This window comes from Nocardia sp. NPDC052254, assembly GCF_040679495.1.
Classification (GTDB): Bacteria; Actinomycetota; Actinomycetes; order Mycobacteriales; family Mycobacteriaceae; genus Nocardia.
The window spans coordinates 1-57,114 of record NZ_JBFAUW010000007.1 but is presented as its reverse complement, the minus strand read 5'-3'; the positions used below and the strand labels follow the sequence as shown (position 1 = coordinate 57,114).

Sequence of the window (57,114 nt, the reverse complement as noted above, 5' to 3'; positions counted from 1 at the left end):
GCTCAGTACGAGGCCACCTGGTTGCGCGGGCTCATCGAGGAGCTGCGCGACGGTTCGCTGCTCTGGCAGGAATTCGACGCCGAGGGGATCCGTTGTCCGGAGAGGGACGGTGACCTGGGTCATGACTGGGGCGCGGCCCTGACCGACGACGTTCTCGCCGAACTGCGGAAGGGCGGTGCGGATACTGCCGACCGATGATCGGGCGCAGGATCGCGGCGCGCCCCGAGACCTTCACAACCCCCATCGATCGCAGTAGTCGATCGATGTCCGGAACAGGAACGAAATCTATGACATCCCAAAGAAATCCGTGGCTGGCGCTCACCGCGCTGGTAGTCGGGTTCTTCATGATCCTGCTGGATATGACCATCGTCGCGGTGGCCAATCCGGCGATCCTGCAGGACCTGCACACCGACATGAACAAAGTCATCTGGGTGACCAGCGCGTATCTGCTCACCTATGCGGTGCCGCTGCTGGTCACCGGACGTCTGGGCGACCGGTTCGGCCCGAAGAACGTCTATCTGGCCGGTCTGGCCGTGTTCACCGCGGCCTCGCTCTGGTGTGCGATGTCGGGCTCGGTCGAGATGCTGATCGCGGCGCGGGCCGTGCAGGGACTGGGCGCGGCGTTGATGACACCGCAGACCATGGCCGTCATCACCCGCACCTTCCCGCCGGACAAGCGCGGCGCGGCCATGGGCCTGTGGGGCGGTGTCGCCGGTCTGGCCACCCTGGTCGGCCCGATCCTCGGCGGTGTACTGGTCGACTGGCAGGGCTGGAACTGGATCTTCTACATCAATGTGCCCGTCGGCATCGTGGCCTTCGTGCTGGCGGTGTGGCTGGTGCCGAGTCTGGAGACCCATCAGCACAAGTTCGACGTCGTCGGCGTGGTACTCAGCGCGGTCGGCATGTTCCTGCTGGTGTTCGGTATCCAGGAAGGCAACACCCGGGATTGGGACGCCTGGATCTGGGCGATGATCATCGCCGGCGTCGTGGTGCTCGCCCTGTTCGTGGTCAACCAGGCCCGCAACAAGGACGAGCCACTGGTTCCGCTGAGCCTGTTCCGCGACCGGAACTTCTCGATGTCGAGTATCGCGATCGCCGCGATGGGCGCCGCGGTCACCTCGCTGATGGTGCCGGCGTACTTCTATCTGGAGGCGGTGCGCGAGTACACGCCGACGCGGGCCGCGCTGGTCTTCGCGCCGATGGCGATCGTCACCGGTCTGACCGCGCCGTTCATCGGCAAGATCTCCGACCGGATGCCACCGCGGATCCTGCCGACCCTCGGGTTCGCGGGCTTCGCACTCACGGTGTTCGCCTTCGCGGCGCTGATGAAGCCGGACAGCTCGATCGTGCTGTTCCTGATCGTCGCCGGTATCGCGGGTCTGTCGAACTCCTGCATCTGGGCCCCGCTGGCCTCCACCGCCACCCGCAATCTGCCCATCCATCAGGCGGGCGCCGGTGCGGGTGTGTACAACACCACCCGGCAGGTCGGCTCGGTCCTCGGTAGTGCCGCGATCAGTGCCCTGATCTCGGCCCGGATGTCCGCGCAGGGCGTGGGCGGCGGTCAGTTCGGCGAGGGTGGCGGTACCGGAATGGGCCACATCCCCGACCAGATCATCGACAAGTTCAGCACGGCTCTGGGCCAATCGATGCTGCTGCCCGGAGCGATCCTGCTCATCGGTGTCGTGGCCTCGGCCCTGTTCATCGGCAACGGATCGAAGAAGAAGGCGGAAGCCGAACCGGACACCGAGCCGGAGAAGGCCGGCATCGCAGGCTGATCCGGATGGCCCCCGGCGAGGTCCGCGCGGAACGATTTCCGCGCGGACCTCGTCGTATCCAGGACCGGATCACCTCATCCCACCCGAACGGTGCGGGACGGGTAACCGCTGGCTCCGTCCGGAATCACATCGGCGACCTCCGCGGTCTGGACCTCGCCGGTGCCGTCGGTGGAGCGCGCCCGGATCGTGTGGGTGCCGGAAGCGGCGTCCCAGTCGAAGCTCCACTGCCGCCAGGTGTCGATCGACGGTTCGTCGGCCAGGTGTGCGGATTGCCATGGGCCGTTGTCGATCTGGACCTCCACCGCCCGGATGCCCCGGTGCTGGGCCCAGGCCACACCGGCGATGGTGACCGCGCCGGCGCGAACCGTGCCGCGTGGGGTGTCGATGCGGGTACCGGTCTTGATCGGGCCGCGAGCGGACCAGCCGCGCCGGGTCCAATAGGCCTGGGCGCGATCGAATCTCGTGATCTCCAGTTCGGTGACCCACTTGGTGGCCGAGACATAGCCGTACAGGCCGGGAACGACCAGCCGCGCCGGATAGCCGTGTTCGACCGGCAGTGGTTCACCGTTCATGCCGACGGCGAGCAAGGCGTCCCGGCCGTCGGTCAGTGCCGCGAGCGGACTCCCCGCGGTGAATCCGTCCGCACTGCGGGACAACACCATATCGGCGTCGGGATGCGGTCGAGCCTCGGCGATCAACTCGTCGAGCCGATAGCCGAGCCAACGGGCGTTCCCGATCAGATCACCGCCGATCGGATTCGATACGCAGGTCAGGGTCACCATCCGCTCGACCGGTCGCCGGCGCGCGAGATCGGCGTAATCGAGCCGGATTTCACGATCGACCATTCCGTGGATGCGCAGCGACCACCCGTCGGTACTGACCTGCGGAACCGTCAACGCGGTATCGATGCGATAGAAATCGGAGGCCGGGGTGAGATACGGCGCGAGACCGGGAATCCGGAGATCGGCGCCGGGAACAACGGGCGCCTCCGGTACCGGTGGCGTCGGTAACCGCACCGCGGCACGCTCGGCCGCCACGCTGCGCACACTCGCCCCCAGCATCCTTCCGGCGATACCCGCCGCCACCGCCAGCACTCCGACACCGGCGATCCCGCGTACCACCTGCCGCCGATCGACTTGCGCCGCAACCGATTCCGCCGACTTCGGCGGGGAGGATCCCTGAGCCGGCGAACCACCGGACACGGCCACGTCGCATCGCCGGATCAACCAGCGCAACATGACAATCGCGAACGCGACCCCGATGACCGACGGCAACGCCCAGGTCCAGTCCGCTGCCGGGCGCTCGACCGCCGCCCAGGCCGCCGCGATGCCGAAGAGACCGAGCACGACCGAACCGACCGGCCGCGCCGTGCGCTCGAGCGCGCCCACGCAGGCAGCGACGATCAGGGCCGCGACACCCATCAGCAGATACAGCACCGACTTGTCGTTGGTGCCGAAGGTATCGATCGCCCATTCCCGCACACCGTCCGGCGTGTGATCGACCATCGTGGATCCCAGCGCGGACAACGGCGCGCTTCCCGCCCCGACCGGCACCGACACCAGCTCCGCAACACCCAGCGCCAACCCTGCGGACACCAATCCGCAGGCCGCCCGCAGTCCCGTACCGGCCATATCGGCGAGCGTACTGCGAATATGTGCCCGGCCCCCGTGCTCTCGCCGACCGTCACACTTCCGTCAGGAACGCCGTATCGCGCTCGGCTCTCCGCGTGCGCCCGCCGAGAATCACCTCGGCAGCTTGTCCGAGAACCTCGCCACGCACCCACACGAATACCGGTCGAGGAAGACCCACACCGCCAGGCGCGATCACCCGTCGGCCCGGCACGGCATCGGTGATTCGCGCGGACGGCCCGACGAGACCGGCCTCCGTCCGGTACCGGGTTCCTGCTCGCTGTCGCAGCCGGTGATCCAGCCCACGTCGGCAGTTCCACGGCAAGCGCCCAGCTGCCTCTCAGGAAAGGCGCGCTTAATTGATACAGGATCCGAATCACCGCGCCGGGTCCCAGCCGACGTACAGGATGTGACCGAACAGGACGTGATGAGCGTGTATCCGAATGAGGGAAACCGGCCGCAGGAGGACGGACCGCACGAACCGCAGTCGGGGGCGTACGGTTCGCCGCAGTCCCAGGGACAACCACAGCACGGCGAGCAACCGTCCCCCGGTGGTCAGCCGCCGTACTCCGGGCAAGCGCCCTATCCGGGGCAACCTCCGTACGCGGGTCGATCGCCCTATGGCGGTCAGGCTCCCTACCCGGGTCAGCCCTACGGCGGTCAGTCGCCCTACCCGGGTCAGCCCTACGGTGGACAGCCTCCCAACTCGGGCCAGCCCTACGGTGCTCAGCCGCCTTACGGAGGCCCGCCGTACGGGAGCCAAGTCCCCTACGGCGGTCACCCTGTTCCGGGACAGCAATATCCACAGGCGCGTCCGGCCAGGCACGGCCTGAGCTTCGCAGTGGCCGCGGCCCTGGTGGCGGTCGTCGCGCTGACCATCGCCCTGGTCGGCTCGCGAATGGGTACCCAGCAGCCCCCTGCCGGACAGATCGGGCACAACCAGGGATCGGTGGTCCAGCCGATCGGTTCGCAGACCGAATCGGCCGCGCTGGAGAAGGCGGCCGATGCGGTGGTCCCCGGGATCGTCCTGGTCAATACCGAACTGGGCATGCAGAACGGCGCCGGTGCGGGCACCGGAATAGTGATCGGATCCGACGGCACCATCCTGACCAACAATCACGTGGTGGAGGGCTCGACCGATATCTCGGTCACCGCGATGGGCGACGGTCGCACGTATCACGGCACCGTGGCCGGATTCGACCGGCAGGACGATCTGGCGATCATCAAACTGCAGGGCGCGTCCGGTCTGCCGACCGCACCGCTCGGTGATTCGGACAAGGTGAAGGTCGGCGACAGCATCGTCGGTGTCGGCAATGCCGGCGGTACCGGCTCACCCACCGCTGCGGGCGGCCAGGTGGCCGCTCTGGACCGGTCGATCACCGCGAGTGACGAGTCCGCAGGCGCCTCCGAACAACTCACCGGCCTGATCCAGGTGGCCGCGAACATCCAGCCCGGCGATTCGGGTGGTCCCCTGATCAACAGCTCCGGTCAGGTGGTCGGCGTGAACACCGCGGCATCCCAGGGCTTCCGGCTGGGCGCCGGTGGTGGTCAGGGCTTCGCGATCCCCATCAACAAGGCGGTGTCGGTCGCCAAGCAGATCCAGGCCGGAACGGCATCGGACCACGTGCACATCGGCGATTCGGGCTTCCTCGGCATCGCGATGAGCGATGCCAACGGCTCCGGAGCACTGGTCCGCAATGTGGTCGGTGGTGGTCCGGCCGAATCCGCGGGACTGACCTCCGGTGATGTGATCACCGGCCTCGACGGCCACGCCATCGACTCCGCGACCAGCCTCACCGACACCATGGATCAGCATCACCCGGGCGATACCGTCACACTGACTTGGACCGATCCGGCCGGGCAGAGCGAATCCGGGCGGGTCGCCCTGACCCAGGGCCCGGTGGGCTGAGCCACGCCCCGGGCCCGGCCACGCACCCGGCCCGGGGCTCCGGTGACCGTCGCGACGGCGATCGCAGCGAGCACGCCCGCACCGTCCGGCCTGCCGTCAGTCCCGATTGAGCCGGATCTCGATATCACCGGATTTCGCATGCGGTCCCGGTTCGCGCACCACCTGCACCCCGATCGCGGCACCGGAATCCCGCTCCACGAACGACAGTGGCGGCGCCCCGTCCTGCAGGTACTTGTCCCCCCACTGAATCAGGGCCAGGAAGACGGGCAGCAGATCCTCACCGGCGGCGGTCAACCGGTATTCCGCACGCGCGCGGCGCCCCGGCTCCTGATAGCGCACCCGCTCGACGACCCCCGCCGACTCGAGTTGCCTGAGCGCCCGCGACGCCGCGGGCGCGGATGCCCCCACGCGTGCCACAAAATCCTCGAATCTGGTTGTGCCGTAGAAACATTCGCGAACGACCAGAAACACCGTCCGCGTACTGAGCAACTCCAGGACCCGCCCGGCCGAGCAGTTGTCTCCGATCGACCAGCCGTCCCGGTCGCTCAACCGCTCTTCGAAGGTCATCGACATGGAACCCATCTTACCTAACGCTTGCGTTACTCAGGTCAACTGTGCTGTCATCTAACTAACGAACTCGTTATTCAGATGGGTGATATCCGGAAAGGAAACCGATGGTCGAGATCGAAGGCGCGGTCGCACTCGTCACGGGTGGCCGCCGCGGACTGGGCAAGGCATTCGTGGACGAGCTCCTGCGGCGCGGCGCGGGGAAGGTCTACGCCGCCGCGCGAACTCCACATCCCGACCCCGATCCACGGATCGAGCCCCTCGCGCTCGACGTCACCGATCCGGAGTCGGTGGCGGCAGCGGCGCAACGGGCGACCGACGTCGGCATCGTGGTCAACAACGCCGGCGTACTCCTACCGGCGCCGCTGCTGACCGCCGATATCGCCGACGTCCGAACCACGTTCGACACCAACGTCTTCGGCCCGTTGCGGATCGCCCAGGCCTTCGCACCCACACTGGCGACCAACGGCGGCGGCGCACTGATCGATATTCACTCGGTGTTGTCGTGGGGTGCGGGAGCGGCGGCCTACGGCGCGTCCAAAGCGGCACTGTGGTCGTTGACCAACTCACTGCGGCTGGAACTCGCCGCACAGCACACCCAGGTGGTCGGCGTACATCTGGGATTCGCCGATACCGAGATGGTCCAACGGCTCACCGTCGACAAGATCTCCCCCGCGCGGGTCGCCGAGGCGGTTTTCGACGGCGTGGCGCGCGGCGACGACGAGGTACTGGTCGATGAGCTGACCCGGCGGGTGAAAGCGGCGCTGTCCGGGCCCGTCGAGGGTCTGGCACTCACCGTTCCCCGGTGATCCGGGTCTGCGAAAGGACGAACCGATGCCCCTCTGGCACATCTACCATCCGGCAAATACCTACTCCGACAAGGACAAACAGGATTTCGCCCGGGATATCACCGCGCTCTACACCAGCTTCGGCCTGCCCGAGTTCTATGTCGTCGTACTGTTCCGGGAACTCGAGGAGTCGTCGTTCTTCGTGGGCGGCGCACCCGCGCGCGACACCGTGCGGATCGTCGTGGAACACCTGGCCCGCCATCTCGACGATCCGGATACGCGCAGGCGATCGACCCTGCGACTGAACGCGATCATGGAGCCCTACACCCGCGATCGCGGACTGCATTGGGAATTCCACACCTACGAATCCCCACGAGATCTGTGGATGATCGCCGGATTGTTCCCGCCGGACGCGGGTTCGGAAGCCGAAAAGGTCTGGGCCCGTACGAACGAACCGGCCCCGTATTGAACGCCGAGTACCCGCCGCACGAGCAGGGCGGCGGGTACCGGGCGCGAGCGGAGATCGCTATTCGCCGCCGTACATGTTGATCATCCACGGAATCGAGAATTTGTCGGTGACCATGCCGAACAGTTGCGCCCATTCGGTCTTGCCCAGCGGCATCGAGACCTGGCCGCCGTCCGACAGCCCGGCGAAGATCCGCTCGGCCTCGGCCTGATCGTCGACATCGAGGCAGACGCTGAACGCCGGGTCCGCGTATGAGACCGTCTGATCCGGCGGGCAGTCCGATCCCATGATCATCTGATCGGGCCGCCAGGTCAGGGCCGCGTTCGCGACCCGCTTGCCGATATCGTCGGGCAGATTTCCCCCGCCTTCGCCACCCATGTCGCGGTAGCGGACCAGCTGCAGCTCACCCCCGAGCACCGACTTGTAGAACTCGAATGCCTCCTCGGCATTTCCGTTGAACATCACGTACGTCGTAGCAGATTTCACGGTTGCCTCCTCCGAGTGGATCCGGGCCTGCGACCGGCGCCGCCGCCCTGCACATCCGACGATGGCAACCGGCCGAAATCATCGCTTGCACCGATATTCTGCCCCGGCGGCATCCGGCCCGTGCCGATATGCGCAACGGCCCGCCTTCTCGGAGAAGGCGGGCCGTTGGCCGGGGTGGCGCGACCGCAGGAAGCAGCCCGCGTCACCACCCGGGGAGCCGCGAACGGCCCCGAACGAACAGGGGCCGGTAGGCGATCAGTCGTAGATCGACTCGACCTCGGTGGCGTAGTTCTTCATCACCACATTGCGCTTGAGCGACATCTTCGGCGTGAGCTCGCCGCTCTCCTCGGTCCAGTCGACCGGCAGGATGCGGATCTTCTTGATCGCCTCGGCATGCGAGACCAGCTTGTTGGTCTCCTTGACCGACTTGTCGATCTCCGCGACCAGCTCCGGCAGCTCGATCAGCTTCTCGATCGAGGTGTCGGCGGCGACGTTGTTGCGGGTCTTCCAGCCCGGCAGCGCCTCCGGATCGAGGGTGATCAACGCGCCCACGAAGGGTTTGCCGTCGCCGACGACCATGACCTGGCTGATCAGCGGATGCGAGCGCAGCGAATCCTCGAGCATCCCCGGGGAGACGTTCTTGCCGCCCGCGGTGACGATGATTTCCTTCTTGCGACCGGTGATCGTGATGAAGCCCTGATCGTCGATCGCGCCGAGGTCACCGGTCTTGAACCAGCCGTCGGCGAAGGCCTCCTCGGTGGCGGTGGGATTGTTCCAGTAGCCCGCGAACAGGACCGGACCGCGCAGCAGCAGCTCACCGTCGTCGGCGACCTTGGCGGCATGGCCACCCAGCGGACGACCGACCGAGCCGACCTTCAGGTGATCGGGCGTGTTCACCGATACCGCGGCCGTGCTCTCGGTGAGGCCGTAGCCCTCGTAGATGGTGACGCCGACGCCGCGGAAGAAGTGCCCCAGCCGCGCGCCCAGCGGACCACCGCCGGAGACCGCGGACTTACACCGCCCGCCCATGGCCTCGCGCAGTTTGCCGTAGACCAGCTTGTCGAACACGGTGTGTTTGACCTTGAGAACCAGCCCCGGGCCGCCCTTGTCGAGGGCCTGGCTGTATTCGACCGCGACATCGGCGGCCAGATCGAAGATCTTGCCCTTGCCGCCGTCGTGGGCCTTCTGCTTGGCGCCGTTGAACACCTTCTCGAATACCCGCGGCACCGAGAGGATGAAATCGGGCTTGTACTCACCGAACTGCTCGACCAGCGTCGACCAGTCCGCGGTGTGCGCGACGGTGACTCCGGCGTCGAAGGCGGCCAGCGCCACCGCGCGGGCGAACACGTGCGCCAGCGGCAGGAACAACAGTGAGCGATGTCCCGGCTTGAGGAACTGCGGCATCGCGGCGCGGTCGGCGGCGGACTCGGCGTAGAGGTTGGCATGCGAGAGCATGACGCCCTTGGGCCGGCCGGTGGTGCCGGAGGTGTAGATCAGTGAGGCCGGGGAGGCGGCCTGGACCTGCTTGCGCCGCTCGTGCACGACCTCGTCGCCGAGTTCGGCGCCCCGGGTCACCAGGGTGTCGATCGCGCCCTCGTCGATCACCAGCGGCTCACCGAGTTCCGGCAGGCCGTCCTCGATCTCGGCGATGGTGGCGCGGTGCCGGGCGTTCTCGACCACGATCAGCTTGGTGCCCGAATCCGACAGGATCCAGCGCGCCTGCTCGGCGGAGGAGCTGTCGAAAATCGCCACGGTACAACCGCCGGCCGCCCAGATCGCGAAGTCCAGCACGACCCACTCGTAGCGGGTGGCGGCCAGGATGGCGACCCGGTCACCGAGTTCGATACCGGAGGCGATCAGTCCCTTGGCCACCGCGGTGACGTGCTTCGCGAACTCCGCGGCGGTGACATCGGTCCACCCGCCCTTGCCGTCCGGCCTGTTGAACACCACCAGGCCGGGCGTGCGCTCGGCATGCCGAAAGGCGCCATCGGACATATTGGCGTCTTCGGGGATGGTGTAGGTAGCCGGGACTTCGAACTCTCGCATCGGTGCCCTTCCACGTGGTCTACTCGCCAGTAATTTACGCCAGCCGCAGCGGCGGGTTCGCACCCGGCCGTCCCGTCGGTATTCCGACGCGGATACGGCGGGGCGGAACCCGTCCGAGCGACTTCTATCCTATGGACCGGATTTGCGCTGGTTGCAGCGATTCGCCGAGGAACTCCGCCAGCTCACGCGCGGCGGCCGCGGCGGGCTCCACCAGGGAGGCCTGCAACTGGGAGACATGCCAGAGTCCGCGGGTCACCGAGAATCGCACCGGTACCTCCGCCGCACGCAGCGCGTCCACCAGCCGCACGCATTGATCGTGCAGCAACTCCCCCGCATCGACCTGGACGTAGATGTCCGGCAGGCCGCGCAGGTCACCCAGCAGCGGCGCGTAACCCGAATCCAGCGGATCGCCGTCGCCCAGGTAGGCGGCCGCGCACATCCGCGACCACGGCGTGTTGATCACCAGATCGCGCGCGCGACCCGGTAGTTCGTTCGGATCCGCCCACGGCGCGATCAGGCCGAGGGCGGCGGGCCGGATATCGTGCCGATCGCGCAACCGCTGCGCGAGCGCCAGCGCCAATCCGCCCCCGGCGGAATCACCGGAGACCGCGATGTGCTCGGGTGCGAGCCCGGTGGAGACCAACTCCAGGAAGGCCGCCTCGGCATCGTCGAGCGCGGCCGGACAGGGGTGTTCCGGCGCCAGCCGATAGTCCGGAACATGAACCGCACAACCGATATCGCGTGCCAGGTGCGCAGCCAGCGACCGATGGGTGGCCGGGGATCCGATGGTGTAACCACCACCGTGCAGATACAGCACCGCACCCGATCCGGTCGCCCCGGCCGCGGTCACCCGCTCCGCGGGCCGTCCACCCAATCTCATCCGGTCCACCCTGGTCCCGCCCGGCAGGGTCTGCAGCACGGAACCGGCATCGAGCAGGGCACGCTGCAGCGTGAACGGCAGCCGGCTGTGCATGGCGAACCGGAACATGGGGTGCAGGATGGCCCGTGCGACGGGCAGGGGCAACGAGAACGACTTCGAGAAATCAGGCATCACGACAACTCACTCGAAATCAGGGCAGGAGCCGGCTGTTCACGACACTCGCGATGCGCTGATAGTACGAGCCCGTGGTGCGCACGAACAGATCCAGCAACTTCGCCTCCCAGCCGATCAGCACCCGGCCGTGGCCCTTGCGCACACCCTCGGTGATGGTCTCCGCGGCCATCTCCGGTGTGTGCATGGCGAGCTTCTTGTCGAAGAACGCGGAGAGCTGGTTCGCGTCGAGCCCCTCGGCATAGGTCGCGTTGCGCGCCACCGCGGTCTTGATTCCACCGGGATGTACGCAGGTGACCTTGACCGGCTTCTTACCCCCGAGCATCTCCTGGCGCAGCGATTCGGTGAAGCCGCGTACCGCGAACTTCGCCGCATTGTAGGCACTCTGACTCGGCACGGCGATCAGACCGAACAGCGACGACACATTGATCACGTGACCGTCACCGGATTCGATGATGAAGGGCAGGAATGCCTTGGTGCCGTTGACGACTCCCCAGAAGTCGACGTCCATGACCCGCTCGATGTCCTTGAACTGGGACTCGTTCACCTCGCCGTGGAAGGCGATTCCGGCGTTGTTGTAGATCTGATGGACGACGCCGAAGTGCTTTTTCACCTCGTCGGCATAGAGCAGGACGGCCTCGCGCTCGACCACATTGAGCCGATCGGATTTGACCTGCGCACCCAGCGCCTCGACCCGCCGGACGGTTTCGGCCAGGCCCTCGGTATCGATATCGGACAGTGCGAGTTTCGCGCCCCGGCGGGCCAGATTCTCGGCCAGCGCCCGGCCGATGCCGGAGCCCGCGCCCGTGATCACACACACCTTGCCGGTGAAGTAGGCGTCATTGCTCACTGTGCTGCCACCACTTTCAGATCGGGCCGCGCGGCCCCGTCGGTCGATTGGGTTGTCTCATACGCCGCGACATCGAACTTCTCGGTCAGCTTACGGAAGCGGAAGGTGAAATCGGGCCACAGCGTGGTGTTGTTGCCGTGCTTGTCCAGGTACCAGCTGGCGCAGCCGCCGTTGAGCCAGACGCTGTCGGCCATACTGTCCTGCAGATCGCGGTTGTACTTGTCCTGCACATCTTTTCGCACCTCGACCGTGCGCAGTCCACGCTTGTCGACGGTCGCGATGGCATCGGCGATGTAATTGATCTGCGATTCGATCATGTACACCATCGAGGTGTGGCCGAGGCCCACGTTCGGCCCGAGCATGAAGAACATGTTCGGGAAGTTGTGGATGGCCGCGCCCTTGTAGCCTTGCTGGCCGATCTCGTCGAAGACCTCGGTGAGGGTGCGCCCGTCGCGGCCGGAGACGGTCTCGTACACCGGCGAATCGGTGACATGGAAGCCGGTGGCCACGATGATGGCGTCGACCTCGCGCTCGGTGCCGTCGGCGGTGACGATCGAGTTCGCGCGGACCTCCCGGATACCGTCGGTGACCACGTCGACATTGTCGCGACCCAGCGCCGGGTAGTACTCGTTGGAGATCAGCATCCGCTTGCAGCCGATGCGGAAGTTCGGCGTCACCTTCTCGCGCAGCTTCGCGTCGGGCACCTCGAACCGCAGCTTGAGCCGGGCGAGACCCTCGAGCGCGAGCATGGCCGGCGGGAATTTCGCCAGCCCGACGACCTGCGTCTCGCGGGCGGCGTAGATGGCCGCGCGGGACAATTTCTGCACGCCCGGAACATATTTGAATGCCAGCCGCTCGGCCCGCGTGTACTCGCGATCCATCCGGGGCAGCAGCCACGGCGCGGTGCGCTGATAGAGATCGAGGTGGCCCACCTTCGGCGCGATCGACGGCACGATCTGAATGGCCGAGGCGCCGGTACCGATCACCGCGACCCGCTTGCCCGTCAGATCGGCGTCGTGATCCCAGCGCGCGGAGTGGAAGATCTGCCCCTCGAAGCCGTTGATGCCCTTGATGTCCGGCAGGTTCGGCTCACACAGCGCACCGACGGCTGAGACCAGGACGTCGGCGGTGAACGCACCCTGGCTGGTCTGCACCTCCCAGCGCGCCTGCTCGTCGTTCCACCGGGCACCGGTCATATCGCAGTCGAAGACGTGTTTGTCGCGCACACCGTACTCGTCGGCCACACCGCGGATGTAGGCCTGGATCTCCGGCTGCTTGGAGAACGACCGCGACCATTGCGGATTGAGCGCGAACGAGTACGAATACAGCTGCGAGGGCACATCGCAGGCCGCGCCCGGGTAGGTGTTGTCGCGCCAGGTACCACCGACATCGCCACCGCGCTCGAGTACGAGGTAGTCGTCGCGCCCCTGCTGACTGAGCCGGATGGCCAGCCCCAGCCCGGAGAATCCACTACCCACGATCAAGGTGTGCACATGACGGGCGGGCGCAGCTTCGCCGTTGCGCCCGCTACGGCCGTTGTCTGTAACCGTACGACTCATGTACCAGAGACTACGGTCTTATTGATCGCGAGTCAACAGTATTGACCATCGTTCAGTAGGATGAGTTTCGTGAGTGACAAGGGTTCCGTTACCAAGCGGGTGCGGCTGAGCCCGGACGAACGCCGAGAACAGCTGGTCACCCTCGGCGTCACGATGCTGCGCGACCGCACGCTGGAGGACATCTCCATCGGGGAGATCGCCCGGCAGGCGGGGATCTCCCGCGGGCTGCTGTTCCACTATTTCTCGTCCAAGCAGGACTTCCAGCGCGCCATCGTCCGCCGGGCCAACGAGGAACTTCTGGCCCGCACCATGCCCGATCGCAGTCTCGATCTGCTCGCCATGTTGCGCGATGCGGTACAACGCTATGTCGACTACGTCAGTGAGAACCGGATCTCCTATCAGGGCCTGTTGCGCGGACCCGCCAGTGGCAGTCCGGAACTGCTGGCCCTGGCCGACGCCACCCGGGATGCCATCGTCGACCGCATTCTCACCGAGAGCCCACTACCGTCCGACGACCCGGAACTGCCCCGGCTGCGGCTGGTGCTGCGTGGCTGGATCGCCTTCGTCGAGGAGACCACGCTGATCTGGTTGCGCGACGAGACGATCGGCCGCACCGAACTGATCGACAACCTCGTCGGCGCGCTCCCGGCCCTGGCCATGCATCCGACGCTCACCCAATGGCTGGCCGACGCCGCCGACGACAGCGCACTGCCCGCCTGAGCCCGCCGATCAGTCCTCGGCGCTGTAACCGGCCCGGTCCCCGCCCCGCGGCAACCACAGCGCGGTCACCACGGCGGCGATGAGTATCAAGATCGCCGATACCAGCAGCGCGACCTCCAAGCCGCGATGGAATGCCTCGTAGGTGGCGTGGATGACCCGGTTCACGATGGGGCCGTAGGCCGCCGACGCGGCCGACGCCGTGCTGTCGCCGCCCGCGGGCACACTGCCGGTCTCGATCGCGTCGATCACGATGGCCTGGAAATTGGCCGGAACTCCGATCTGCTGCAACCGATCCCGCAGATCGGAGTTGAGGAACGAATTGACCAGCGACCCCAGCGCGGCGACTCCCACCACCGCACCGACCTGCCGCATCGTGTTGGTGGCCGCCGCCGCCATGCCGGAATGTTCGGCCGGAACTCCGGACAGCACCGCCGAGGTCAACGGCACCACGGCGATTCCGAAGCCGAGCCCGGCCAGCATCAACGCCAACGCGAGCGGAGTGAATTCGACTGTGACGCCGAGGAATTGACGGGTGAGCAGAATTCCGGCCGCACCCAGCAAGCAGCCGGCGATCATCGGGGTCCGGGAACCGCGCCGGGCCACCCAGAAACCCGAGAGCCCGGATCCGACGATGATCGCCACCGCCATCGGGCCGAAGATCGCCGCCGTGCGCCATCCCGAATAGTCCACGACCTCCTGCAGATACAGCGCGGTGAAGAAGAAGATCGAGAAGATCCCGAAATACACCGCGAACGCGACCACCAGCGCACTGCGGACGAGTGGGCGCTCCAGATAGTGGAAATCGAACATCGGATTGGCCGCATGCATCTCGACCACCAGAAAGGCGACGAAGGCGATCGCGCCGATCACGAACAGGGTGATCACCGACGCCGCCGAATAACCCACCTGCTCACCGGAGATGGCGGCGTAGATCACGCACCCCAGAAAGGTCGCGCCCAGGACGAATCCGGCCCAGTCCACCGGCCCGGGCTGTGGATCGGCGCTCTCCGGAACGAATTTCAGCGCCGCCGCCAGCACGACCACCCCGACGATCAGGTTGAACCAGAAGATCGAACGCCAGCCGAACGCACCGACCAGCACCCCTCCGACCACCGGCCCCAGCGCCAGCGCCAGGCCCGATACCGCCGCCCACGCACCCAGCGCCTTCGCGCGGGCGCCGCGATCGGGGAACAGGTGCCGGATCACCGACAGGGTGCCGGGTTCGGAGGCCGCGGCGCCCACGCCCATCACCGCCCGGCCCGCGATCAGCAACGAGACGCTGCCCGCGACGGCCGACAGCACCGAGCCGGCACAGAACACGACCAGCCCGCCGATCATCACGCGCTTGCGGCCCCACCGATCGCCGAGGGTGCCCGCGGTGAGCATCAGACTCGCGAACACCAGCGTGTAGGCGTTGACGACCCACTGCAGCGACACCACCCCGGCGTGGACATCGGACTGGATGTCGCCCAGGGCCACACTGACGATCGTGGTGTCGAGGAAGGTGACGAACAGGACCGCCGTCACCACCGCGAGCGCGATGTAGGGCCGCCGCGGCGCGGTCGGCGAGGGCTCGGCGCCACCTCCGGAGACCGTGGATACCGTTGCCGCCGAACCCTTTCCGAAGGCACGACGTGGCGACCAGCGCGATCCGGTACCGGGCCGGCTCGACGATGTCATGAAGACACCTCAGCTGGTCGGTGCCGGTGCCACGGTGGGCGCACCCGGGGCCGGAGTCGCGCCGGGAGTGGCGGGGGCCGGTGCGCCGCAGACCGGCGGCGCAGCGCCCTCGAGGGTGAGCAGGGCGCAGAAGGTCGACGCCGTCACCTTCCAGGTGTTGTCGACGACGACCGCGGAACCTTGCTGCCCGGACAGCGCCGGTTTGCCGTTGAACAGCACGTCGAAGGTGACATCCGCGTGATCGGAGTCGATGGTGGCGACATTGGTGACCTTCGCCGAGGCGGATTTGGCCATCGGCGAATCGGCCTGCGCCTTGATCGCGTCGGCGAAGGCGGGACCGTTCTCCAGCAGGGCGATCTTCTGATCCGCCGACGTGGCCCCGTCGAAGAACTTCTCGAAGTTCACCGTCACCGCCTCGGTGACGGTGGGGGCACCGGATTTCGACGGTGCGGCGGATGTGTTGTCGGAGTCATCGTTGCCGCAACCGGCGCCGACGGCCAGTAACGCGGTAACCGCGCACACCGCAAGCATTTTCGCCGCGAACCTACGATTGAACATATTCGGCCTCCCCGGGGTGACGGTCGGCTCGGTGATCAACTCGATCGAAGACTACTCGCCGGACCCGGGCCACGGACGCTTATCGGACACCAATGTGGTATCGGCGAGTTCGGCCAGAACGCCGGGCAACTCGCCCGCGACCGTGGCGGCGTCGAGCACGGCCGGATCGACCGACACCCCGATACCGAGTTCACCGTTCCAGCTCAGCGCACCGGCCACCAGCGGTACGCCCGGCGCCGCGGGGAGAATCGGAAAAACCTGGGTGATGGGCATATTCGCGAAAGTCATCGCGATCTCGGGGCCGGCCATGTTGGAGACGAGGGCGTGGAAGAACCGGCCGCCGTACACCGATCGCGCGAAGGCGCCCACCGCCGGTTCCGGGAACAGTCGCAGCACCCGCGCCATCACGAAATGCGAGGCGAGCGCTCGGGTTCCCGAGTGCAGGCGGTCGCTGCGAGCGCGAACATCGGCGAGCCGGTCGGCGGGACTCATCGGGGTCAGCGGCACATCGATCATCACCGCGGCGGTCGAATTCCCCTCGGCGCCCGAGGTGGGATCGCGCACCATCAGCGGCACCGCGACCCGGATCCGGCCGTGCAGCCGCTCCCCCAGATCGGGGCGCGACCGCTGCAGTGCCGTGACGGTGACACTCAACAGCACATCGGTCACCCGGGCCCGATGCGAACGGGCCACCGCCCGAACGGTTTCCAGATTCAGCGAACAGACGGTGAACACCCGCCGCAGACAATCGCCGGGCAGGGTCCCGCCGGGTTGCGCGTCGGCGGCCAGTTGCGCCAGCCCGGTCACCGTCCCCGCGACCGTGGCGCCCCAGCCGGGCGCCGCACGGTCGGCGACGCCCAGATCGATGGTCGGGCGCAACAGCCGCAGCGCCTGCACCACCGTCCCGATCCCGTCGGCGACCACGTGGTGCAGCAGCAGGACCACGCCGATCGCACCGGCATCCGGATCACGTACCAGAACGAGCCGCCACAGCGGCCGATCCTTGGGCAACGTCTCCGCTGCCAGATCCGTGACCACCCCGCTGATTCCGTCCACACGCCGCGCGACCGCGCGTGCGTCCGTGGCCGCCGCACTCCGCGGTTCCCCCGCCCCCGGGGCGGCACCACCGGTTCCGACCACGGCACCCGCGGGCACGACACCGAAAGCCGATGAGCGGTCACCGGATTCGCCGGATTCGCCGCCGCCCTCGGGCCGTTCACCGGGCCGCCGCGGTGACCCGCTCTCGACGCTGCGCTCGGTGACATGCCAATCCCACTCGACCTCGGCGTCCACCCAGCGCGCTCGCCGCCACCGCCCGGGCTGTTCCAGCCGCTGGGCGAAACGCGGCAGATGGGCCAGCTCGCCCTGCACCAGCTCGCGCACATCGGCGAGGGTCGGCCCGCCGTCGCCGCGCGGCTGGAAGACCACCATGCCGCCGACCTGCTGCGGAATACCGGATTTCTCGATGTGCAGGAAGAAGGCGTCGGCGGGCGGCACCACCGGCGGCCGTGCGTACCAGTGATCGACCAGGCGCACACTCACCGCCACGAACGCCACGGCGATGACGGCGTCCAGGACGAAATGATTGGCGGTCGCCACGATCACGTAGCTGGTGAGTCCCACATGCAGCGCGCTGATCAGCTGCATCACCCAGCCGCCGGAGACCCGGGCCAGCACCACACTGACCCACAGCGCCCAGCCGACATGCAGCGAGGGCACCGCCGCGAGCTGATTCGCCCCCGACACCATCGACGATCCCCACGATCCCCAGGTGTGCCCGGCGACGACGGTGTCGGTGAAGCCGAGATCGGCCAGCAGCCGGGGCGGCGTCACGGGAAACAACGCGAAGCACACGATGGCCAGCACGTTCAGCAGCAGAAATGAGTCGCGGGCGCGGGCGTAGTCGGCGCGGCGGCGGAAGTAGAGCCAGAACAGCAGTGCGAAGGCGCTGATGATGTAGGTGAAGGCGTATTCGTAGTTGGCCAGGGTGGCCAGCAGTTCGCGTGATTCCAGCCAGCGGTTGAGCGAGCGCTCGAAGTCGATGTTCAGCCACTGTTCGAGGTCGAAGATGCGATGGGCATTGCGATCGGCCAGCTCCCGCCGTGCGGGGCTGTGCAGGGCGTCGACGGCCAGATACAACCCGAAGACGGCCAGCCCCACCACACAGTCACGCCACAGCACCGGACGCGACGGATTGCCCACACAACCGTATTAACACATGTGTCGCAACCTTTTACGGCATCAGACTGGGTGATTCATCGGTTATCTGCTCGTTACCGGCATAGAACGCACGAGCCAGCGGCGAATGGGCGAGTCCGCCGATACCGGCGGCGATGAGGGCACCGGCCGCCGCCACGGCGGCGAGGGAACCCGGATCGTGCGGCACCGCCACCCGGAAGGCCAGCACACCCACCACATAGCTGACGATGGGATTGGTGACGCTCATCGCCGCGATCGCCCAGGGCAGGGGCCCGGCCGCGAAGGCGGTCTGTTCCAGGACCAGCCCGCTCAGCGTGGAGACCGCGAGCAGATAGCCGGGCCAGTCCGCGGCCGTGGCCGGAATGCCGCGGTTCAGCAGATCCTCGGTGGTCAGCTTCATGAAGACCGCGCTCATCGCGAAGCAGACGCCCGCGGCCACCGCCACCAGGTTCGCGGCCACCCAGATCGGGCAGCGAATGCTGATCAGGGCCAGCAGTGCCACCAGCCCGGCCGCGGAGAAGGTGGCCAGCAGTACCCGGCCCCGGTCCGGATCACCCGACAGCGGTGCCACACCTCCGATACCGAACAACACGCCCAGTCCCGCGCAGACCAGCAGTGCGAAGACGACATCGCGACCGCGCGGACGGCGGCGGCGGCCGAATGCCTCCAGGGGGACCGCAAACAGCAGCTGGGTCGACATCAGCGGCTGCACCGCGGCGACCGAGCCCAGATGCAGCGCCGCCGCCTGGGTGAGGAAGCCCGCCAGATTCGTCGCCCACCCGCGCAGCCAGGTGCCGCTGCGCAGCAGACGCTGCATCAGCAGGGTCATGCCGAAGACCCGGGCCGCCCGGGGCTGTTCGGCGACCACGGTGCGCGCGGCGCGCTGCTGCAGATATCCGGCCGCGGCGAACAAGAATGCGGCCAGCACTCCCAACGCGATGACCAGGACCATGCGGACCCCCAGCTCAGGTGATCTATTCGCACTGTACGCCGGAATCGGTACCGAACCTGATCATGAACGACGGCCGGGGCGAGCCTACGGGCGGGGTCCGCACGCAGGCCCGGAGGGTCAGAGGCTGTGCTCGTCGAGCCAGGCGCGAGCCACATCGGCGACCGGCTGGTGCTGGTCGCGAACCTCGCGGATCAGCAAGGCGAAATCGGCGGTGGTGAGCTCGCCTGCCACATGGTTCAACTTCTTGATCTGCTGCTGCGCCAGGGCGCCCTGGCGCAGCAGCGGGATCACGTTCTGCGCGCGGAAGGCGTGGTCCGGATCGGCCACCACCGCCAGATCACCGGATCCGCCGGGCAGCAGCGCCACCGCCGAGGTGAACACCCCGGCATCGACGTGCCCGTCCAGCAGGGCCTTTCGCAGTTCCGAATCGCTGCCGAAGGTGGTGTGCCGGGTGATGTCGCAGCCGTAGACCTCGTGCAGCGGAGTCAGTACATCGCGCTGTGGATCCGGTGCGATACGCAGCGGATCCAGGTCGTGACCGGTGGCGATGCCCAGCGACAACTCACCGCAGCGTGGTGCGAGGGCCCTCACGTCCGCGGGCAGACGAGCGGCCGAGGCGGGTGCGAGTGCCAACTGTGCGGGCAGGTCCGCGGCGTCGGCGATATCGGAGACCACCAGGCCCTCGGGCAGCGATCGGCTGAGATCTCCGGCAACCGAGGCGACCGGGGTCGCCGGAGCCCCGGACGGGACCGCCGACGCATCGGCAGCGGCGTGCCGGTCCTCGATCGACTTCGCCGCCGCATCGTCCGGTGCGGTGGTGGTGGCGGAGGAATCGAAGGCTCGCAGCAGGTCTCCGCTGGTATCGCCCACCACGGTGACCGTGCCGGCATCGAGCGCGGCCAGATAATCGGCGCGCTGCCCGAGCCGGTCGCGGACCACCGCATGCGCACCCGCACGTGCCAGCGCCTGGGCGTAGATCTCGGCGATCAGCCGCGACTGCGCCGAATCGCCGGCTCCGACGGTGATCGTGGTGTCGCCACCGCCGTTCGAACATCCCACCACCATCGCGGCGAGACTCGTGGCGACCAGAACGCGGACCACCGCTCGCACCGATCCGGCCGTTCCCATCTGGCGACACCCACTTCCGATACTCGGCGGCAACCACCTTCGTGTGCCGGACCGACCGGCCCGGCACACGAATCGTAGGGGGTCGCCGCCGCGGGCGGGTACCTCAGCCGGGCATACCGTGCTTCTGGTCGTAGGGATTGCCCTCGCGTGGGCGCAGGCGTTCGTTGCGGCGACGCAGCGAGGCGACCTCGCGCGCCACCCGCCCCGCCCGCACACCGATCTCCGAGGCGCTCCCGCCCGTACCGCGACGACGCGAGAGTCGCTCGATGAATCGCCGAATTCCCAAGTGCACCAACCTTTTCAATGGTTCCTGTACCACAAATTTTACCGCCGGGCACCGACAAGTCCGGCGCTCGAAGCGACCGCGCACCGGGCGCTCGAGCAGCACTCGAGCGGTACTCGGGTACGTCACAGCCGGGCGGCGAATAATGTGCTGCGTGCAGCCCGGACGGATACTCCTGATCGAGGACGCCGACGCCATTCGCGCGGCTGTCACCGCCGCCGTGGGTGCGGCCGGGCACGAGGTGCTCGCCCGCGAACACGGCGATCATCTCGAATCCGACCTGGCACGCTTCCGGCCCGACGTCGTCGTCCTGGACGTGATGCTCCCGGGCCGCGATGGATTCGTGCTCCTCGAGGTGGTCCGTGCCCGCAGCGGCGCCGGGGTGCTGATGCTCACCGCCCGTGACAGCGTCGAGGATCGAGTGCGCGGACTGCGCTCGGGTTCCGACGACTACGTGGTGAAACCGTTCGACCTCGCCGAGCTGGTGGCCCGGATCGAGGCGCTGCTACGGCGCATGGGCCGGCTGCGCAGTCGCGTCACGATCGACGATCTGGTGGTGGAGACCGACTCCGGCGTGGTCTCGCGCGGGACCGCGCCGATCGGCCTGACCGCGACCGAGTTCAAACTGCTCACCTATCTGGCCGCGCACCGGGATCGCGTCGTCACCAAGACTCAGATCCTCACCGCCGTCTGGGGTTACGAGGACTACGACCCGAATCTGGTCGAGGTCCACGTCAGCGCGCTGCGGCGCAAGCTGGAGGAACACGGCCCGCGGCTGCTGCACACCGTGCGGGGTATGGGCTACACGTTGCGAACGAGCCCCCGGTGAGCGAAGCACCGTCCGGGCCGCTGCCCACGGTATCGCTGCGGCGACGGGTGACCCTCACCGCCGCCGCGGTATCCGGTATCGCCCTGATCATCGTCGCCCTGGCCGTACACGCCCTGTTCGGAATCGTGGTGGGGCGCAGCGAGAATACGGTGCTCACCGATCGCGTACAGCTGGCGCGGCAACTGGCCCAGCAGGACACTCCACCGGCCGAACTGATCATGCGTATCGACAATCGTTCGGTACGCGCCCGGCTGGTGCTGGCCGACGGCACCAGCTACGGCAGCCTGTCCACGCGGCGCGCGGCCGACGGCGGTGCCACCAGGACCATCACCCTGGCCGGCCCCGGCGAGGTGAACGACGCCCGGCTGACCGTACAGGTGGACACGCCGCTGCTGACCGTATTGCGCGCACGCCTGGGCCGGGTGCTGGTCGCGGTCACCGCGGCCGCGATCGTCATCATCACCGCGGCCCTGTGGTTCGGCCTGCGCCACGCGCTGCGCCCACTGGACTCGATGACCGCGCTGGCCCGCGAGATCGCCCGGGGCGAGCGCGGGCGCCGCTTGTCCCCCACCCGCACCGATACCGAATTGGGGCGCACCGCGGGCGCTTTCGACGAGATGCTCGACGCGCTCGAGGGTGCCGAGGCCCGAGCTCGGGCCTCCGAACAACAGATGCGCGACTTCGTCGGCGACGCCGCTCATGAACTGCGTACCCCGATCGCCGGAATCAAGGCGATGGCCGAGGCGGTCCTGCATCAACCCGCCGACACCGGCACCGAGGAGCGCGAGCGGATGTATCTGCTGCTGGCACGCGAGGCCCGGCGGGCCGGCCGGCTGGTCGACGATCTGCTCGACATGGCTCGGATCGATGCCGGACTGGCGCTGCACCGGGAACACGTCGACCTGTACGAGCTCGTCCGCATTCAGGTCGACCGGATGCGTGTGCTGCATCCCGGCATCGAATTCCACCTGACCGGCCGGCCCACGGCGGCGACCGTGGACCCGGAGCGGATCGCGCAGGTGCTGGTGAATCTGATGTCCAACTCCTGCCGCGCGATGCCCGGCGGCGGCGCGATCCACCTCGCTGTCGGCGACGCGGCCGCGGATACCGCCGAGATCCGAGTCGCCGATACCGGGTCCGGTGTGCCGGCGGCCGACCGCGAGCGCATCTTCGATCGTCTGGTACGCCTGGACACCGGCCGGGATCATCGCCGGGACGGGGCCGGTATGGGCCTGGCGATCGCGCGCGGTATCGCGCACGCGCACGGCGGTGAGCTGCGCTGCGTGGCGCCGCCACCCGATACCACCGGCGCGGTCTTCGTCCTGGTGTTGCCGACCCTGTTACCGCACCAGAACGCCGCCCCTGCCTGAGGATCGGCTGAAGATGAGCGAGGCGCACTCGGCGTCTTCAGGCTCCTTTCAGATTCGGCGCGCAGATTCGACAGTGACAACGAACCCGTCACGAATGGAGTCATCGGTATGAAGCGCACCGTCGCCGCCCTGCTCGCCGGCACTGCCGCGGTCGCCGCCCTGGCCGTCGCCGTCCCCGGCGTGGCCTCGGCCGACACCCCACAGTGCAATCCGCAGGCCCGTGCCCAGGTGCGGGCCCAGACCGCCCCGCAGGTCGCCGGCTTCCTGGCGAGCCATCCCGATCTGGCCGGTGAACTGGCCAAGGTCAAGACCATGCCGAAGGATCAGCGCAAGGCCGAATGGCAGTCCTATCGCCAGGGCCACCAGCAGGAGCTCAAGGACTTCCGCGGGGTGCGACAGCCGATGATCGACTACCGCCACGCCTGCCACCAGCGCTAGCGCGACACCGGCCGCACACGGCGAGGGCGCCCCGTCGAATTCGACGGAGCGCCCTCGCTCGGCTATCTGAAACCGCTGTCAGGCAACGCCTTCCGCACGAGCGGCGGCGGCGACGGCCTCGGCCACCGCGGGCGCCACCCTCGGGTCCAGCGGGCTCGGGATGATCTTGTCGACGGCGAGCTCGTCCGCGACCACGCCGAAGATGGCGTTGGCGGCGGCGACCTTCATCCCCTCGGTGATCCGGCGCGCGCCGGCATCCAGCGCACCCTTGAACACGCCGGGGAAGGCCAGGACATTGTTGATCTGGTTCGGGAAGTCGCTGCGGCCGGTCGCCACGATCGCCGCGTAGCGGTGCGCGACATCGGGGTGGATCTCCGGGTCCGGGTTCGACATCGCGAACACGATCGATTCCGGCGCCATGGTCGCGATCAGTTCCTCGGCGATGGTGCCGGCCGACAGACCCAGGAACACATCGGCACCGGCGAGCGCCTCGGCCGCACCGCCGGAGATCCCACGCGGGTCGGTGCGCTGCGCCAGCTCGGCCTTGATCTCGTTGAGGTCGCCGCGATCCCGGCTGACGATGCCCTTCGAGTCGAGCACCACCACATCGGAAACCCCGGCGGCCAGCAGAATGTTGGTGCACGCCACGCCAGCGGCACCGGCACCGGACACCACGACCTTCAGATCCGCGATATCGCGGCCCTGCACCTTGGCGGCGCCGTTGAGCGCGGCCAGCACCACGATCGCGGTGCCGTGCTGGTCATCGTGCATGACGGGGCAGTCCAGCGCCTCGACGACACGCTTCTCGATCTCGAAGCAGCGCGGGGCGGAGATGTCCTCGAGATTCACCGCACCGAAGCTCGGGCGCAGGCGAATCAGGGTCTCCACGATCTCGTCGACATCCTTGGTGTCGAGGACGATCGGAATCGAGTCCAAGCCGGCGAACTTCTTGAACAGCGCCGCCTTGCCCTCCATCACCGGCAGCGACGCACGCGGTCCGATATCACCGAGGCCGAGCACCGCGGTGCCGTCGCTCACCACGACCACCAGCCGGTCGGTCCAGGTGTAGCGCTTGGCCAGCGCTTCATCCTTGTGGATCGCACGGCTCACCTGCGCGACGCCGGGGGTGTAGGCGATGGACAGATCACGCTGCGTATCCAGCGGCGCGGACAATTCCACCGAAAGCTTGCCACCGAGATGGCCGGCGAAAATTTCCTCGTGAGTGATAGCGGACAGGTCGGTCGTATCGGATTCACGGCTCGCTGTAGTGGCATTCGGTGCGTCAGTCACAGATGACACGATTTCACTCCTGCTCGGTCCGGGCTGAACCGGCTCACGGTTACCGCCGGGTATGCGTATTGAAGGTATTCATAATTCGAACGACGTGCGCCGACCTGGCGTTCAGAGCCACGCAAATACTGTTCGGTAATTGCATCGCGCGAAGAGCCGCCTGCGGTACGACGACGAGCAAAGGGTCCAGTAGGTACAGGCATACACGTTCGCATCGTTGCGTGCGTGCAGCTGTTACGAGCTCGGCCGTGCACTATCCGTCGAGCGAGAACCGGACGGGTGGTCCGGGTAAGGCTGCGGGGTGATCCGCGAATCGGAGCCGTGCGTCACGAACCGAAGCTCACCAACCGTTCCCGAACCGGGCGGTGGCGTCGGCCGGGAATCCGCAACATTCTGCCAGTACGGATCGGTAGTTGCCAAATCACGCCGTCCGGGCCCGCTCGCGGCCGGGTGTGCACTGCCATCTCCCGAGGGTAGGGGGCGCGAATTACCCGCGCGTAAGAGGAAACTCGCCCCGGCCCCGGGGCATCGGTGAACAGTCCCACCGCGGACCGGTCCCCGGCGTGAGGGTCAGGCGGGACGCACCCACACCTCACTCACCCCACCGGTGATCAGCCGCCGGCACCAGTCCTGGGTGGCGCCCGGATGGTCGGTCCGCCGATGCACCCCGCGGGTCTCCGTGCGGGCCAGCGCACTGTATTTCGTCCAGCGCGCCACCGCCAGCAGTGCCGCGGCCTGCCGGGCCCGTATCCGATCAGCACCGCTGCCGCCGAGGTCGTAGGCGGTGACCGGCCAGATCGCATCGAGCTCGCCGATACTGTCGCGCAGGCTGCCCGCGCTGCGCCAGTAACTGCGCCGCATCGGCAGGGTGTGTTCCTGCACCAGCCCGATCACCGCTCGCGGATCGACGCCGAGGCGCGGACTCAGCCCGGCGCCCGGAATCGCCCGCATGGCACCGATCCGGCCCCGGCGGTGCGCGAAACGCACCGCACTCGTTCCCGCCCACACGCCCGAGGCGATCGCCCAGCCGCCGTTGTGCCCGGCGAAACCGCCCACCGCACCGGTGATCGACTCCCGGGTGGCGATGTCACCGGCTGCATATAGACCGGGAACTGTTGTCGCACAGTCGAATCCGGTCAAACGCAGGCCACCGGAACCGCGTACGGTGCCCTGCAGTACGGCACGCACGCGCACCCGGCCGGGCACATCGACCGCCCGGTCCACGACGTCGGGCACCGTCGTGGCGCCGTCCGGTACCGGCCCCGACCGTCGCTCGGCATAGATCCGCCGGCCCGCGGCCAGCGCCGCCAGCGCCGCCGACCGGGCGGTGAACTCGTCACCCTCGATCCGCGCGCCGGATTCGTCGAACAACGCGCCGCCCCGCAGATCACGCGAATACGAATCCGCGGTGAGACCGTAGGCGCCGGAGAATTCCATCCCCGACAGCTCGCCACCGGCCTCGGCAGCCATGAGCAACCCTTCGCCGGTCGCGCCCTCGCTTCCGGCGCCACCCGACAGAAAGGCGCAGCCGCCGGTCGCGAGGACCACCCCACCGGCGCGGATGGTCCAGCTCCGGAACCGATCACGCGATTGCACCCCACCCGCACCGCACACCACACCGTCGACATCGACCAGCAGATACAGCGCCTGGTGATGGTCGAGCACCTCGACCCCGGCACGGAACAGCTCACGGCGCAGCGCCCCCAGATAGCGCCGCCCGTCGAGCCGGACCGCGGCCGCCGGACCGCCGGCGACCGCGACCTGCCGGTATCCGAATCGCAACAGCGGATCGATGCGGTGGTGGGTCTCCTCCAGCATCCGGTCCAGCCATTCCGGATCACCCAGGCCGCCGCCACGCGAGAAACTGCGCCGCACCGCCTCGTCGCGGTCCGGTCCGGTGGGAAAATCCCACAGCGCCACAACATCTTTGGACGAGGGCCCACTCCGACCGCAGTGCGCCTTGTCGACCAGGATCACGCGGGCACCGGTGGCCGCCGCTTTCAGCGCGGACCACGCGCCCGCGGGACCGCCGCCGACCACCAGCACATCGGCGAACGTCTCGTCTCCCGCGATCGGACGCGCAACATCGAGTACCGGGCGCGCCGCGCGAATTGTGGACCGGCTCACAAAGAAAAATATTCGAGCACAATTCATCGGGCCGCAACCGTTACAGGTGACTCAATTCCACCATTGCGTAACCAACAGGTAACCTGCCGCCACAAAAACGACCAGAGATCCGAAAAAAGCCGGAATTCCCCGCCGACGGTCGGAAAAAATCTGTGCGACGAGCGCCAGCGTTGCCAATCCGATATGCCAGCCCACACTGCTGGCACCCGGCCCCGGAAATCCGCGATCCACCCCGATGATCGCCGCACCCGCGACCACCACCGCCAGCACCACCAGCCCGGCGGCGACGGTACCGCTCACCGCCCGCAGCACGCTCACCGCGCGACCACCGCGACGCCGGTCGCCCGCTGCACCAGACGCTCGAATTGCCGTGGTTCCGTGGTGTATTCGCCCAGGCGCACGGATTTGTCGGCACCGTGGTAGTCCGAGGAACCGGTGGTGATCAGATCCAGTTCTCGCGCGAGATCCCGCAGCACGGCCCGATCGTCGTCGCGATGATCGGGGTGGTCGATCTCGAGTCCGGTCAGGCCGTGCCCGGCCAGTTCGCGAATATCGTCGAGCGCCAGCAACCGGCCCCGGGAGCGGGCCCGGGCGTGGGCGATCACCGTGACACCGCCCGCGGCGGCGACCATCTCCACTGCCTGGCGCAATGGGGTATCGGCCTTTTCGGCGTAGTAGCGGCCGCGCGGCGCCAGCAGATCGGCGAAGGCCGCACCGACCGTCGGCACCACCCCGGCATCGACCAGGGCCCGCGCCAGATGCGGCCGGCCCGCCGCCGGGCCCGCCGCCGCGACGACCGCGTCCGGATCGATCGGCAGCCCGTCGGCGGCCATGCGCTCGGCCATCGCGCGAACCCGGGTTACCCGTTCCCCGCGCAGCCGCTCGCGTTCGGCGGCGAAGACCGGATCGTCCGGATCGAACAGATAGGCCAGCAGATGGACCGGTACCGGCCAGCCGTCCTCTCCCATTCCCACACACGACATCTCCATCCCGCGCACCAGACGCAGGCCGTCCGGTAACGCCGCCACCGCCTCGTCCCAGCCGGCGGTGGTGTCGTGGTCGGTCAGTGCCAGCACGTCCAATCCGGCGGCGGCTGCGGCGCTCACCAGCTCGCCGGGTGTCTCGGTGCCGTCCGATGCGGTCGAATGGGTGTGGAGGTCGATGCGCACGCGGTCCATCTTGCCCGGACGGGATCGGCGGGCCGCCGCGCACTCCTCCTGCAGACCGGCCCGCGCAGCCGCTAGCATCCGGGACCGTGCCATCGTTACCGCCGTTTCCGTCGTTCCGGGGTTCCGCGAGAGGCCCCGGGCGGCCCCGTCGTGGCCCGCACCTCCCGCACATCCCGGTGCCCACCGCCCGCGCCATCGTGGACTGCGGGGTCTACCTGGAGGGCAGACGCCAACCCGGGCACATCGGTCCGGCAGCGGCGCTGGCACAGGTGCGCGAGCACGGCAGCGGCTTCGTCTGGATCGGGATGCACGCACCCGACGCCGACCAGATGGCGGAGGTGGCGGAGATCTTCGGCCTGCACGAGCTGGCCGTCGAGGACGCCGTACACGCCCATCAGCGCCCCAAACTCGAGCGTTACGACGACACCCTGTTCCTGGTCCTGCGCACGGTGAAATATCTGGAGCACGATCCGAATTCGGTGAGCGAGATCGTGCAGACCGGCGAGATCATGATCTTCGTGGGCCCCGATTTCGTGGTGACCGTACGGCACGGCGAGCACACCGCCCTGGCCGTGGTCCGCGATTCGATGGAGCGTCATCCGGATCGACTGGCGTTGGGACCGGGTGCGGTACTGCACGCCGTCGCCGATCACGTGGTCGATTCGTATCTGCTGGTCACCCAGTCGGTCGAAGACGATGTGGAGGCCATGGAGGAAGAGGTCTTCACCCCGCGCAGCAGGCTCACCATCGAGGCCATCTATCAGCTCAAGCGTGAGGTCGTGGAATTGCGGCGCGCGGTCAATCCGCTCTCGCTGCCGCTGCAGGTGCTCAGTCGCAGTTCGGAACTACCGCTGCCCAAGGAGATCCGCCGGTATCTGCGCGATGTCGCCGATCATCACACCGCCGTCGCCGAACGGATCAGCGATTTCGACGAGGCGCTCAGCGCCCTGATCAACGCGGCGCTGGCGAAGGTGAGCGTGCAGCAGAACACCGATATGCGCAAGATCTCCGCCTGGGCCGCGATGGCGGCGGTACCGACCATGATCGCCGGTATCTACGGGATGAACTTCGAGCACATGCCGGAACTGTCGTGGACCTACGGCTACGGGCTGGTGTGGATCGTCATCCTGGTCATCTGCGGTGCGCTGTTCGTCGCGCTGCGCCGCAACAAGTGGTTGTGAGCGCGGGTCCCGCGGCGCAACCCGCTGTCCCGGCTACAGATTCGCGGCGGCCCGGCGTGGATCGCGGACGTCGATTCCCGCCTCGGCCCATGCCTCCCGGAGCGCGGCCGCACCGCGCACCCGCACCCAGGCGGCCTCCGTTGCGGTGATCGGGGCGATGGACAGGAATCGCACCGGATCGGCCGGTTCCGGCAACGGCACCTCGGCGAGATCGGCATCGCCGAGCAGGGCCGCGGTGAAAGGAGCGTTGTGCCACAACGGTTCTCCGAGGTCGAGCAGCGCATCCGGCTGCAGCACCACACCTTCCACCGCCGGTGCGGCGATCAGCACGCCGAGTCCGCGAGGCAGCCCGGCTTGTGCTCCGGCGCCACCGCGCAGGGTGAGGACCAGTTCGGCGCGCGGGCCCTGCACGGGGTCGGCCAGCGCCGCAGCCGGATCGGTCATCGGATGCCGGGAGCCGCCGAGAGTGACGTAGTGCACGAATTCGCCGTCGGGGATGCGCAGAATCTCGATCGGTTCGAGGCCGAGGAAGGTCACCGACGCCGAATCGAAGCGGGCGTCGTCGAATCCCGACTCCGCACGCGGAATACCGAAATGCGTCAGCACGGCGGCCCGCACCTGATCGAGTTCCATGGTTCAACCGTGCCAGAGCCCTACAGGGCCAGCCGCGCCAGCATGTCGCGCGCCTGCTCGGCCACCTTCGGATCGCACAGCACGTCGTAACGACCCGCGACCAACTGCATGGTGGAGGCGAAATCGCGGGTGCCGCGCGTGGCCGCGTACGGGATCACCGCCGAGATGAGCCCGAAGATGACACCACCGACCAGGCCGACCACGAGCGGGCCGATGACGCCGCCGGTGGTGAACAGGCTCAGCAGCAACCCCAGGAACAGGCCCAGCCAGGCACCCGAAACCATACCGCCGCCAATGACTTTGCCCCAGGTGAGCCGGCCCAGCACCCGCTCGACCTGCATCAGGTCGACACCGACGATGGTCATGTTCTCGACCGGGAATTGGTTGTCGGCCAGATAATCGACCGCCCGCTGCGCCTCGGCATAGGTCTGGTACGAGGCGACCGGCCATCCCGACGGCGGCGTCGGCAAGCCGGGCCGATTGCGATTCGCACTTCCCAACGGATTGGTCATCTCTCGCATCCTAGGTCGATATCACCGTGGCGGCCGGAGGTGGCGATCGCACCTCGCTCCCGCGTGTCCGATTCTACCGAGGCGGGCGCAAATCGGACATCGGCCTCCCCCCTGGGGCGCGGTTGCGGGAACGCGGCCCCGCCGGACGGATCAGTCGGCCGGCGGTTCGAAGCTCGTGGTGCGTGCCATCCCCGCGGCCCGGCCCTTCTCCGCGACGACCTGAGCCATCTTCGCGCTGGCCTCGTCGATCATCTCGTCACCGAGCATGACCGCGCCGCGGGCGCCGCCCGCCGAGGAGGTGTGGAAAGCGTAGGCGTCCAGGATCTCCTCCGCGCGGTCGTAGTCGGCCTGCCGGGGGCTGAAGATCTCGTTCGCCGCCTCGATCTGAGTGGGGTGCAGAACCCATTTGCCGTCGAAACCCAGTGCGGCGGTTCGGGATGCGGCGCGCCGGAAGCCGTCCAGATCGCGGATCTGCAGATAGGGGCCGTCGATCGCCTGCAGGCCGTGGGCACGGGCGGCCAGCAGGATCGTCATCAGGATGTGGTGATAGGCATCGCCGGGTTCGTAGCCTTCGGGCTGCTCACCGACCACCAGGGTGCGCATATTGATACTGGCCATGAAATCGGCGGGGCCGAAGACCAGCGTCCGCACCCGCGGGCTCGCGGTGGCGATCTCATCGATGTTGCGCAGTCCCAGCGCGTTCTCGATCTGCGGTTCGATACCGATCCGGCCGACCTCGAGGCCGTTGGCCTTCTCCAATTGGGTGAGCAACAGATCCAGCGCCTGCACCTGTCCCGCGTCGAGCACCTTCGGCAGCAGGATCGCGTCCAGGTCACGCCCCGCGCCCTCGACCACCGAGATCACATCGGCGTAGGTCCACTCGGTGGTCCAGTCGTTGACTCGCACGACCTTGATCTGATTGCCCCAGCCCGCGGAGTTCAGCGCGGCGATGATGTTGGCCCGCGCGGCGGCCTTGGCGGGCGGGGCGACCGCGTCCTCGAGATCCAGAAAGATCTCGTCCGCGGGCAAACCCTTGGCCTTGTCGATCATCCGCAGATTACTGCCGGGTACGGCAAGCACCGAACGACGCGTTGACATGGGCTGCTCCTGAGGTTTCATCGCGAGGCTGCACCGCGTGGCCTTATAGCCTTGCACTTATGGCAGCAACGAAAGTATTCGCCGCCAGGCTGGCGGGCCTGGTGGTATTGGGTCCGGACGGCGAGTCTATCGGCCGGCTGCGCGATGTGGTGATCTCCATCCGTTACGACCGCCAGCAGCCCCGCGTCCTGGGCCTGCTGGTCGAATTGCCCACGCGTAAACGCATTTTCGTACCGATGCTGCGGGTCAACGCGATCGAGCCGAATTCGGTGAACCTCAACACCGGCACCGTGAGCCTGCGCCGCTTCGAACAGCGGCCGGGCGAAATGCTGGCCCTGGCCCAGGTCCTCGACTCCAAGGTCCGGGTCGCCGATCCCGAGTTGCCCGACCTCGAAGGCGTCGACGTCTTCGTCGTCGACCTGGGCATCGAGCAGAGTCGCACCCGCGACTGGGTGCTGTCCCGGGTCGCGGTGCGCGGACATCGGCGGCTGGGCCGTCGCCGCGAGGTGCACGTCGTGGAGTGGTCCGATGTGCGCGGCCTGACCCAGCACGAACTGAATCTGCCCGGTCAGGACGTCACCCAGCTCCTCGGGCAGTTCGAGGGGCTGCGACCCGCCGATGTCGCTCATCTGCTGCGCGAGCTGCCCGAGAAACGCCGGATCGAACTGGCCCGCGCGTTGGACGACGAACGCCTCGCCGACGTGGTGCAGGAACTTCCGGACGACGACCAGGTCGACGTGCTGCAGAATCTCGGCGTCGAACGCGCGGCCGATCTCCTCGAGGCGATGGACCCCGACGATGCCGCCGACCTGCTGGGCGAGCTTCCCACCGGGGAGGCCGAGGCCCTGCTGGCGCTGATGGATCCGGAGGAATCCGAGCCGGTGCGCCGGCTGCTGGAGTATTCGCCGTACACCGCGGGCGGCATGATGACGCCCCGGCCGGTGGTCCTCACCCCGGCCGCGACGGTCGCCGAGGCGCTCGCCCGGGTCCGCGATCCCGACCTCACTCCCGCCATGGCCTCGATGGTCTTCGTCGTCCGCCCGCCCACCGCGACCCCCACCGGCCGATATCTGGGCTGCGTGCACACCCAGCAGTTGTTGCGGGAACCGCCGGCGACGCTGGTCGGTGGCCTGGTCGACAGCGATCTCACCCAGTTGCATCCGGAGGCGGCACTCACCACGGTCACCCGCTATTTCGCGACCTACAACCTGGTCTGCGGTCCGGTGGTGGACGAGGAGAACCACCTGCTCGGCGCGGTGAGCGTCGACGATGTGCTGGACCACCTGCTTCCCGAGGACTGGCGTGAGCAGGACGACGAGACCTCCGATTCGGCGCACACGATCCATGCGGTCGCGGCGGCGGCACGGGCGGCCGAGGCCGGAAGGGCACAGCGATGAGCGACCGCAGCGAACGCGCGCGCCAGGACAAGCCGTTGCCCCGCGCCCGGCTGGAGACCCCCGTCGAATCACGGTTCCGGTTCGAGATCGACGCCGAGGCGGTGGCCCGCGGCAGCGAGACCGTGGCCCGATTCCTCGGCACCGGCCGTTATCTGCTGATCCAGAGTGTGGTGGTCGTCGTATGGATCGTCCTCAACGTCTTCGCGGTGGGCCTGCAATGGGATCCGTACCCGTTCATCCTGCTCAACCTGGCCTTCTCCACCCAGGCCGCCTATGCCGCACCGTTGATCCTGCTGGCGCAGAACCGGCAGGACAACCGCGACAAGGTCGCGCTCGAGGAGGACCGCACCCGCGCCGCGCAGACCAAGGCCGATACCGAGTTCCTGGCCCGCGAACTGGCCGCGCTGCGGATCGCGGTCGGCGAGGTCGCCACCCGTGACTATCTGCGCCGAGAGCTGGAAGACATCAAAGATGCCCTGGCGCGGCTCCAACTACACGCACCGCTCGACGACGAAGATGCTGTCGAGACTGCCAAGACCAAGAAAAGTACCGATCGAAAGAGGGGTCGGGTACCGATTTCGCCTCAGATAGATGGCAGCTGACCGCAAATATCGATAACAACGGAGAGACCGACAGGTAACCTGGATCACGTTGTCCGTGACGGCACCGCGCGAGCGAGGCCGTCCAATGACTACGAGGGGATTGGTTGTGCCGATGCGAATATCTGGACCGATTACGGTATCGGCGCTGGTGGTTGCGGGATTGATGGCTACGGGCTCGGCGGCACACACCACCGTCCGCACGAGCGCACCGAAGACCGCGGACGCCCGGCTCGCAGCGGCAGCCTCCCCCACTCGGCCAGGCAACTCCGATACCGAATCGGTCGGGCTGGTCCCCGCCGCGCCCGAGCCGGCTCGCAAACTTCGAGCAATGACGGCGCCCACGAACGGGGCGCCGTTGTTCGGCGGAACGATGCCACTGCGGGACATCTCGTTGCCGGGAGGTAACGGCGCCTTCGGAATTCCGGAGATCGTGCTCGCGGCCTACCGCAATGCGGAGCTGACCCTGCAGTCCCAGGAACCGAACTGCGGTCTGAGCTGGAGCTTGCTCGCGGGCATCGGACATATCGAGTCCAATCACGCCGGCCACGGCCACACCGACGCCGCGGGCACCACCATCGGCACCATCTACGGACCGTCACTGGACGGCACTCTGCCGGGCAACGAGGTGATCAAGGCCGCCGACGGCAATTTCGTGCGCGCTGTCGGGCCGATGCAGTTCCTGCCCAGCACCTGGGCGCACTACGCCTCCGACGGCAACGGTGACGGCGTGGCCGATCCGAACAACGTCTTCGACGCCTCCCTCGCCGCCGGCAAGTATCTGTGCTCGGGTGGCCTGAATCTGCGCGATCCCCAGCAGGAACTGCGCGCGGTGCTGCGGTACAACAACTCCGCGGCCTACGCGTCCAACGTGCTCAGCTGGGCCAATGCCTACAAGACCGGCGGAACGCCGACACCGGTACAGATCTCACCCGACCTGATCCCGCCCGGCACCATGCAGAACCCGCCCGCCGCTCCGGACATCCTGGCGGCCAACGGATCCATGCCAACGGGCACCGCACCGCCGTCGCAGGCCACCACGACCACGCCCACCCCACAGGCGCCGACCCAGGTGATGATCAATCTGCCGGGGCTGCCGCCGATTCCGTGCGGGATCTTCTGCCCCCCGCCCAAGCCGAATCCGTGTGATCCGGCCACGGTGCCCGCACCCATGCCGCTTCCGGGCCAACCCGCCAAACCGGTCGAAACACAGCATTGGTCCGCGGGTGATCCGGTCCGGCCGGCCGACCCGAACGCGGCCGACGGCAAGCCCGCCGATCCGAACGCACCGGCCGATGCCCAAGCGGCCCAGGCGGATCCGAATGCGCCCAAGCCCGCCCCGACGTGCACCCAGCCGCAGGGACAGCCCGCACCCGGCGCAACGCCGGGCGCACCGGCCCGGCCCGAGGACGCGCCGCCGCCCGCGCCCGCTCCCGAGCAGGAGTCACAAAAGCCCTCCGAGACACCGGAACCCGGGCCCGCCGGTGCGGCGCCGGCACCGGCCGCACCGCCGCCCGCGCCCGGTATCGTCCTGCCGTTCGGCATCACGATTCCGCTGCCCGCCCCGCCGGCTCCGCCACGGTAGCCAGCCACCCCGACCAGCCCCGATGGTTCAAACCGCCTGAGCGATCACGAAGCAGTAACAAAAAGGTCTCGGATGCGGTAATCTGATCTCGTTGTGTCACGAAAAGCTCACAGCGAGCATTGGAGGGTCACCACATCGTGGGACGTCACCGTAAGCAGCCGGCTACCTCTGTCCGGCGCGGATCCGTTATTGCTCTGACCGGACTCGTCCCTGCGGGACTCGTCGCCGTCGGTGCCTCGGCAGCCGAGGTGAACACCGGCGAGTTCGCCGCTGTCGCTCTGCCGCAACACAATTCGGACGGCGCCGAGCAGGCCGCCGAACAACAAGCCGCACCGGACCAGACGATGCGTGCCGCAAAGCATCCCGGCCCGCCGATCGTGAGAACCGTTGCGCAGGAGGAGGGCCGCGTGGCCGCCGACCTGCCGGCGGGCCCGAACGGTATCCCCGGAATCGCCTACGCCGCCTACCAGAACGCGGAGCGGGTCCTGGCCCAGGAAGAGCCGGACTGCCACATGCCCTGGTCGGTGCTGGCCGGTATCGGCCAGGTCGAATCGCACCACGCATACGGCAAGGCCGACTCGAAAGGCGTTGCGCTCGACCCGATCTACGGTCCTGTCCTGGACGGCAGCCTCTCGGGCAACAATGTCGTCCACGCGACCGGCGACGATCTGGACGGCGGGATGGGCAGCTTCACCCGCGCCGTCGGCCCCATGCAATTCCTGCCCGAGACCTGGCGCAAGTTCGCCGGCGACGGAGACGAGGACGGCATCGCCGATCCACAGAACCTGTTCGACGCGGCGCTCACCGCCGGCAACTACCTGTGCTCGGGCGGCCTGAACATGTCGGATCTGTCCCAGCAGTCCAAGGCGATCATGCGCTACAACAACTCGATGGCCTACGTCGCCAACGTGATGGCCTGGGAGGTCGCCTACCGGACCGGCGTCGCCCCCAAGGCCAGCGACCTGCCCCGCATCTAGGCCGGGGTGAGCGGCGGCCTCCGTGGTAACGCAGGCTGCCGCCTCCAGCCGCGTCGCGCCGGACCCCATCCAACGGCGACCTCTGCGGCGGCCTCCGTGGTAACGCAGGCTGCCGCCTCCGGCCGCGTCGCGCCGGACCCCATCCAACGGCGACCTCTGCGGCGGCCTCCGTGGTTACGCAGGCTGCCGCCTCCGGCCCCGTCGCGCCGGTCGCTAGACTCGCCCACATGCCAGTGGTTACGGAAACGGATGTACGGGGCGCGCTCGCCAAGGTGAACGACCCGGAGATCCGCAAGCCCATCACCGAACTCGGCATGGTGAAGAGCGTCTCGGTTCGTGACGACAGCAGTGTGCACGTCGAGATCTATCTGACGACGGCGGCGTGTCCGCTGCGCACCAAGCTGACCGAGATGGTCACCACGGCGGTGGCCGATGTGGCGGGCGTCGGTGCGGTCACCGTCGACCTGGACGTGATGAGTGACGAACAGCGGACCGAATTGCGCAAGCAGCTGCGCGGCGACTCCGCCGAGCCTGTCATTCCGTTCGCCCAGCCCGGCTCGCTGACCCGGGTCTACGCCGTCGCATCGGGTAAGGGTGGCGTCGGAAAGTCCAGTGTCACGGTCAATCTCGCGGCTGCCCTGGCCGCCCGGGGTCTGTCGGTGGGCGTACTCGACGCCGACATCTACGGCCACTCGGTGCCGCGCATGCTGGGCACCGACCAGCGGCCCACCCAGGTCGAGCGGATGATCATGCCGCCCATCTCACACGATGTGAAGGTCATCTCGATCGCCATGTTCACCCAGGGCAACACCCCGGTGGTGTGGCGCGGCCCGATGCTGCACCGCGCGCTGCAGCAATTCCTGGCCGACGTGTTCTGGGGCGATCTGGATGTCCTGCTGCTGGACCTGCCGCCCGGCACCGGCGATGTCGCGATCTCGATCGCGCAGCTCATCCCCAATGCCGAGATCCTGGTCGTCACCACACCACAGCCGGCCGCGGCCGAGGTCGCCGAGCGCGCGGGCGCCATCGCACTGCAGACCCGCCAGCGCATCGCGGGCGTCGTGGAGAACATGTCCTGGCTGGATCTGCCGGACGGCAACCGCATGGAGCTCTACGGTGCGGGCGGCGGAGCGGACGTCGCGGAACGATTGACCAAGGCGGTCGGCGCGGATGTCCCACTGCTGGGCCAGATTCCGATCACCCAGGAGCTGCGCGAGGCCGGCGACGAGGGCACCCCGATCGTCCTGTCGGCCCCGGAAAACCCTGCCGCACAAGCCCTGCTCGGCATCGCCGACAAGCTGGCGGTCCGCCGCCGCGGTCTGGCCGGCATGTCACTGGGCATCGACACCACCCGGCACCTCTAGGGCCGGGGGGCGGCGGACCGCGCAACCACGGCGGGGCCGGATTACACAGCCCGGAGCGAGGACACCGACGCGGAAATCGGCAGGCCGGCGCAGATGCCGACTCATCCCGCGTGCGACGGAACGTCCACCTGGCCTTCCGCCAGCGTGCGCGGTGACGAACTCGCACGGGTGAGAGTCGTGTACGCCAGGACGGACAGTCCGACCGAGACGATCATCATCACCGCCATCGGCCGCGCTGTCTGCTCACCCCACAGGCCGACCAGCGGCGAGACCACCGCGGCGAGCGCGAACTGCAGAAAGCCCAGGAACGCCGATCCGGTTCCGGCATGTGCTCCCGTCTCCGCCAGCGCCAGTGCGGTGGCATTCGAGAAGATCAGGCCCAGTGCCCCCTGGAAGAGCGCGAAGCAGACGAGCGTGGGGACGGCAGGCACATCGGCGAGGACCGAGGCGAACAGCCCGATCGTGGCGACGGCGGCCACCGCGAGTCCCGCGGTGATCATCGCCCGGTACGACACCCGGCCCGCCAGCGCCGTGGCGGCGGCGCTGGTGACAACGATGAACAGCGCGTTGAGCCCGAAGATCATCGAATAGACCCCTGCCGACAATCCCATCACGTCCTGCATCACGAACGGCGAGGCGGAGATATAGGCGAACAGCGCGGCGAAGGCGAAACAGAATGTGAGCAGATAGCCGACATAGTTCCTGTTCCCCAGCACCACCCGGCCGCCATGAACCGTGGCGGCGAATCCGCCCCGGGTGCGCGCGGATTCCGGTAGTGACTCCCGCACGACCAGTGCGGCACCGGCGACCATCAGCAGGGTCAGCCCACTGAGCGCCCAGAACACCGCGCGCCAACCGCCGGCGGTGACGATCGCCCCGCCCGACAGCGGCGCGACCACCGGGGAGATGACGCTGATGATCATCACGATCCCGAGCAGTTTCGCGGCCGCCGCGCCCCGGGCGGTATCGGAGATGATGGCGCGCGCCAGCACGATGCCCGCCGCCCCGCCGAGCCCCTGCACGAACCGCGCACCGGCCAGTACGCCCACATTCGGCGCCACCGCACAGACGATTCCGGCCGCCAGGCAGACCAGCGATCCGGCCAGCAGGGGGCGCCGGCGGCCGGTCGCATCCGACAGCGGCCCGATGAACAACTGCCCCAGCCCCAGCCCGATCAGGAAGGCGGTGAGGGTGAGCTGGATTCCGGCGGCACTCGTGTGCAGATCCTCGGCCATCCTCGGGAATGCGGGCAGATACATATCGGTCGCGAGCGGCGCCACCGCGGTGAGCAACGCCAGCACCGCAATCAGGGCGGGCCGCACCGGAGCGGCGGAGGCACGGGATGCCGTGCCGGGATCGCAGGACGAGGCGGTGGTCATGGGACTTCCTCCGGGGAATCGAGAACGGCCGCACTGCGGAACACCGGACCACAATAGTTATGAAAAAATACGTATGTCAAAGTACGTACTATGCTGTGCGGTATGAGCGGTGCGAATGCGACCCGAAATACCTCCGCCGCAGTGGGCGACCTGGCCAGAGTGCTGCGCGATCTGGCGTGGACGGTGCATCGGCTGGTGCCCGAGGTCGCCGGGCTCGACCCGCTGCCCACCACCGAACTGGCGGTCCTCATGCAGGTGCTCACCACACCTGGCAGCACGGTGACCGATATGGCGCGCCGACTGGGGATGCGGCACAGCAATGTCAGCGCGGCCGTGCGCGATCTGGTCGCGCGCGGGCTGGTGACTCGCGAGCCGAGTGCCGCGGACCGGCGGGTATCGCTGCTGATGCCGACCGACAAGGCATACAGCGAGCAGGACTCCATCGATTCCGTGTGGTCGGGAACGGTGCGCGCGGCGATGGTCCGCCTCGATCCGGCGCAGGTCCAGGCGATCGAGGGGGCCGCCGACGCCCTCGCGGCACTCGATCACGTCCTGCGCGACGACCGGAATCCGCGACGCCGCAACTGAACGCCGCGGGCCCACCCGGCTGGCGGGCCTGTTGTCGGGGCCGCCCCCTATCCTCGACCTATGCTCACGCTGCTGTTGTACGTGCTCATCGTCGGCTTGGTGGCCGCGCTGTTGTTTCTCGTGGCCAGTGCGGTGTTCGGGCGCGGGGAAGAACTGGGCCCACTGCCGGAGGGCACCACGGTGACGGTGCTGCCCGCGACGGGCATCCGGGGAGCCGATGTCCGGGCACTGCGTTTTCAGCAGGTCTTTCGCGGTTACAAGGCGGGCGAGGTCGATTGGGCGCTGAGCCGTCTGGCCGCACGCATCGAGGAGCTGGAAGCCCAACTCACACAGCGCAATCCATCCACCGGCGACGAAGAGCCGTACGGCCCGGCCCCGCAGCCACCGGGCACGAGCGGTATCGGCCCGGACGCCGATCCACCCGGGCCCGCCACGAACGCGACGGCCGTCGGATGGCCCGGCCCCGCCTCCGAGTTCCCCGCCCCGTTCGGCTCGGCGCCGTCCGGATTCGGCGGCCTGCCCGGCGCACCCGGTATCGCACCACCATTTCCCGGAACCGGTCAGGTTCCGCCGTTCGGCACCGGAATCGGCGGTGACCCGCTCGGCTCGGCGGGCCCGAACGCGACCGCGTACCCGGCCCACCCGTTCGCTTCCGGCAATGGATTCGGAACGCCACCGGCAGATCCCGTACAGCAGGGTCCCACCCTGCCCGGTTCCGCGTGGCCGGGCTCGACAGCGCCGCATCCCGCACCGGACCTCACCCCATCCGGGCCGATCCCATCCCCCATTCCACCGACAGCGGCGGTCGCCGCTGCCACCACGGCCCCCGATGCGCCGAATCCGCCCGCGCCCGCCGCATCCGGTCCAGACCCGGCCGTCGCCGGTCCCGGACCGGTAGCCGGTAACCCGGATACCGGCGGATTCACCGAGCCCGCCGATACCGGCACGACCGGCTCCTGGGCGCCCCCGCCGCTGCCCAGCGATCCGCACCCCGGGCCGGGAGGAGTGCGGTGAGCGCCGATACCGCCATCGACGACGACGGAAAGATCCGATGCGGGTGGTCGGAGTCGTCACAGCTGTATCGCGACTACCACGACTCCGAATGGGGCCGGCCGGTACACGGTGACGACGCTCTGTTCGAGCGAATGTGTCTCGAAGCCTTCCAATCGGGACTGTCGTGGATCACGATCCTGCGCAAACGGCCGGCGTTCCGGGCGGCATTCGACGGCTTCGCCATCGATCGGGTGGCCGAATTCCGCGATTCGGACACCGAACGGCTGCTCGCCGATCCCGGCATCGTGCGCAATCGCGCCAAAATTCTCGCCTGTATCGCGAATGCCAAAATCGCACGTGAACTGAGTCCCGGCCTGGACGAATTGCTCTGGTCGTTCGCTCCGCCGGCGCGTCCGCGCCCGCGCGCGCTCGCCGACGTGCCTGCCGTCACATCCGAATCCGTAGCTCTCGCAACCGAACTCAAAAAACGCGGGTTCCGGTTCGTCGGCCCGACCACGGCCTACGCGCTGATGCAGGCGACCGGAATGGTCGACGACCATCTCTCCGATTGCTGGGTCGATCTGCGACGTTGATCGCGCGCCACGCCGGTCGGTTTTCGAACTCAGCTACCCGGCCGGTTCCGTGATGAGGAAGAATAGGCGGAGTGCAGACCACCGGACACGCTTGTCGCGTCCGGCGGCTGCCTGTTGGTGACAACACATTAGTTCCGAGAAGTGCGCAGCAGACCGCGCGGATCTGGAGGGAGCAGAGGATGGCGGCCATGAAGCCCCGCACCGGGGACGGTCCCCTCGAGGCAACCAAGGAAGGGCGTGGAATCGTCATGCGGGTTCCACTCGAGGGTGGCGGGCGTTTGGTCGTCGAGCTCACGCCGGAGGAAGCGGCTGCGCTCGGTAAAGAGCTCACCGCGGTCACCAGCTAGCCGCTCGACCCAACCGAAACAACCGGTGACGAAATTGCCGGCGGGGCCGCGTGCGTTTTCCACGCACCCGGCCTCGCCATTGGCTGCGATCGTCGCTGCCCTCGCATGTCCGGAATGTCATGCGGAAATGGCGGCCGACGACCGCCGTCTGCTGTGCGCCCAGGGCCACAGTTTCGATATCGCCAAACAGGGCTATGTGAGCCTGCTGACCGGCGCAGCGACGAAAATGGTCGGTGACACCCCCGGCATGCTCGACGCGCGGGAACGATTTCAGGCCGCCGGCCATTTCGCTTCGATCGCGCGAGCGGCCGCGGAGGCATCGACCGCGGGCGATCCACACATCGGCACGATACTCGAGCTCGGCGCCGGGACCGGGTACTACCTGGCGGCCGCGCTGGACGTGTCCCCCGGGACCCACGGTATCGCCCTGGACGTGTCGAAACCGGCCGCGCGCCGGGCAGCCCGCGCACACGACCGCGCGGCATCGATCCTGGCCGACGTCTGGCGGGGTCTGCCGATCCGGGACCGCGCCCTGGATCGGGTGCTGTCGGTCTTCGCGCCACGCAATCCGGCCGAGGTCGCGCGCGTCCTGCGGCCCGGCGGCACCTTCGTCGTCGTCACCCCGACCCCGCGGCATCTCGGCGAGCTCATCGAGCCGCTGGCGATGGTCGCGGTCGCGGCGGACAAGGACGAGCGCCTCACCGACGCCCTGTCCGCCGACTTCACCCGGATCGACCGGACCGAGGTCGAGTTCTCGATGTCGCTCGACCACGCGGCGGTCGCCGATGTGGCCGGAATGGGCCCCTCGGCTCACCACGGCGCCGAATCCCGGGCTCGGTTGATCGGCGCACTGCCGGACACGGTGCCGGTCACCGCTTCGGTGACGATCACGACATACCGCCGCTGAACCACCGGCGGCCGATCGCACGCGCGCACTCACGCCAAGATCGCCCCCACCCGCTCCCCATCGGCATACACGTCGATCTCGGCGATGCGGCCGCCGGTGACGGTGAAGGCCAGCAGCACCCCCGGCCGGCCCGCGAACCGGATCACCGCCCCCGCGCCGCCGTTCACCAGCACCGGATGCACATCCGACGATGGCCGGGCGAAAAGCAGTGCGCGCGTAGCGGTATCGCGCGGCCCGTGGATCTCCCAGCCGCCACCGGCCCCCGCATCCGCACGCAGGGTGATCCCGGGATCCAACTGGGCCACCAGGGCCTCGAAATCCCCGCTGCGCGCGGCGGTGAAGAAGGCGTCCACCACCGCGCGTTGTGCCGCGCGATCGTGATCGGGTACCGGCGCATCCCGCACCCGGCGGCGGGCACGGCTGGCCAATTGCCTGGCGGCGGCCGGTGTTCGATCCAACAGTTCGGCGATGCGATCGAACGGCATACCGAAGCTGTCGTGCAGGACGAACGCGATCCGCTCCGGCGGATCCAGCCTCGACAGCACCACCTGCATGGCGAGACCCAGCGAATCCGACAGCACCGCACGGTCTTCCGGCCCGTCACCGGTGTCGGGGGTCACCGACAGCGGATCCGGCAGTTCCGTTCCGCTGGGCTGCTCCGGCCGCGATCGCCGGGCGCGCAGCAGATCCAGGCAGGTGTGCGCGAGGGCCGTGGTGAGCCAGGCATCGAGATTGTCGACCGCGCGGGGCGGACTCCGATGCACTCGCAGCCATGTCTCCTGCACCGCGTCCTCGGCATCACCGGCCGAACCGAGGATGCGGTGGGCCAGCGCCTGCCAGCGCGGCCGCTGTTCGTGCAACCGCGACAGGGCCGAATCGCGCTCGTCCACCCGTCACATCCTCGCCACGCGCTACGCCGTATCGAGTGAGACCACCCGGTGACCCGCATCCTTCGCGGTAGCCACCACCATAACCACCCAGGAGACGCTCATGCGCGACCTTTCCGAATACCCGCCGGCCGCCACCGCGTCGTCGCGCGACGAAGGCAGGTCGGCGGCCGTCCGCATCACCTACCGGGTCACGACCGCCGCCATCGTCGCCGAGGCCGCGGTCGGCGGCATCTGGGATATCGCCCGTATCCCCTTCGTCCGGGATGTCGTGGTTCATCTCGGCTATCCCACGTATTTCCTGGTGTTGCTCGGTGTCTGGAAGGTGGCGGCGGCGATCGTCCTGGCCGCACCCCGGCTGCCACTACTGAAGGAATGGGCCTATGCGGGAACGTTCTTCGTCTACACCGGCGCGATCGTCTCGCATCTGACAGCGGCCTACGCCCGCGGCGAGGTCGTGGTGCTGAGCGTGTTCGCCGTATCGACCGTGCTGTCGTGGGCGCTGCGACCGGCGAGCCGCTGTCTGCCCGGCCGTCAGCCCTTGCGGATGCGGTCGTAGAGTTCGGTGGTGCGGGCGGCGACCTGCGCCCAGCTGAATTCCGCGAGCGCGCGCTCACGCCCGGCCGCCCCGAACCGAGCGGCGAGCCCCGCATCGGTGGCGACCGCGCTGATCGTTGCCGCCAGGTCCCGCTCGAAATCTCGCGGGCGGAGCGAATCGTAGGGCACCAGCCGCCCGGTCTCCCCGTCCCGAACCACCTCGGGAATTCCGCCGACATCCGAGGCGACCACCGCGGTACCGCAGGCCATGGCCTCCAGATTCACGATGCCGAGCGGCTCGTACACCGAGGGGCAGATGAAAACCGTTGCAGCTGCCAGTATTTGACGCACCTGCTCGGTGGGCAGCATATCGCGCACCCAGAAGACACCGCCCCGGGTCGCGGCGAGTTCGCGCACCGCCTGTGCGGCTTCGGCCTCCAGCTGCGGGGTGTCGGGAGCACCCGCGCACAACACCAGCTGGATCTCGGGATCGATATCGCGGGCGGCGGCCAGCAGATGCGCGACGCCCTTCTGCCGGGTGATACGGCCGACGAAGGCCGCGATCGGCGCGTCGCGCGGCACCCCGAGCTCGCCGAGGGCGTCACGGGCCTCGGGCACGGGACCACCCGGGAACCAGGCATCGCCGTCGATACCGTTGTGCACCACATGGACTCGGGCCGGATCGACGGTCGGATAGGCGTCGAGCACATCGCGGCGCATCCCGGCACTCACGGCGATGACGGCGTCGGCACTCTCCATCGCGGCCCGCTCCGACCATGACGACAACCGGTACCCGCCACCGAGCTGCTCGGCCTTCCACGGTCGCCGCGGTTCCAGCGAATGTGCGGTGAGAACGTGCGGAATCCCGTACAGGGTCGCCGCCAGATGCCCGGCCAGCCCGGTGTACCAGGTGTGCGAGTGCACGATGTCGACCGTGCCCACGGCATCGGCCATGCGCAGTTGTGCCGACATCATCTGCAGTGCGGAATTGGCGGCGTAGAGCATCGGATCGGGTTGGTGCACGACGGCGTCGAAGCGGTCGGCGCCCATACAGTGCACCGTCACATCACACAGCCGCCGCAGCCGCGGAACCAGCTCGGTGACGTGCACCCCGGCCCCGCCGTACACCTCGGGCGGGTACTCGCGGGTCAGCATCGCGACCCTGAGCCGGTCGGGGTCCTGTGGTGGTATCGGCTCGCGGCCGCCATCCGCGACACTCACCGGTCCAACCTAATCCGTCGGCCCGCCGGCCACCACACCCGGCGGGCCGAACCATCGGCGGACATGCCGCGGGCTCGGACGGTAGGTTGAAATGCGTGAGGAGCCAGCCGCACGTACTCGGGGTAGTGCTAGCCGGTGGTGAGGGCAAACGACTCTTTCCCCTCACCAAGGACCGCGCCAAGCCCGCGGTCCCGTTCGGGGGCGCATACCGCCTGATCGATTTCGTACTCTCCAATCTCGTCAACGCCGGATATCTGCGCATCTGTGTGCTCACCCAGTACAAGTCGCATTCACTGGACCGGCACATCTCCCAGACCTGGCGGCTGTCGGGTTTCGGCGGCGAATACATCACTCCGGTCCCGGCCCAGCAGCGACTGGGACCGCGCTGGTACACCGGCAGTGCCGACGCGATCATGCAGTCGCTGAATCTGATCTACGACGAGGACCCCGACTACATCGTGGTTTTCGGCGCCGATCACGTCTACCGCATGGATCCCGAGCAGATGGTGGCCCATCACATCGATTCCGGTGCGGGGGTGACCGTGGCCGGGATCCGGGTGCCGCGCCGCGATGCGAGCGCCTTCGGCTGTATCGACTCCGACGAATCCGGGCGCATCACCGGTTTCCTGGAGAAGCCGGTCCACCCACCGGGCATTCCCGACGATCCGAATATGACCTTCGCCTCGATGGGTAATTACGTCTTCACCACGAAGGTGCTCGTCGATGCCATCCGCGCCGACGCCGACGATGTCGACTCCGATCACGATATGGGCGGTGACATCATCCCCGGCCTGGTCACCCAGGGCGAGGCCGGCGTCTACGACTTCGCGAGCAACGAAGTCCCCGGCTCCACCGATCGCGATCGCGGGTACTGGCGGGATGTGGGGACGATCGACGCCTTCTACGCAGCGCACATGGACCTGGTGTCGGTGCACCCCATCTTCAATCTCTACAACCGGCACTGGCCGATTCGCGGCACCGCGGAGAACCTCGCCCCCGCGAAATTCGCCCAGGGCGGACTGGCACAGGAATCCATCGTGGGGGCGGGCAGCATCCTGTCCGCGGCGACGGTGCGTAATTCGGTGCTGTCCTCGAATGTGTTCATCGAGGACGGGGCGACCGTGGAGGGCAGTGTCCTGATGCCCGGTGTGCGCATCGGGCGCGGTGCGGTGGTGCGGCGCGCGATCCTGGACAAGAACGTCATGGTCGGCGAGGGCGAGATCATCGGCGTCGATATGGAGCGCGATCGCGAACGGTTCGCGGTGAGCAACGGTGGTGTGGTCACCGTAGGTAAGGGTGTGTGGGTCTGAGGCCCGCGGATCGACGGCGGGGGTAGCTCAGCGTCCCGGCATCGGGTACTGGGCCGGCGGCGCCGGCTGGGTCACGCCTGGGCTCTCGGGGGTGTAGCAGAACGGCGTGCAGGTACCGTGCGGGACACCCGGATACTTCGACGGATCGTCGAATTTGTCATCACTGACCAGCAGCATGACCAGTAGTGCCACGAAAACCGCTGCGCCGAGTGCCACGAGCCCCAGGATGAGCCAGCCGCGGGGCGCGACCTCGATGAAGATACTGCGCTCGTACGCGCCCCTCCGATCGTACACTCCCCGCCTCCTGGCACCGCCGAATCACCCTCTACACCAATGATATCGGCTCGGCGAGGTTCCCCGCTATCGGCAATTGCCGTCCGGCCGATCCCCGCGAGGAGACCGGCCGGACGACGAAATCCCGTGACCGTCAGCGCACATCGCGCCGGCGCCAGGCCAGCAGGCCGATTCCGGTCATCGCCGCGGCGAGCACGAGGAGCACGATCACCGGCAGCGCCCGGAAGTCCTCGGCCGGTAGCTTCGGCAGATGCCCGTACGGATCGAGATCCAGAACCCATTGCGGCATACCGGATATCGATCCGAGCAGATACACCGCCACACCGGCCGTCAGCACGCCCCACGCGACCGGCGTCCAGCGCGGCAGCAGTCCGAACAACAGCACGGTGATCGCGGTGAACACCCACACGGCCGGAATCTGGATCATCGCCGCTTCCAGTGCCTGCGGGAACTTGCCGCCCATATCACCCGCGGCGATGCCGTAGGCGATCCCGCCGATCGCACCGGACACGAACAGCACCAGTACCGGCCCGCCGAAGGCGAACAGCAGATGTGTTGCCGCCCAGCGAATCCGGCCGACCGAGCCGGTCAGCACGGTTTCGGCGCGGTCGTTGCTCTCCTCGGCGAACATCCGCAGGGCCGCCGATATCGAATAGGCCGCCGCGGCCAACCCGATCATCGAATAGGCGGTGTTCAGGAAGGCCTCCTCGACCCCCTGCGATCCGCCGAGTCGCGCGATCACGTCGCGCACCGCCTGACTGGAGCCGATCTCGTCACCGATGCCGTGGATCACGCTGCCGATGATCAAGCCGTAGAGCGCCAGGCCCACGGCCCACGCCAGCAGGGTGCCGCGCTGCAGCCGCCAGGCCAGCCCGAGCGGGCCGCTCAGCAGTGCCGATCCGGACGGCGGGCCAGGACGTTCGGCGATCAGGCCGGCCCCCATGTCGCGGCGCCGCAGCAGCGCGTATGCCACCGCGATCAGGATCACCGAGGCCGCCGCGTGCAACAGCAGCACCCACCAGCGGTCACCCGCGAACGGACGCATCTGCAACGACCAGCCCTGCGGTGACAGCCAGGTCAGGATGTCGGTGGGGCCGTCTCCGGCGCGCGCGTCACCGATGGCACGCAGAGTGAAGGTCACCGCCAGGACCGCGAACGCGATCCCGCGCGAGATCCGGGCGCCGGCACTGAGCTGTGCGGTGACCGCGGCGACGGCCGCGAAAACGATGCCCGAGGCGGCCAGCGCCGCACCGAAGGCCAGCGATCCGTCGACCGGCACCCCCGCCGATGCGATGCTCAGCGTCGCGATCAGCCCGGCGACCAGACAGGCGGCGCAGGTCAGCAGTAATGCGGCCGTGAGGGAGGCGAATCGGCCGATCCGGGTGGAGGCGAGCAACTCCTCCCGCCCGGATTCCTCCTCGGCCCGGGTGTGCCGGATGACCGTCAGAATCGTGGCGATTCCGATCAGGGTGTAGAACATCCCGGCCTTCCACACCCCGGCCGCACCGAGTGTGGTGTTGTAGATCGGCCCGTACATGGCCAGCTGCGCGGGACTCGACAGGACCATGTGCGCGAAGTTCTGCAGATCGGCCGGTGTGGGATACACCTTGTCGACACCGCCCACGTAGACGCTGCCGAGCGGCAGCGACAGCAGCAGCACCCACAGTGGTAGCACGATCCGGTCACGCCGCAGATACAGCCGCAGCAACTGTCCGGTTCCGGCGAAATCCGAACCACCCCGCAGGGATTCGGCGAATCCGCCGGTGCGCGTGAGGGTGGCGGTGGTCATTTCACGACCTCGGTGAGAGTGCGGGCGGCCGGACGCGCGTCGGGCGCCGGGTGCCCGTCGAGCGAATAATGGCGCAGGAACAGCTCTTCCAGCGTCGGCGGCTGGCTGACCAGGCTCCGGACCCCGGCATCGCCGAGCATCCGGATCAGCTCCCCGAGATGTTCACCGTCGACCTGGCAGGTCAGCGTGTGGTCGGAGATGTTCACATCCTCGACTCCCTCGATGGCGCCGAGATCGCCGGGGTCGCCGACGAGTTCGGCCTTGATCGAGGTGCGACTGAGGTGCCGCATCTCGGTCAGCGTCCCGCTCTCCACGGTGCGGCCGGCCCGGATGATGGTGACCCGATCGCACAGCGCCTCGACCTCGGACAGGATGTGGCTCGACAGCAGCACGGTGGCGCCCCGTTCGGACGCCTCACGCGCACATTCGCGAAACATCTGTTCCATCAACGGATCCAGGCCCGAGGTCGGCTCGTCGAGCAGCAGCAGCCGCGCATTCGAGGAGAAGGCCGAGACCAGGGCGACCTTCTGCCGGTTGCCCTTGGAATAGGTCCGCGCCTTCTTTCGGGGATCGAGCTCGAAACGCTCGATCAGCTCGGCACGACGGGCGGTGTCGATCCCGCCGCGCATGCGCGCCAGCAGGTCGATGGTCTCCCCACCCGACAGTGAGGGCCACAGTGTGACATCGCCGGGCACGTAGGCGATATCGCGATGCAGGGCGACCGCGTCGGTCCACGGGTCGCGGCCGAGCACGCGCGCCTGTCCCGATGTCCGGGCGAGAATGCCCAGCAGAATGCGGATGGTCGTCGACTTACCGGCCCCATTGGGTCCCAGGAAGCCGTGTACCTCCCCCTCGGTGACCTCCAGGTCGAGGCCGTCCAAGGCGTGTACAGATCCGAAATGCTTGTGCAGCTTCCGGACCTCGATTGCCGATGACATCGAATCTCCTTGTGAGATGGGAATTCACCGTTCGGCCAATAAGGAATCCAGCAACGTCGAATCGGTGAACAGACCGTGGGTGTTGACTTCGATCGCGGGCAGCAACATCTGATCGGCGTACTCGCGCAACGCTTTTCGAAAGTCGAGATTTCCGTTGTTCCTGGCGGCATGGAGCTGCAGGAAGAGGAAGAATCCTCCGCCGTTCTGCACCGCCAGGAAGTTCGCCGTCGCCACGAGATCGGTGGGACGGCGCAGGGTGCCGGCATCTATGCCGACCTGTAGATAGGACTGCACATCCTGTCGCATCTGATCGAACAGGGTGGCCATGAGAGTTCCGCCGGCTTGGAAGGTACGCATCAAATAGGCGATGTACGGCGCATACTCTTCGATCTCGGCGAGCGCATGCAGGGTCGCGTCCGGCGTCGGATGCTGAACGTGCTCCGTTTTCGCCGCTCGGATGACCGAGCGCACGTGGTCGTCACATGCCTCGCGCAGTCCTTCCTTGGAGCCGAAGTGATGGTTCAGGAGTCCGGGCGAGACCCCCGCCGCCTTGGCGATGGCCCGCACACCGACCCCGAATCCCTCGTCTCCGAAGACAACGATCGCCGCCTCCCGAATCCGGGCGGGCGTGCTCAGATCCGTGGCGGATCCTTCCGGTACGGCTGCTCCTTTAAACACATGTTCAATATACTAAACACTCGTTCAATCCGCACGCAAGACTTCGGCATAGGGCACATTCGGATCGGAAAAAGTGCAGGTCCAGGCCCGCCGACCGGGGGATCTCGATCCTCCCGGGGACTCCCCGCGAGAGACGCGGGTACTCAGCCGCGGGAGGCGCAGAGCAGTCCGTCGCCGACCGGAATCAGCACGCTCGTCAGATTCGGGTCCTCGGCCACCATCCGGGTCGCCGATCGCACGGCCTGCGTCGCCGCATCCCGCTGGGCCGGATCCGGCACCCGGCCGCCGAGCAGGGCGTTGTACATCAGCAGCGCCCCGCCCTCACGTAGCAACCGGACGGCTTGTTCGACGTACTGCGGCTGCTCGAGCGGCGCGGCATCGATGAACACCAGGTCGTAGGCGTCATCGGCGAGCCGCGGCAGCACATCCAGGGCGCGGCCGTTGATCAGCCGGGTGCGCGCCGGGGCGACTTCGGCCGCGCGGAAGGCATCCTTTGCCGCGCGCTGATGCTCGGGTTCGGAATCGATCGTGGTGAGCGTGCCGTCCTCACGCATACCGTCCAGCAGCCAGAGTCCGCTGATCCCGGCGCCGGTGCCCACCTCCACGACCGCCCGCGCACCGAGCAGCTGGGCGTACATGCTGAGCAGGGCGCCGACCGACGGCGGTACCGGCGATACCCCCAGTTCGGTGGCCCGCTCGCGCGCGGCGATGAGGATCTCGTCCTCGACCACGGATTCCTCCACGTAGGCGAGGTTGCGCTGCAGGGCCGATGCCGCTGGGATGTGGCTCACGAATATGAGGCTAACGGCGCGGCGGTCCGGGAGCGCGACGACGGCGGCTGTTTTTCTCAGGTGTCCCTCAGCCTCCCCATACCACCGGCACATCGGGAACCGCCAGAGTAATGACCAAGCAAGGGCCGGCCGACCGCCGGACGGCGCCCGGGAACACCCGACCCAGGTCATGGGTTGTACCCGGTACGCGACGATCACCACTCGTCGTGCGCCTGCCACGGTCCCGAGTAGGAGGTCACCCCATCCACAAGGTCGATGCGGCGCGTCAATACGCCACCCTGCCCGAGTCGAGGTTGCCGATCGGCGTCTCGGCCGGTTACGAACTACCCGGTGCGTCCCGGCACGATGTGATCGTCGGCACCGAATTCGACGATACCGAAACTTCGGCCGTGCGCGATGTATCCATTGTGGACGACAACGTTGTGAACGATGTTGCGAGCGGTGACGCGGACGCGGCCTCCACCGAGGACGACGACCTCAGCGGCACCGCGGCCTTCGATGCCACCGGCGACCGCACCATGATGCCGTCCTGGGACGAGTTGGTGCGCGAACACGCCGACCGTGTCTATCGGCTCGCCTATCGCCTCACCGGCGATCCGCAGGACGCCGAGGATCTGACCCAGGAGACGTTCATCCGGGTCTTCCGTTCGCTGCAGAACTACCAGCCCGGCACGTTCGAGGGCTGGCTGCACCGGATCACCACGAATCTGTTCCTGGATATGGTCCGCCGGCGCAATCGCATCCGGATGGAGGCGCTGCCCGAGGACTACGACCGGGTACCGGCCGAGGGCCCGGGGCCCGAGCAGGTCTATCACGACGCCCGGCTCGATCCGGATCTGCAGCGCGCACTCGATTCGCTGGCGCCGGAATTCCGCGCCGCGGTCGTATTGTGCGATATCGAGGGTCTGTCGTACGAGGAGATCGGCGCTACCCTCGGAGTGAAACTGGGTACCGTGCGCAGCCGTATCCATCGCGGCCGTCAGGCATTGCGGGAGTACCTTGCGCATAATGGTTCTCAGCAGCGGTCCGCCGCTGAAGAGAAGGTCGGGTAACAGCGGTCACGGCGCCGCGGCGGTTGCCCGGCGAAGCTGTAGTCCGTCGGAAGGGTGTGCATCCGTATGACTGGCGAGGGTCGTTTCGCCCCCACCGAGCACCTGGCCAGTGAGGCCGTCGTCGCTTATGTCGACGGCGAGCTGAGAATGAACGCCTATCTACGCGCGGCCGAACACCTTTCCCGCTGTCCCGAATGCGCCGCCGAGGTCGAGGCCCAGCAGCAGGCCCGCGTTGCATTGCGCCGGGCGGCCCAGATGCAGATTTCCGCACCCACCGATCTTCAGGACACCCTGAGTCGAATACCGTTGGCCGACCTCACCGGAAGTAGTACCGAAAATATGTCGCGTGGCACGAGTTTCCTCGGCCTGCGGGCGGATTCGTTCCGTTTCGCCTCCTCCTCGAATCGAGAAATCGGATTCGAGAGCAGGCGGTGGACGGGATGGTGGCGCAAGTAGAGTTCACGAACGTGACCACCGAATCGACGCCGTCCAGCAACTCTTCGGATTCGGCGGCCCACAGGGGGAACCTGAGGCCGTCGGACGCGCCCGTATTGGGGCCGCGCCCGGTTTATCGCCCGGATATCGATAAACACACCGCTCGCGCCTTCCGCCGCCCCGAGGGGCACACCGGATCATTCGGCGCCTATGCGCCCGCCGCGGCCGCCGCCCCCCGGCACGACAACACCGAACTGGTCAACCGGCCCCCGGACTCGGTGCTCGCCGAGGCCTTCGGCCGTCCCGCGGGCTCCGACGAACTGCTGCAGCGCGATCCCGAGGCCGCGACCGGGCCATCAGAGTCGAGCGCACCGGCCGATCCCTGGCGTGATCCCGAGGCCGCGGCCCGGATGGGCGACCCGGCGATCCACACCCCCGCACCCAGCCCGCTGCCGCCGGGGGTGAAACTCAGCACCCGCGAGGTGCTGTTCGGCGGCAAGGTGGCGCCCAAGGCGCTGGCCGTGCTGGGCATCGTGGCACTGGCCATCGGTGTGGTCGGCGGGCTGACAGGCCGTCTCACCGCGGAGAACACCTCGTCGCTCACCTCCCGCAAGGTCGCATTGCAGCAGGAGAACAACACCGATAAACCGCACAGCCAGGTCGCCAAGGTAGCCGATGCGGTATTGCCCGCGGTGGTGTCGATTCGCGAGACGGTCGGCGACAACGGGGCACTGGGCTCCGGCGTCGTGATCGACGGAAACGGCTACATCGTCACCAACAATCACGTGATCTCGATGGCGGCCCAGGACACATCCGGGCGCGCCAAGATCCAGGTCGGTTTCTCCGACGGCACCCAGGCCCCCGCCCGGCTGGTCGGTCGTGATCCCAAGACCGACCTCGCCGTGCTGAAGGTCGATGTCAAGAACCTCACCGTGGCCCGGCTGGGGAAATCCGGTGATGTGCAGGTCGGCGACGACGTACTCGCCGTCGGTTCACCGCTGGGCCTGAACAAGACGGTGACCTCCGGCATCGTCAGCGCCCTGCATCGCGCCATCCAGGAGAGCCCGGAGGCCGGTGACGACACCGCCGGCGCCTTCGACGCCGTGCAGACCGATGCCGCCATCAATCACGGCAACTCCGGTGGTGCGCTGGTCGATGGGGAAGGCCGGTTGATCGGCATCAACACCGCCATCCGCAGTGAGAGCGGCGGTTCGGTCGGACTCGGATTCGCGATTCCGGTCGACCTCGTCCAGCAGGTCTCCCAGACTCTGATCCGCGACGGCGTCGTCTACCACCCCTGGCTCGGCGTCACCGCCAAGTCCAAGCAGGTGGAAAACGATGCGATGAGCGGAGCCCAGGTCGCCGACGTGGTGGGCGGCAGCCCGGCCGCGCGGGCGGGTATCGGCGAGGGCGATGTGATCGTCAAATTCGGCGATCGGCAGGTCACCGAGCCGGCCGAGCTCACCGTCGCCGTCCAGTCCCATCGAATCGGGGAAACGGTGAATGCCCACCTGATCCGCGACGGGCGCGAGGTCGAAGTTCCGGTCACTCTGGAATCCGACAAGAACGCTCCGCAGCCGCCCCAGTAGCCTGGTCTTATGTTCAATATCGGCTGGCCCGAGATGGTGATCCTGGTGGTCGCCGCGCTGGTGATTCTCGGACCGGAACGGCTCCCGGGGGCGATTCGCTGGACCGCGCAGAGTTTGCGTCAGGTCCGCGACTACGCCTCCGGTGCCACCAGCCAGCTGCGCAACGATCTCGGACCGGAACTCGATGAACTGCGCAAACCCCTCGAGGAACTCAACGAGCTCCGCAAACCATTGGAGGGATTGCGCGGTATGACACCGCGATCGATGGTCACCAAACATCTCTTCGACGGTGACGATTCGCTGTTCACCGGAACGTTCGGTAACTCGAATTCGGCGAACGGGCAGTCCGGGAATTCCGCGGCGAACGGTTCGGCGTCCGCGAATTCGGCCATGCCGCCGAACTATTCATCGCCGGAACCGCCGAAACCACTCGACCGCAACGAGAAACCACCGATCGATTTCGACGCGACCTGAATCGGCGTCGCCCTGCAGACCGCCCGGTCCGTTCGAATTGCCCGGTGTACCGGTTCGATTCACCGCGATGGGCCGATTTCGTCAACCGGACTAGACGCATACTGCTGTCGAGCTATCTAGACTTCGCACATGTCGGCCGACGAGGTGGCGCGAGTATTCGCGATCGAAGACAAGGTCGAGCGCCTCAAGGCAGCCACCGATGGGGTCGCGGCGGCCCAGCAGACCATCAACGAACTCACCCGCATCCGCCGGGCGGTGATTCAGGAACTGCACGCCGAGGGCTGGACATTCGCCAGGATCGGTGCGGCGGCGGGCCTTTCGCGCGCCCGGATCCACCAGGTCAGCACCCAGGGACCGGTTCCGGAAGGCCTGTTCTTCGGTACCGGGCCGCTGACCATTCTCACTCCCGACCAGCGCGCCGCCACCCGCGCCACACCGCTGGTCGGCGCACCCGACACCGCCGCACCGCATCGGCTCGCGGAACTGTTGCGGCAGCTGGGTTTCACGGTGACCGTGGAGCGTTTCCTGCCCGGGCGGCCGCTGAACCTCGACCGCGAGGGACTGATCATTCTCGGCGGACCCGAATTGTCGCCCAGTCTGCGCTATCTGGTGGCCGCCGACCCCCGGCTGCGTCGGACTCCCGCCCGCGCGGGACGGATGCGGCGTGCGATCGAGGACCGCTCCGCACGCCGCATCTATCGGCCCGGCGGCCCCGAGCCCTACGACATCGCCTATCTGGCCCGGCTTCCGCGCCCGGACGGGACCGGCACCATCCTGGTGATAGACGGACTGCATGCACCCGGATCCCTGGGCGCGGTGCGGTTTCTCGGCACCAGGCTGGCCACACTGCACGAGCGAGCCGACACCCGCACCTTCTCGACCGTGGTCGGCGTGCGCTACGACCGCGGCAACGGGGAACCGGTGGAAGCGGACCTACTGACCCCGATCTACCGCCACGAGAGGTGATCTCTGCCCGGGCCGGGCTCCCGAGATCACGATCCGAGCGGCCCCTGATCGGACCTCAGGCCGCGGCGCGGGCCGGGCGCAGGGTGTTCATCGGCGGTCGATCGGCCAGGTGCACATCGGTGCTCAAGGCGGTGAATTCCTCACCCACCAGCGGGAACTGGGTCAGTGCCGCTCCGGAGTCCCGAATACCGCTACGGCCCAGCACGGTTCCCAGGATCTGCCGGCTCATGACGCCCAGGTCCGACAGCGGTCGGTTGCGATGGGTGCGCACCCCCAGATTCACCTGCCCGATCGCGGACAGGCCCAGCAGATCGAAAGTATCGAGCAGCAAACCGATCTCCACGCCGTAACCCGGTGCGAACGGGACGGCCGCGAGCAGTTCCCGGGTACCGGCGTACTCACCACCCAAGGGCTGCAACACCTTCGACAGATCGGGCCGCAGCGCCGCCAGCAGCGGCCGCGCCACCAGTTCCGTGACCCGGCCACCACCGTGCTCGTCCACGGCCGCACCCTGGCGCAGGGGGCGCCGGTAATAGGCCTTCACCAGATGCATGCCGTCCACGGTCAGCAGTGGGCCCAGCAATTTCGGCACGAACATCGGATCGGGGTCGATCAGATCCGAGTCGACGAATGCCACCAGGTCACCGGAGGTCGCCGCCAGCGAGCGCCACAGCACTTCGCCCTTACCCGGTACCGGGTCCAGTTCCGGTACCGCCTGCTCCCGCGACACCACCCGCGCTCCGGCGGTCCGGGCGCGCTCGGCGGTCGCGTCCACCGACCCCGAGTCCAGGACGACGAGTTCGTCCACCAGCGTGCCCAGCAATGGCCGAATACTGGCCACCACGTCGGCGACGGTGTTCTCTTCGTTCAATGCGGGCAGTACCACCGAGACGGTGCGCCCGTTCTTCGCGTCGACCAATTCGTCGATCGCCCACTGTGGTCGATCCCACGTATGCGTGGCAGTCCAATCGAATGTCATACCAGACCTCGCAAGGTTCGTGCGGGGGGCCGGATGCCCTGAATCGCCGCGATCATGTCCACTACGCGCCGGGTTGCGGCCACCTCGTGAACTCGGAAGACTCGTGCGCCGGCCGCGGCCGCCCAAGCGGTTGCCGCCAATGTGCCCTCCAATCGCTCGGAAAGTCCGACACCAAGAGTCTCTCCGATGAAATCCTTATTACTCAGCGCCATCAAGACCGGCCATCCGGTATTTACAAGAACGTCCACGGCCCGCAACAGTTCGAGCCCGTGATAGGTGTTCTTCCCGAAATCGTGGGTGGGATCGATGAGAATCGAGTCCGTGGCGACCCCCGCCGCCTGCGCCGCCTCCGCGGCCCGGACCAGTGTATCGGTGACCTCGGACACCACATCCGTGTAGTGCACCCGATGCGGCCGCGTGCGCGGCTGCGCACCCCCGGTGTGGCTGCAGACGATACCCACGCCCAGCTCCGCCGCCACCCCCGCAAGATCGGGGTCGGCACCCGCCCAGGTGTCGTTGATGAGATCGGCTCCCGCCGCCACCGCCGCCCGCGCGACCTCGCTGCGCCAGGTGTCCACACTGATCAACAGATCGGGATGACGCTCCCGGATGGCCGCGACGAAGGGCACCACCCGGCGCGCCTCCTCGGCGGCATCGACCTCGGCACCGGGGCCTGCCTTCACCCCGCCGATATCGACCAGATCGGTGCCCTCCGACACCGCCCGCGCCACGGCCGCCATCGCCGCCTCGTCGGTAAAGGTCGCCCCACGGTCGTAGAAGGAATCGGGGGTGCGATTGACGATCGCCATCACCAGTGCCCGATCCGTCGCCACCGGTTTCCCGCACAGGGTGGGCAACGGTGACGCAGAACTCATACCGACGAGTGTATTGGGGGGTTGCCGGAGTGGCCGGGCGAGCACCCGTAAACCAGGCTCTCGGGCAGGCTGGCGTACTCGATGCGAACTCATGGGAACGGAGGTGGCGCCCTCACCCGCCAACACACCCCGGCACGCTGAAAGCGTTTCCGGGGTAGTGCTCCCCGAGTGGGTTCGCGGCCGTCTCGCCGTTCGGGTGCCGCTGCGCAAGCGACGAAGGAGCATTGGTGCGGGCCGGGAAGATCCGTTATGTCGGCGCGTCGAACTTCGCGGGCTGG

56 protein-coding genes and 1 pseudogene (1 of these 57 only partly in view) are annotated in these 57,114 nt (G+C 67.9%); 27 read left to right on the top strand and 30 right to left on the bottom strand.

Features of this window, described 5'->3' with window-relative positions:
* Window positions 1–198, top strand: partial view of a helix-turn-helix transcriptional regulator gene (locus AB0L57_RS19095; RefSeq protein WP_364963663.1) — the final stretch only. Its footprint begins 501 nt before the window's first position; 198 of the gene's 699 nt are visible here — the last part of the coding sequence; its start codon lies off the left edge, out of view; the stop codon is at window positions 196–198.
* A gap of 89 nt (window positions 199–287) precedes the next feature.
* Window positions 288–1,775, top strand: a complete 1,488-nt coding sequence (locus AB0L57_RS19090) for a DHA2 family efflux MFS transporter permease subunit (protein ID WP_364963660.1) — start codon at window positions 288–290, stop codon at window positions 1,773–1,775.
* A gap of 74 nt (window positions 1,776–1,849) precedes the next feature.
* On the opposite strand, the gene AB0L57_RS19085 is transcribed toward AB0L57_RS19090, so the two are convergent.
* Window positions 1,850–3,406: a molybdopterin-dependent oxidoreductase gene (locus tag AB0L57_RS19085; protein ID WP_364963658.1), complete on the bottom strand. Its 1,557-nt coding sequence runs from the start codon at window positions 3,404–3,406 to the stop codon at window positions 1,850–1,852.
* A gap of 406 nt (window positions 3,407–3,812) precedes the next feature.
* On the opposite strand from AB0L57_RS19085, the gene AB0L57_RS19080 reads away from it, so the two are divergent.
* Window positions 3,813–5,312 (top strand): trypsin-like peptidase domain-containing protein, encoded by a 1,500-nt coding sequence (locus tag AB0L57_RS19080; protein WP_364963656.1) that lies wholly within the window; start codon window positions 3,813–3,815, stop codon window positions 5,310–5,312.
* Window positions 5,313–5,408: 96 nt separating this feature from the next.
* Here AB0L57_RS19080 and AB0L57_RS19075 read toward each other — a convergent pair whose 3' ends face one another.
* Entirely contained in the window at window positions 5,409–5,885 is a 477-nt protein-coding gene (locus tag AB0L57_RS19075; protein ID WP_364963653.1) for a helix-turn-helix domain-containing protein, read from the bottom strand.
* Between the two features lie 101 nt (window positions 5,886–5,986).
* On the opposite strand from AB0L57_RS19075, the gene AB0L57_RS19070 reads away from it, so the two are divergent.
* Entirely contained in the window at window positions 5,987–6,688 is a 702-nt protein-coding gene (locus tag AB0L57_RS19070; protein ID WP_364963649.1) for an SDR family oxidoreductase, read from the top strand.
* A gap of 25 nt (window positions 6,689–6,713) precedes the next feature.
* On the top strand, window positions 6,714–7,136 hold the full coding sequence (locus tag AB0L57_RS19065) for a tautomerase family protein (protein ID WP_364963647.1): 423 nt from the start codon (window positions 6,714–6,716) through the stop codon (window positions 7,134–7,136).
* 57 nt (window positions 7,137–7,193) lie between these two features.
* On the opposite strand, the gene AB0L57_RS19060 is transcribed toward AB0L57_RS19065, so the two are convergent.
* From AB0L57_RS19060 to AB0L57_RS19040, 5 genes are all read right to left on the bottom strand, one after another.
* Window positions 7,194–7,619, bottom strand: a complete 426-nt coding sequence (locus AB0L57_RS19060) for a VOC family protein (protein ID WP_364963644.1) — start codon at window positions 7,617–7,619, stop codon at window positions 7,194–7,196.
* Between the two features lie 255 nt (window positions 7,620–7,874).
* The gene (locus tag AB0L57_RS19055; RefSeq protein ID WP_364963642.1) at window positions 7,875–9,665 is read right to left on the bottom strand and encodes a long-chain fatty acid--CoA ligase; all 1,791 of its coding nucleotides are present in this window, start codon (window positions 9,663–9,665) and stop codon (window positions 7,875–7,877) included.
* 124 nt (window positions 9,666–9,789) lie between these two features.
* Window positions 9,790–10,716 (bottom strand): alpha/beta hydrolase, encoded by a 927-nt coding sequence (locus tag AB0L57_RS19050; RefSeq protein WP_364963639.1) that lies wholly within the window; start codon window positions 10,714–10,716, stop codon window positions 9,790–9,792.
* A 19-nt stretch (window positions 10,717–10,735) separates the two neighbouring features.
* The gene (locus AB0L57_RS19045) at window positions 10,736–11,566 is read right to left on the bottom strand and encodes an SDR family oxidoreductase (protein ID WP_364963636.1); all 831 of its coding nucleotides are present in this window, start codon (window positions 11,564–11,566) and stop codon (window positions 10,736–10,738) included.
* The gene (locus AB0L57_RS19040) at window positions 11,563–13,125 is read right to left on the bottom strand and encodes an NAD(P)/FAD-dependent oxidoreductase (RefSeq protein WP_364963633.1); all 1,563 of its coding nucleotides are present in this window, start codon (window positions 13,123–13,125) and stop codon (window positions 11,563–11,565) included. Before AB0L57_RS19040 ends, AB0L57_RS19045 begins: the two co-directional genes overlap by 4 nt.
* A gap of 60 nt (window positions 13,126–13,185) precedes the next feature.
* On the opposite strand from AB0L57_RS19040, the gene AB0L57_RS19035 reads away from it, so the two are divergent.
* Window positions 13,186–13,845, top strand: coding sequence for a TetR/AcrR family transcriptional regulator (locus tag AB0L57_RS19035; protein WP_364963630.1), 660 nt, complete (start codon window positions 13,186–13,188; stop codon window positions 13,843–13,845).
* Window positions 13,846–13,854: 9 nt separating this feature from the next.
* Here the strand turns inward: AB0L57_RS19035 and AB0L57_RS19030 are convergent, their stop codons facing one another.
* The 6 genes from AB0L57_RS19030 to AB0L57_RS19005 form a co-directional block, all read right to left on the bottom strand.
* Window positions 13,855–15,525, bottom strand: a complete 1,671-nt coding sequence (locus AB0L57_RS19030; protein ID WP_364963627.1) for an MFS transporter — start codon at window positions 15,523–15,525, stop codon at window positions 13,855–13,857.
* Window positions 15,526–15,534: 9 nt separating this feature from the next.
* Complete coding sequence (locus AB0L57_RS19025) at window positions 15,535–16,083, bottom strand: hypothetical protein (RefSeq protein WP_364963624.1); 549 nt, start codon at window positions 16,081–16,083, stop codon at window positions 15,535–15,537.
* 51 nt (window positions 16,084–16,134) lie between these two features.
* On the bottom strand, window positions 16,135–18,285 hold the full coding sequence (locus AB0L57_RS19020) for a phosphatase PAP2 family protein (protein ID WP_364963621.1): 2,151 nt from the start codon (window positions 18,283–18,285) through the stop codon (window positions 16,135–16,137).
* A 31-nt stretch (window positions 18,286–18,316) separates the two neighbouring features.
* Window positions 18,317–19,234, bottom strand: coding sequence for a DMT family transporter (locus AB0L57_RS19015; RefSeq protein ID WP_364963618.1), 918 nt, complete (start codon window positions 19,232–19,234; stop codon window positions 18,317–18,319).
* Between the two features lie 117 nt (window positions 19,235–19,351).
* On the bottom strand, window positions 19,352–20,362 hold the full coding sequence (locus AB0L57_RS19010; RefSeq protein ID WP_364963615.1) for a glycine betaine ABC transporter substrate-binding protein: 1,011 nt from the start codon (window positions 20,360–20,362) through the stop codon (window positions 19,352–19,354).
* A 103-nt stretch (window positions 20,363–20,465) separates the two neighbouring features.
* Window positions 20,466–20,648, bottom strand: coding sequence for a hypothetical protein (locus AB0L57_RS19005; RefSeq protein WP_364963612.1), 183 nt, complete (start codon window positions 20,646–20,648; stop codon window positions 20,466–20,468).
* Between the two features lie 142 nt (window positions 20,649–20,790).
* Between AB0L57_RS19005 and AB0L57_RS19000 the strand changes: the two genes are divergently transcribed.
* The 3 genes from AB0L57_RS19000 (at window position 20,791) to AB0L57_RS18990 (ending at window position 23,282) form a co-directional block, all read left to right on the top strand.
* A complete protein-coding gene (locus tag AB0L57_RS19000) occupies window positions 20,791–21,474 on the top strand; it encodes a response regulator transcription factor (protein ID WP_364963609.1) in 684 nt (227 codons plus the stop codon).
* Window positions 21,471–22,844 carry a HAMP domain-containing sensor histidine kinase gene (locus AB0L57_RS18995; protein WP_364963606.1) on the top strand — a complete coding sequence of 458 codons (1,374 nt, stop codon included), beginning with the start codon at window positions 21,471–21,473 and terminating at the stop codon, window positions 22,842–22,844. Before AB0L57_RS19000 ends, AB0L57_RS18995 begins: the two co-directional genes overlap by 4 nt.
* Before the next feature lie 108 nt (window positions 22,845–22,952).
* Window positions 22,953–23,282 (top strand): heme-binding protein, encoded by a 330-nt coding sequence (locus AB0L57_RS18990; RefSeq protein WP_364963603.1) that lies wholly within the window; start codon window positions 22,953–22,955, stop codon window positions 23,280–23,282.
* A gap of 78 nt (window positions 23,283–23,360) precedes the next feature.
* Here the strand turns inward: AB0L57_RS18990 and AB0L57_RS18985 are convergent, their stop codons facing one another.
* From AB0L57_RS18985 to AB0L57_RS18970, 4 genes are all read right to left on the bottom strand, one after another.
* A complete protein-coding gene (locus AB0L57_RS18985) occupies window positions 23,361–24,518 on the bottom strand; it encodes an NADP-dependent malic enzyme (RefSeq protein WP_364964280.1) in 1,158 nt (385 codons plus the stop codon).
* Window positions 24,519–25,142: 624 nt separating this feature from the next.
* On the bottom strand, window positions 25,143–26,699 hold the full coding sequence (locus AB0L57_RS18980; protein ID WP_364963599.1) for an FAD-binding protein: 1,557 nt from the start codon (window positions 26,697–26,699) through the stop codon (window positions 25,143–25,145).
* Between the two features lie 51 nt (window positions 26,700–26,750).
* Window positions 26,751–26,999 (bottom strand): hypothetical protein, encoded by a 249-nt coding sequence (locus AB0L57_RS18975; RefSeq protein WP_364963596.1) that lies wholly within the window; start codon window positions 26,997–26,999, stop codon window positions 26,751–26,753.
* 14 nt (window positions 27,000–27,013) lie between these two features.
* Window positions 27,014–27,868 (bottom strand): PHP domain-containing protein, encoded by an 855-nt coding sequence (locus AB0L57_RS18970; protein ID WP_364963593.1) that lies wholly within the window; start codon window positions 27,866–27,868, stop codon window positions 27,014–27,016.
* 86 nt (window positions 27,869–27,954) lie between these two features.
* Between AB0L57_RS18970 and AB0L57_RS18965 the strand changes: the two genes are divergently transcribed.
* Entirely contained in the window at window positions 27,955–29,049 is a 1,095-nt protein-coding gene (locus tag AB0L57_RS18965; RefSeq protein ID WP_364963590.1) for a magnesium and cobalt transport protein CorA, read from the top strand.
* Window positions 29,050–29,082: 33 nt separating this feature from the next.
* On the opposite strand, the gene AB0L57_RS18960 is transcribed toward AB0L57_RS18965, so the two are convergent.
* The 3 genes from AB0L57_RS18960 to AB0L57_RS18950 form a co-directional block, all read right to left on the bottom strand.
* A complete protein-coding gene (locus AB0L57_RS18960; protein WP_364963588.1) occupies window positions 29,083–29,682 on the bottom strand; it encodes a suppressor of fused domain protein in 600 nt (199 codons plus the stop codon).
* A 20-nt stretch (window positions 29,683–29,702) separates the two neighbouring features.
* The gene (locus AB0L57_RS18955; RefSeq protein ID WP_025352510.1) at window positions 29,703–30,194 is read right to left on the bottom strand and encodes a general stress protein; all 492 of its coding nucleotides are present in this window, start codon (window positions 30,192–30,194) and stop codon (window positions 29,703–29,705) included.
* Window positions 30,195–30,344: 150 nt separating this feature from the next.
* Window positions 30,345–31,292 carry a CoA ester lyase gene (locus AB0L57_RS18950; protein ID WP_364963585.1) on the bottom strand — a complete coding sequence of 316 codons (948 nt, stop codon included), beginning with the start codon at window positions 31,290–31,292 and terminating at the stop codon, window positions 30,345–30,347.
* 59 nt (window positions 31,293–31,351) lie between these two features.
* Between AB0L57_RS18950 and AB0L57_RS18945 the strand changes: the two genes are divergently transcribed.
* From AB0L57_RS18945 to AB0L57_RS18925, 5 genes are all read left to right on the top strand, one after another.
* Entirely contained in the window at window positions 31,352–32,689 is a 1,338-nt protein-coding gene (locus AB0L57_RS18945) for a CBS domain-containing protein (RefSeq protein WP_364963583.1), read from the top strand.
* Window positions 32,686–33,291: a DUF1003 domain-containing protein gene (locus AB0L57_RS18940; protein WP_364963581.1), complete on the top strand. Its 606-nt coding sequence runs from the start codon at window positions 32,686–32,688 to the stop codon at window positions 33,289–33,291. Before AB0L57_RS18945 ends, AB0L57_RS18940 begins: the two co-directional genes overlap by 4 nt.
* Window positions 33,292–33,661: 370 nt before the next feature.
* Window positions 33,662–34,873, top strand: a complete 1,212-nt coding sequence (locus tag AB0L57_RS18935; RefSeq protein ID WP_364964277.1) for a lytic murein transglycosylase — start codon at window positions 33,662–33,664, stop codon at window positions 34,871–34,873.
* A gap of 137 nt (window positions 34,874–35,010) precedes the next feature.
* Window positions 35,011–35,850 (top strand): lytic murein transglycosylase, encoded by an 840-nt coding sequence (locus AB0L57_RS18930; protein WP_364963578.1) that lies wholly within the window; start codon window positions 35,011–35,013, stop codon window positions 35,848–35,850.
* A gap of 227 nt (window positions 35,851–36,077) precedes the next feature.
* Complete coding sequence (locus AB0L57_RS18925) at window positions 36,078–37,214, top strand: Mrp/NBP35 family ATP-binding protein (RefSeq protein WP_364963575.1); 1,137 nt, start codon at window positions 36,078–36,080, stop codon at window positions 37,212–37,214.
* A gap of 101 nt (window positions 37,215–37,315) precedes the next feature.
* On the opposite strand, the gene AB0L57_RS18920 is transcribed toward AB0L57_RS18925, so the two are convergent.
* The gene (locus AB0L57_RS18920; protein ID WP_364963572.1) at window positions 37,316–38,593 is read right to left on the bottom strand and encodes a multidrug effflux MFS transporter; all 1,278 of its coding nucleotides are present in this window, start codon (window positions 38,591–38,593) and stop codon (window positions 37,316–37,318) included.
* A 102-nt stretch (window positions 38,594–38,695) separates the two neighbouring features.
* On the opposite strand from AB0L57_RS18920, the gene AB0L57_RS18915 reads away from it, so the two are divergent.
* From AB0L57_RS18915 to AB0L57_RS18895, 5 genes and pseudogenes are all read left to right on the top strand, one after another.
* A complete protein-coding gene (locus AB0L57_RS18915) occupies window positions 38,696–39,181 on the top strand; it encodes a helix-turn-helix domain-containing protein (RefSeq protein ID WP_364963570.1) in 486 nt (161 codons plus the stop codon).
* A 60-nt stretch (window positions 39,182–39,241) separates the two neighbouring features.
* A pseudogene (locus AB0L57_RS18910) lies at window positions 39,242–39,508 on the top strand (DivIVA domain-containing protein); the annotation flags it as partial.
* A 683-nt stretch (window positions 39,509–40,191) separates the two neighbouring features.
* A complete protein-coding gene (locus AB0L57_RS18905) occupies window positions 40,192–40,767 on the top strand; it encodes a DNA-3-methyladenine glycosylase I (protein ID WP_364963567.1) in 576 nt (191 codons plus the stop codon).
* 179 nt (window positions 40,768–40,946) lie between these two features.
* Window positions 40,947–41,114 carry a DUF3117 domain-containing protein gene (locus tag AB0L57_RS18900; protein WP_064902036.1) on the top strand — a complete coding sequence of 56 codons (168 nt, stop codon included), beginning with the start codon at window positions 40,947–40,949 and terminating at the stop codon, window positions 41,112–41,114.
* Window positions 41,115–41,202: 88 nt separating this feature from the next.
* Entirely contained in the window at window positions 41,203–42,021 is an 819-nt protein-coding gene (locus tag AB0L57_RS18895; protein ID WP_364964274.1) for a putative RNA methyltransferase, read from the top strand.
* 29 nt (window positions 42,022–42,050) lie between these two features.
* Here the strand turns inward: AB0L57_RS18895 and AB0L57_RS18890 are convergent, their stop codons facing one another.
* Complete coding sequence (locus AB0L57_RS18890; RefSeq protein WP_364963563.1) at window positions 42,051–42,911, bottom strand: sigma-70 family RNA polymerase sigma factor; 861 nt, start codon at window positions 42,909–42,911, stop codon at window positions 42,051–42,053.
* 100 nt (window positions 42,912–43,011) lie between these two features.
* Between AB0L57_RS18890 and AB0L57_RS18885 the strand changes: the two genes are divergently transcribed.
* On the top strand, window positions 43,012–43,467 hold the full coding sequence (locus AB0L57_RS18885; protein ID WP_364963560.1) for a DoxX family protein: 456 nt from the start codon (window positions 43,012–43,014) through the stop codon (window positions 43,465–43,467).
* On the opposite strand, the gene glgA is transcribed toward AB0L57_RS18885, so the two are convergent.
* Window positions 43,443–44,600, bottom strand: coding sequence for a glycogen synthase (gene glgA, locus AB0L57_RS18880; RefSeq protein WP_364964271.1), 1,158 nt, complete (start codon window positions 44,598–44,600; stop codon window positions 43,443–43,445). The genes AB0L57_RS18885 and glgA overlap by 25 nt on opposite strands.
* A 161-nt stretch (window positions 44,601–44,761) precedes the next feature.
* Here glgA and glgC point away from each other — a divergent pair, with 161 nt between their 5' ends.
* Window positions 44,762–45,976 carry a glucose-1-phosphate adenylyltransferase gene (gene glgC / locus AB0L57_RS18875; protein WP_364963558.1) on the top strand — a complete coding sequence of 405 codons (1,215 nt, stop codon included), beginning with the start codon at window positions 44,762–44,764 and terminating at the stop codon, window positions 45,974–45,976.
* 27 nt (window positions 45,977–46,003) lie between these two features.
* Here the strand turns inward: glgC and AB0L57_RS18870 are convergent, their stop codons facing one another.
* The 5 genes from AB0L57_RS18870 to AB0L57_RS18850 all read right to left on the bottom strand — a co-directional run bounded on the left by AB0L57_RS18870 (window position 46,004) and on the right by AB0L57_RS18850 (window position 50,457).
* Window positions 46,004–46,270 (bottom strand): hypothetical protein, encoded by a 267-nt coding sequence (locus AB0L57_RS18870; protein WP_364963555.1) that lies wholly within the window; start codon window positions 46,268–46,270, stop codon window positions 46,004–46,006.
* A 133-nt stretch (window positions 46,271–46,403) separates the two neighbouring features.
* A complete protein-coding gene (locus AB0L57_RS18865) occupies window positions 46,404–48,059 on the bottom strand; it encodes an ABC transporter permease (RefSeq protein WP_364963553.1) in 1,656 nt (551 codons plus the stop codon).
* Entirely contained in the window at window positions 48,056–48,997 is a 942-nt protein-coding gene (locus AB0L57_RS18860; protein WP_364963550.1) for an ABC transporter ATP-binding protein, read from the bottom strand. Before AB0L57_RS18860 ends, AB0L57_RS18865 begins: the two co-directional genes overlap by 4 nt.
* Window positions 48,998–49,021: 24 nt before the next feature.
* The gene (locus AB0L57_RS18855) at window positions 49,022–49,675 is read right to left on the bottom strand and encodes a TetR family transcriptional regulator (RefSeq protein ID WP_364963547.1); all 654 of its coding nucleotides are present in this window, start codon (window positions 49,673–49,675) and stop codon (window positions 49,022–49,024) included.
* Window positions 49,676–49,818: 143 nt separating this feature from the next.
* Window positions 49,819–50,457 carry an O-methyltransferase gene (locus AB0L57_RS18850; RefSeq protein WP_364964267.1) on the bottom strand — a complete coding sequence of 213 codons (639 nt, stop codon included), beginning with the start codon at window positions 50,455–50,457 and terminating at the stop codon, window positions 49,819–49,821.
* A 431-nt stretch (window positions 50,458–50,888) separates the two neighbouring features.
* Between AB0L57_RS18850 and sigE the strand changes: the two genes are divergently transcribed.
* The 5 genes from sigE to AB0L57_RS18825 all read left to right on the top strand — a co-directional run bounded on the left by sigE (window position 50,889) and on the right by AB0L57_RS18825 (window position 54,982).
* Window positions 50,889–51,518: an RNA polymerase sigma factor SigE gene (gene sigE, locus AB0L57_RS18845; protein ID WP_364964264.1), complete on the top strand. Its 630-nt coding sequence runs from the start codon at window positions 50,889–50,891 to the stop codon at window positions 51,516–51,518.
* A gap of 66 nt (window positions 51,519–51,584) precedes the next feature.
* Window positions 51,585–51,974, top strand: coding sequence for a hypothetical protein (locus AB0L57_RS18840; RefSeq protein ID WP_364963544.1), 390 nt, complete (start codon window positions 51,585–51,587; stop codon window positions 51,972–51,974).
* A gap of 11 nt (window positions 51,975–51,985) precedes the next feature.
* Window positions 51,986–53,542, top strand: a complete 1,557-nt coding sequence (locus AB0L57_RS18835; protein WP_364963541.1) for a trypsin-like peptidase domain-containing protein — start codon at window positions 51,986–51,988, stop codon at window positions 53,540–53,542.
* A 9-nt stretch (window positions 53,543–53,551) separates the two neighbouring features.
* Window positions 53,552–54,016 (top strand): Sec-independent protein translocase protein TatB, encoded by a 465-nt coding sequence (tatB, locus tag AB0L57_RS18830; RefSeq protein ID WP_364963538.1) that lies wholly within the window; start codon window positions 53,552–53,554, stop codon window positions 54,014–54,016.
* 129 nt (window positions 54,017–54,145) lie between these two features.
* Window positions 54,146–54,982: a hypothetical protein gene (locus AB0L57_RS18825; RefSeq protein ID WP_364963535.1), complete on the top strand. Its 837-nt coding sequence runs from the start codon at window positions 54,146–54,148 to the stop codon at window positions 54,980–54,982.
* Window positions 54,983–55,037: 55 nt separating this feature from the next.
* Here the strand turns inward: AB0L57_RS18825 and AB0L57_RS18820 are convergent, their stop codons facing one another.
* Both AB0L57_RS18820 and folP read right to left on the bottom strand, forming a co-directional pair.
* The gene (locus tag AB0L57_RS18820; RefSeq protein WP_364963531.1) at window positions 55,038–55,961 is read right to left on the bottom strand and encodes a glucosyl-3-phosphoglycerate synthase; all 924 of its coding nucleotides are present in this window, start codon (window positions 55,959–55,961) and stop codon (window positions 55,038–55,040) included.
* Complete coding sequence (folP, locus tag AB0L57_RS18815) at window positions 55,958–56,836, bottom strand: dihydropteroate synthase (protein WP_364963528.1); 879 nt, start codon at window positions 56,834–56,836, stop codon at window positions 55,958–55,960. The genes AB0L57_RS18820 and folP overlap by 4 nt, the downstream gene beginning before the upstream one ends.
* Between the last annotated feature and the right edge of the window lie 278 nt (window positions 56,837–57,114).

Excerpts from the sequence above, each read along its gene's own strand:
- AB0L57_RS19090 (WP_364963660.1), top strand. The coding sequence starts at position 288 with ATGACATCCCAAAGAAATCCGTGGCTGGCGCTCACCGCGCTGGTAGTC.
- AB0L57_RS19085 (WP_364963658.1), bottom strand. The coding sequence starts at position 3,406 with ATGGCCGGTACGGGACTGCGGGCGGCCTGCGGATTGGTGTCCGCAGGG.
- AB0L57_RS19075 (WP_364963653.1), bottom strand. The coding sequence starts at position 5,885 with ATGTCGATGACCTTCGAAGAGCGGTTGAGCGACCGGGACGGCTGGTCG.
- AB0L57_RS19070 (WP_364963649.1), top strand. The coding sequence starts at position 5,987 with ATGGTCGAGATCGAAGGCGCGGTCGCACTCGTCACGGGTGGCCGCCGC.
- AB0L57_RS19065 (WP_364963647.1), top strand. The coding sequence starts at position 6,714 with ATGCCCCTCTGGCACATCTACCATCCGGCAAATACCTACTCCGACAAG.
- AB0L57_RS19055 (WP_364963642.1), bottom strand. The coding sequence starts at position 9,665 with ATGCGAGAGTTCGAAGTCCCGGCTACCTACACCATCCCCGAAGACGCC.
- AB0L57_RS19050 (WP_364963639.1), bottom strand. The coding sequence starts at position 10,716 with ATGCCTGATTTCTCGAAGTCGTTCTCGTTGCCCCTGCCCGTCGCACGG.
- AB0L57_RS19040 (WP_364963633.1), bottom strand. The coding sequence starts at position 13,125 with ATGAGTCGTACGGTTACAGACAACGGCCGTAGCGGGCGCAACGGCGAA.
- AB0L57_RS19035 (WP_364963630.1), top strand. The coding sequence starts at position 13,186 with ATGAGTTTCGTGAGTGACAAGGGTTCCGTTACCAAGCGGGTGCGGCTG.
- AB0L57_RS19030 (WP_364963627.1), bottom strand. The coding sequence starts at position 15,525 with ATGACATCGTCGAGCCGGCCCGGTACCGGATCGCGCTGGTCGCCACGT.
- AB0L57_RS19025 (WP_364963624.1), bottom strand. The coding sequence starts at position 16,083 with ATGTTCAATCGTAGGTTCGCGGCGAAAATGCTTGCGGTGTGCGCGGTT.
- AB0L57_RS19015 (WP_364963618.1), bottom strand. The coding sequence starts at position 19,234 with ATGGTCCTGGTCATCGCGTTGGGAGTGCTGGCCGCATTCTTGTTCGCC.
- AB0L57_RS19010 (WP_364963615.1), bottom strand. The coding sequence starts at position 20,362 with ATGGGAACGGCCGGATCGGTGCGAGCGGTGGTCCGCGTTCTGGTCGCC.
- AB0L57_RS19000 (WP_364963609.1), top strand. The coding sequence starts at position 20,791 with ATGTGCTGCGTGCAGCCCGGACGGATACTCCTGATCGAGGACGCCGAC.
- AB0L57_RS18990 (WP_364963603.1), top strand. The coding sequence starts at position 22,953 with ATGAAGCGCACCGTCGCCGCCCTGCTCGCCGGCACTGCCGCGGTCGCC.
- AB0L57_RS18960 (WP_364963588.1), bottom strand. The coding sequence starts at position 29,682 with ATGGAACTCGATCAGGTGCGGGCCGCCGTGCTGACGCATTTCGGTATT.
- AB0L57_RS18955 (WP_025352510.1), bottom strand. The coding sequence starts at position 30,194 with ATGACCAATCCGTTGGGAAGTGCGAATCGCAATCGGCCCGGCTTGCCG.
- AB0L57_RS18950 (WP_364963585.1), bottom strand. The coding sequence starts at position 31,292 with ATGTCAACGCGTCGTTCGGTGCTTGCCGTACCCGGCAGTAATCTGCGG.
- AB0L57_RS18945 (WP_364963583.1), top strand. The coding sequence starts at position 31,352 with ATGGCAGCAACGAAAGTATTCGCCGCCAGGCTGGCGGGCCTGGTGGTA.
- AB0L57_RS18940 (WP_364963581.1), top strand. The coding sequence starts at position 32,686 with ATGAGCGACCGCAGCGAACGCGCGCGCCAGGACAAGCCGTTGCCCCGC.
- AB0L57_RS18935 (WP_364964277.1), top strand. The coding sequence starts at position 33,662 with ATGCCACTGCGGGACATCTCGTTGCCGGGAGGTAACGGCGCCTTCGGA.
- AB0L57_RS18925 (WP_364963575.1), top strand. The coding sequence starts at position 36,078 with ATGCCAGTGGTTACGGAAACGGATGTACGGGGCGCGCTCGCCAAGGTG.
- AB0L57_RS18920 (WP_364963572.1), bottom strand. The coding sequence starts at position 38,593 with ATGACCACCGCCTCGTCCTGCGATCCCGGCACGGCATCCCGTGCCTCC.
- AB0L57_RS18915 (WP_364963570.1), top strand. The coding sequence starts at position 38,696 with ATGAGCGGTGCGAATGCGACCCGAAATACCTCCGCCGCAGTGGGCGAC.
- AB0L57_RS18900 (WP_064902036.1), top strand. The coding sequence starts at position 40,947 with ATGGCGGCCATGAAGCCCCGCACCGGGGACGGTCCCCTCGAGGCAACC.
- AB0L57_RS18885 (WP_364963560.1), top strand. The coding sequence starts at position 43,012 with ATGCGCGACCTTTCCGAATACCCGCCGGCCGCCACCGCGTCGTCGCGC.
- glgA (WP_364964271.1), bottom strand. The coding sequence starts at position 44,600 with ATGCTGACCCGCGAGTACCCGCCCGAGGTGTACGGCGGGGCCGGGGTG.
- AB0L57_RS18865 (WP_364963553.1), bottom strand. The coding sequence starts at position 48,059 with ATGACCACCGCCACCCTCACGCGCACCGGCGGATTCGCCGAATCCCTG.
- AB0L57_RS18860 (WP_364963550.1), bottom strand. The coding sequence starts at position 48,997 with ATGTCATCGGCAATCGAGGTCCGGAAGCTGCACAAGCATTTCGGATCT.
- AB0L57_RS18840 (WP_364963544.1), top strand. The coding sequence starts at position 51,585 with ATGACTGGCGAGGGTCGTTTCGCCCCCACCGAGCACCTGGCCAGTGAG.
- tatB (WP_364963538.1), top strand. The coding sequence starts at position 53,552 with ATGTTCAATATCGGCTGGCCCGAGATGGTGATCCTGGTGGTCGCCGCG.
- AB0L57_RS18825 (WP_364963535.1), top strand. The coding sequence starts at position 54,146 with ATGTCGGCCGACGAGGTGGCGCGAGTATTCGCGATCGAAGACAAGGTC.
- AB0L57_RS18820 (WP_364963531.1), bottom strand. The coding sequence starts at position 55,961 with ATGACATTCGATTGGACTGCCACGCATACGTGGGATCGACCACAGTGG.
- folP (WP_364963528.1), bottom strand. The coding sequence starts at position 56,836 with ATGAGTTCTGCGTCACCGTTGCCCACCCTGTGCGGGAAACCGGTGGCG.